Source organism: Amycolatopsis sp. 505 (assembly GCF_031625235.1).
In the GTDB taxonomy this organism is placed as follows: Bacteria; Actinomycetota; Actinomycetes; order Mycobacteriales; family Pseudonocardiaceae; genus Amycolatopsis.
In genome coordinates this window covers 1-56671 of record NZ_JACKQP010000021.1, presented here as the reverse complement: position 1 = coordinate 56671, position 56671 = coordinate 1, and the positions used below count along the sequence as shown (strand labels likewise).

The window sequence follows — 56671 nt, the reverse complement described above, 5'->3', positions numbered from 1 at the left end:
GTATTTCCTTGGTGTAGCAGTAGAACTTGGTGTGCGGGGTGGCGTGCATGATGCGTAGCCACGCGCGGGTGTAGGCGTCGGAGAAGAAGTCGCCGGCGTCGTGGATGCGGACCCAGGCGCCGGTGAAGCGCGCGGCGGTGAGTTCGGTCTTCATCGCGTGCTCCCATCCGAGTAGGTCCTCGATGACGTAGGCGAGGTTGGCAAGGTGGCGGCGGCGGACGTTGGCGAAGCGGTAGGTTCCGGCCAGCGCGTAGCAGACGTGCGCGCAGATGCCCGCTGACGGGCAGGTGCGGACGGTGACGCCGTTGAGCCGGGCCGAGAGAGCAGGGAGCGTCCAGGTGTAGACGCCGGCGTCGGCGAGTCGGCGGTTGCCGCGGCTGAGCAGTTTCGTCGGCCGTGGCGTGGGCGGTGGCGCTGGCACGGGAACCTTTCTGCGGTAGTGGTTTCCGGGTGTGGGGCGCCGCCCCGCCCACACTCGGGTGCCTCCGGTCGCCGGTGCTGGGTGATGCAGGCTGGATCACCGGCTACGCGGAGGCGGGTGGTCGTCACCAGATGCGGACGCCGTTCGGCTGCACGGTGAGTTCGCGGTTGTCCGGGTTGACGCCGAGCTCGCGGTTCGCGGGGACGGCGTACACGCGGGTGCCGTTGGGCTGCACGCCGCCTTCGCGGGTGTCCGGGCTGACGGCCGCGGTACCGATCTGCCCGTTCGGCGCGGTGGTGATGCCGTGCGAGTAGGAGCCCGGGGCGGCGGCCGCGGCGACGCCGACGGTGCCGAGGGCGGCGGCGGTGGCGAGGCCGCCGACGACGAGGGTGCGGGCGAGGGACTTGCTGATCACGTGTTTCTCCTTGAGGTTGGGCCGGGCGGCCCGCTCCCGGGGAAGGTGGAGCGGGCCGCCGGGCCGTGGGGGTACTGAGCGACGTGGGTCGGGTCGCTCAGCCGGTCACCGGGTGGTGACCGTCGCGCGGGACCGGCGGCGGCGCCGGCTTGTCCGGCGTCCGGCCCGGTCGGTGCGTGCCGGTGGGCGGCTGCGTGGTGGGCTTGCCGCTGGGCTGGTGAGTCGGCTTGCCGCCGGGCGGCGCCGTGGGCTGGCCTGTCGGTGGCTGCTCGGTGGGCTGGCTGGTCGGCGGCTGGCTGGTCGGCGGCGGGGTGCCGGTGCCGCACTTGACGACGGCGACGGTGATCGTCTCGACCGCCTTGCCGCCCGCGCCGATGATCTGGACCGTCGCGCCCGCGCCGCCGCCGAAGCTGACCTTGAGGTTGCTGGCCGCGGGTGCGCTGCCGGAGTGGCTGTAGGTCGTCTCGCCGTTCGAGCACTTCGCGCTGACCGAGCCGATGGACTTGCCGCCGACGGTCAGGGCGCCCACGGTCGCTTCGGCGATCCCGGCACCGGCGCGCACGGTGATCCCGCTCGCCGAGAACGTCCCGGCTTTGCCCGCGGCTGCGCCGGAGGCGGACTTGACCTCGCCGCTGCTGGACACCGACGGTGTCGCGCCGACCGGGTCGACGCCGGCGGCCGAGACGCCGTACGCGGTCGAGGTGGTGGCGGCCGCGTTCGCGGGCGCTCCGGCGGTGAGCACGAGCGCGGTGGCGCTGGCGATGAGGACGCCGCCGGCGCCGATACCGGCGAGAACGGTTCTGGATGTGCGGACCACGTGGTCCCCCCTTGCCTGAAGTGGCCCGGCCGGGCCTGGATGGGTGTTCACCGGATCAGCACCGGGGACCCGATCGGGACCTGCGTGCTGATCACCTGCAGCGCGTCCGGCGGGATCCGGATGCAGCCGTCAGAGCTGGGGCGGCCGTAGACGTCGGCGGTGGGCCAGGTGTGCAGGCCCACGGTGCCGGGGCCGCCGCCGTAGGTGGAGTAGGTGTCGCTGTGGGCGCCGGTCGGCAGGATGATCGGCGAGAAGGTCGGGTGGACGTCCTTGATGGAGGCGAGGATGAACGTGCGGGTCGCCGGAGTCGGCGACCCGGGCTTGCCGACTCCGACCGTCCAGTGCCCGACCGGCGTTCCGTCGCGGAATAGGTCGAGGGTGAACCGGGCGCGGTCGACCTCGAGCCGGTAGGCGCTGTGGGCGGTGGTGACGGTTTCGTCGAGGTAGAGCCATCCGGCGCGGTCGTTCGGCCTGGACGGCAGCAGGACCTCGGCCCAGCCGGGTTGCTCGGCAACGACGGGCAGCCACGTGTCGCTGACGAGTTCGGTGGGCGGCAGCGCGGCGATCGCCGGGCCGCCGGGAGCGGCGTAAACCGGGATTACGGCGGTCGGGTGGACGAGCCGGCCGCCGGGAGCGTCGTGCGGAGCAGGGTCGGCCACGGCTGCGGACACGGTGCCGAAGGTGTCGGCGCGGGGCAGTCGGGCCAACTGCTGCGAGGTGACCGGCACGGGTGCGATCACGGCGACATCGTCGACGTCGACCCCAATCCGGGTCAGTGATCCACGCTGCATCACCGCGTCGGACCGGCTGTTGCCGCAGCCAGCCCAGGTGAGCGTGCCGAGGACGGCGAGCGCAGCGAGCGCGGCGAAGGCCCGGCGGGCACCGCGGCGGCTGCGGGTTGGCTCGGCAGCTGGACGGCGGTGGCGGCCGCGGGCGGGCGCGGCCGGGCCGGTGACGTCGACCGCGGCGGGCTGGTCCTGGTGCTCGGTGTCGTCGGCCACGGCGCGGCCTCCTTCTTGGTGGTCGAGGTGATGAGGTGGGGTGGCTGCCGCCCCCGGGTCGGCAGCCACCCCGCGGTGCTACTGGCCGAGCGCGGCGACGAAGCCCGTGGCTGGGGTGCCGATGCCGGTAACCGGGTCCCAGCCGGTTCCGGACTGCAGCGTCTGGGGCTTGCTGTCGAGGTCGAGCAGGTACGAGCCGGACGCCGAGGGCACGGTGACGTGGCCGAACCCGGCCATGTACGGCGACCAGATCCCGGCCTTGACCGGCTTCACGTCGGTGATCTGCGGCTTCGACGACATGGCGTAGAGCGCGGCGTTGAGGAATCCGAGCCGGCCGCCGCCGTGGGCCTGCTGGGCGTTGGCGACCAGGCCGACGAGGATCGGCGCGGCCAGGGACGTCCCGCCGCTGGAGTAGGCGGCGTAGCCCTGCGGCGTGGTGAAGCCGATCGCGAGTCCGGTGTAGGAGTCGGCGAGGGCGGAGATGTCCGGGACGGCGCGGTGGCCGCCGGCGATCGCGGCCGGGACGACGCCGGTCTGGTAGTCGGGCTGGTCGTAGATCTTGCTGACGCCGCCACCGGCGCCGCCGGCGAAGCGGCCGTCCGCGTCGGACTGCGGGGTCCACGTGTTGCCGGACTGGGTGTTGCCGCTGTTTTCCCAGCCGGTCTGGAACTTCACGCGGTTGCCGGCGTCGAGCGCGACCGAGGTCCCGCCGACGGCGGTCACCCACGGGTGCGAGGCCGGGTAGCTGGCTTCGGCGCGCCCGGCGGCGGCCGGGGCGGAGTTGTCGCCGGAGTCACCGGAGGCGAACAGCAGGGCTTGGCCCTGGATGGCGGCCTGGACGGCGATGGCGCCCAGCTGGTCGCGTTCGGCCTGCGAGACGCTGCTCTCGCCGGGGTAGAGCCAGGAGTTGTTGATGACGCTGACCTTGTCGTCGGCGACGGCCTTGTTGAGGGTGTTGAACAGGTCGAGGCAGGACGCGCCCGCGTAGTAAGTGATCTTCGCGGCCGGGGCGACTTCGTGGATGGCCTGGACGTCGAGGGCCTGTTCGCTGGCCCACGAGTCGGGCCCGCACCGGTCCTGATCGGTGAAGGCGCCGGGGAGGACGGCGCTGTACTGGCCGCTGGTGAGGGCCGGGGCGCCGAACTGCCCGGCGGCGCGGTTGGTGTCGGCCACGATGGTGGACAGGTTGTAGGCGCCGACGATGCCGACGGTCTGCCCGGCGCCGGTGGCCGTGCTGGGCAGACCGTAGATCGCGCGCAGCTGCGGGCTGGTGTAGCCGCAGAGCGCGTTGCTCTGCTGCCCGGCGGCGTACTTCTGCGGCACGTTCGCGTTGTTGGTCTCGGCCCAGAAGCGGGCGCAGCTGTTCGGGTCGCCGGCCGCCGGGGTGACGCCGGGCCGGGTGCCGTCTGGGCGGGTGGCGGTGGCTTGGGCTGGGGTGATGGTCTTGCTCGAGTCGTCCAGGCCGAGCACGGCGGTGACGGCGCCGCGGATGGCGGCCGGGACGGTCACGGCGGACTCCGGCGCGGCAAGGACGTGCGTCCGGCCGTCGCGCGTGGTGTGGCGGTAGGTCGCCAGGGAGGTGCGGAAGGCGGCCTGCAACTCGGCAACGGTCGCGTCGGCTTCGATGAAGTGCCGGTTCTCGGCTGTGGCAGTCACGCGCAGGCCTTGGCCGCGCAGCCAGCGGATGACCTGGTCGACGGTCTGTTGGGTCGGGCCGAAGCGGTCGACGAACTCGGCGTTGCTGAGGTGCTGGCCGAACTTCGGCGAGCCCGGTGTCGACACGGCCTTCGCGAGAGCTTCGGCTCCGGCGGGATCGCGCAGGGAGAGCGCGACCTGGACGTGGCGGTGCTGGCCGGGGTCGGCATGGCCGACTCGGGCGGCGGGCGTGGCCCAGCTGGGCACGGAGCCCTCGACCGTGGTGCGGGTATCGGGCGTGGTGGTGTCCTGGGCGGTCGCGGCCGGTGCGGCGGCGACTCCCACGAGTACCGCGCACCCGGCGATCAGCCCGGCCGCGCGGGAAGGTCGTACTGCCATGAATGGCCCCCGTATTCATTGTCTGGTTCCGACGCGCCGCTCCCAATCCACGACATTCGTGTTCAGGCAACGGGCGGTTTGGCGTCTTCAGCGATGGATATCGATCAGACGTGATTCGGCTGCGTTGACTGCGCGGCCCCCTCGGTGTCGGTCAGCTGCTGCCGACCTGACCAGCGGCGATGCCCGCCGGACGTCACCACCTTGCACGGACACACCGGACGTTGTCAACTGCATCCATCATTCATTTTTAGCCGATATTTAGCGTCATTTTTTCTGCGCAACAACGGCCCCGATCGATGAGTTCGGATCGAGGTGACAAGGAGGGGCTGTTTTGTGTTTTGGCTTTATCCTGTGGCGGGGTCGATGCGTTGTGCGACGAGGTTTCGCTGTGCGCCGCAGACGGAGGCGCCGACGCGGGCGACGTAGCCGGTGATCCGCACACGTTCGGTGCTTGGCGCCGTTCCGGCACGGACGGCGCCGAGCCGCTGCGTGGCAGCCGGGCCGACCAAGCTGAAGGCCTGCGAGCCGATGGTGAGCTGCACACATCCTGGGTGCGGCATCGTCCAGGTGACCTGGCCGTCGATCGTCAGCGGTCGGCCGTCGGTGTCCGGCGGCGGTAGTGGAACCGATGATGCAGGCGGTATCGGCGGCGGAGGGGCCGAAGGCCGCGGCGAGTTCGAGCATCCGGCGAGCGCGGCGGCCGCAGCGCCGGCGATCATGGCCATTGCTCGCCGACGCTGTCGCTGCGGGTGGCCTGCTGGGCTGTGGAGCCGGATCATGTTGTCCCCCTGAGGAATGCTCGTCGCTGCACCGTCCATCGGGGACGGTGCAGCGACGAGGGGGTGAGCACCGCGGTGGTCACGGTCACCGCGCGCTCGGGTTTGCGGGATCGAAGTGTCCTCGGTGATGTCGGCTGCATCATCCGGCCTCGGCGTGCATGTGCGCTGCGCGCGAGCGGCGGGCCGCGTGGATGGTCTCGGCGGCCAGGATCAGCGAGTTCGGGCAACGCATCGCCGGCAGGATCGGGGCCAGGATGCTGGTGGCTTCGTCGAGCGTGGTGAGGCCGGTGCCGAGTAGCCAGAAGGTGTGCGGGCCGCTGCCCGCGCGCCGGACGGCGTAGACCTCGGTGGTGGTCGGCAGGTAGCCGAGGACCCAGCTGCCGGTCAGGTAGTGCGGGGGCAGTTCGCTGGGCTCGTCGTCGGGCTCTCGTCGCCAGTGGGCCCCGAACTCCTCGATGCCGGCCAGTGCGGAGCCGCCCCAGCCGTCGGGGCGGGCGCGTCGGTGGTCGAGCTGGGCGGCGAGGAACTCGTCGAGAATCACTTCGACGTAGGCCGGTGGTTCGGGGTTGCGCTGCCAGCCCTCGGCGACGTCGCGCAGCAGGCCGTCCGGGGCGAGGCTGATGACGAACTCGCGAAGGACTTCGATGGTGATGGTGACGTCGTCGAGTTGCTCGACGATGCGGGTGTGTCCGGCGACGGCGTCGGCTCGGGTGCGCCCGGTGACCGGGTGAGTCGCTGCGCTGCGGCCGCTGTAGTGCCGGGTGATCTCGCGGGCGGCGGCCTCGGCGTCGGCGCGAAGGCGGCGTGCCAGCGCGGCGAGCGTGCCGTCCAGCCGTAGGAGGTCTGCGCCGACGTCGGCGGTGAGGTCGTCGGGGCCGTAGAGCAGGAGGCCTTCGACCGGTTCGGGGACCGGTTCGGTCCGGTTGCCGAGCCGGACCCGGAGGCGGTTGTGACGGTGGAGCCAGGTGTGCGGCGACATGAACGTTCCCCCCAAGGTCCCGCTCGCGAGTGATGCGGGCTGCATCACTGGTGTTCCAGGTGACGGGCCGCCGGCCGGGGTGCTGCCATCGTGGTGTGGCTACCCGGTCGGCGGCCCGCCCGGTGGGGCCGCAGGGCGGCGCGGCCCGGCTACGCCGGCGTCGGCTCCTTCCGCGGAGTCGGCACCGGCACGTTCTGGTTGGGCGGAGCCTCCCGGTGGCCGGGTCGGCTATCCCACCTTGTAGACGGTTGCTCCCTACACGATTTTGTAATGATTCACGGAGACCGCTTCCCGTGAATGATGACTCTGGTTACTATCGCTTTCGACGATAGACGAGTTTCGCGGCTTGTCAACTGTAGTCATCATTGCGCAGGTCAGGACACTGAAGACGTGACCTGCGTGGCGAGGCCGACCAAGGAGGATGCGGTGGAGGGCGGCAACCCGGTGTCAACGGTGGAGCAGGAGGGCCGCAAATTACCGACCCTTGGGCAACGCATCTACTTCCTGTTCGAACGCATCCGCCGCCCCGACGGGGAGAAGTGGACCCACGAGCAGGTGGCAACCTTCGTCGCCGAGAAGATGGGCGTCAGCATGGGACGGCAGTACATCTCCGTGCTGATCCGAGACCGGAAGGCGAACCCGAGCCGCGCGCATCTGCAGGGCCTCGCGATGTTCTTCGGCGTGTCGGCGGCGTACTTCTTCGACGACGAGAAGAGCGCCGAGATCGCGCGGCAAGTCGAGGTCGCGGTCGCGTTGCGCGATCCACGCACCCGGCAGCTGGCGTTGCGCCTGCTTCAGGCCACCGAGCCGTCCGACGTGTCCCTCGTCGCCGACGTCGTGGGTGCGATCGGGGATCGGCCCGCGTTGCGCCATGCGCTCGAAGTGCTGCTGTCGTTGGATGATGCCCGCCTTCAAGCAGCCGTCGATGTCTTGAAGGGTGTGACGGCGGCGACGGGGTCGCAGGACGCTGCAAGCTGATACCGCCTGCATCAGCCTCTCGGGCTCGATGGCGGCGACTCGCCGCACGACAGTGTTGCTGACCTGCGGTGATCGTCGATCGCACAGGTTATGGTGGGGTGATCAGGGAGGCGATTGGGGGACTCCGCCGCGGTGCTGAAGACGCGGCTGGGGCCCCCCGGGGGAGTACACGAGTGCTGAGCGATGCGTTCAGAAACCATGTCGGCGGCCGGCCACCGGAGGGCGCAGACGAGGCAGTCCGGCCCGCGCTGCTGCCGGCCGAGCTGTCGAGTTTCGTCGGGCGGGATGAAGAGCTGCGCGAGGCTCGGCGGCTGCTGACGGAAGCGCGGCTGGTCACGTTGAAGGGACCCGGCGGAATCGGCAAGACCCGGATCCTGCGTCGCCTCGCCCGCCAACTGCAGGAGGAGCACGCGTACCGCGACGGTGTGGTGCTTGTGGAGCTGACCGACGTACGCTCGAACGAACTCGAATCGGCCGTGGCCGAGGCACTCGGAATCCCGGCGAACTCGGCCCGCCACGGGACTGCGCGGCTGATGGCGCACCTGCGCGCCAAACGGCTGCTGCTGATGCTCGACAACTGCGAGCACCTGGTCGACGATGAGGAAGACAGCGCCCTGGCACAGCTGGTCCGCACCCTGCTGGAGACAGCGCAAGACCTGCAGATTGTCACCACCAGCCAAGCCGCGATCCGGGTGGACGGTGAGGCCTGGCTCGACATCCCAGGCCTGCCCGAGGACGAGGCGCTGCAGCTGCTGCGCGACCGTGCAAGAGCCATCCGTGCCGAGATCCCACCCGAGCACGATTCCGCCGCCCGCACCGTCGTCAACCGACTCGACCGGATGCCACTGGCTATTGAGCTGATCGCCGGCCGCATGGACACCGTCTCGATGACCGACCTGGCCAAGCGCACCGATCTGCCGATCAGCTTGGCCGGAGGCACCTCGGCCAAGCGCTCCCACCGGAAGCTGGAGTGGACGGTCGCGTGGTCCTACGGGCTGCTCGGCGAGCCGGAGCAGCAGCTGTTGAAGCGGCTCTCACTGCTGGCGGGAAGCTTTGAGCTCGACGACGCGGCCGCGCTGGGGTCGGACCTCGGGGACCGATACGTCGTCGCGGACCTGCTGAATGGCCTGCACAAGAGGTCTTTCATGGTCGCCGAGCAGCATGGTGAGGGCCAGCGGTTCAAGTTGTGGGAGTCGACCCGCGCATTCGCTTACGAGCAGCTGAGCGATGAGGAAGCCGACGAGCTGCGCGAACGCCACGCCGACCACTACGAGGCGCTGGCCTGCCGGGGCGCAAAGGAGTACTTCGGGCCGAACGAGCCCGGCTTGCTCGACGGCCTGAGCCTGGCGCTGCCGAACCTTCGCCTCGCCGAGGAAACCCGGCTGGCCAATCCTGACACGGTGCTGCGGGGCATGGACTTGGTTACCAACCTCGCCAGGACCCGCCTGTTCTACTTCATCGGCCGGTTGACCGAGAGCAACAGCATGTTGCAGACGGCTCTTCGTTGTCACCCTAAAGAGCCGAGTCACACCTTGGTGGGCGCGCTGTCGTTCGCCGCGACCGTGGCGCTGTGCCAGGGTGACAAGGAGCGTGCCGACGAGCTGTTGGTGGCTGCCGAGGACGCTGCCCGGCAACTGGGCTGCTTCGACGATTTCGGGCCGCTGCTGTATGCGCGGGCCACCCGGTTCTGGCTCATCGAGCGGGACCTGAATCAAGCCCGGCTATCGCTTCCGCTGTTCGACCAGGCCGAGGCGTGGTTCCGCGATCAGGATGCGCCGGGCGACGCCTGGATGGCCCGGCTGTTCCAGGTGATGGCCGCGACGATGCTGGGCGTCCGCGAGGTCGCGATGCCGGAGAGCGCGCGGCTGCTGGCCGACGCGGAGGCGGCGGGCGCCGCCTGGTGCATCTCCTGGGCGCGGTGGGCCTGTGCGCTGGTGGAGCTGCTGTTCGGCCAGGACCTCGGACGGGCAGTGAAGCTGGCGCAGCAGGCATTGGCGGCGCAGCGTGACATGGGCGACAAGTGGGGCCTGCTCTGGTCGATCTGGTTGATCGCCCTGATCGCAGCACGGCTGGGCCAGTACGGTCGAGCCGCCCAGTTGCTGGCCGGCGTCGCGAAGTTCCAGCAGGAGGCCGAGCTCATCGTGCCGGCCCTGCTGCCCTTCTTCGAACTGCAGCGGCAGACCGAGGTCACACTGCAATTCGAACTGGAAGCGTTGGCGACCGAGCGGGAAAAGGGGGCCGGGCTGACGCGTGATGGGGTCGTCGCGCTGGCCCTGCAGCGGCTGTCCGCTCCGCCGCCACCGGCAGTCAAGGCCAAGCGCCCGGGCGGCTTGACCAAGCGCGAATACGAGGTCGCGCGGCTGATCGCCGAAGGGAAGACGAACCGGGAGATCGCCGACCGCCTCGAGGTGACGCTGCGGACCGCGGAGACCCACGTCCAGAACGTCGCGAACAAGCTGGATGCGCACGGTGAAGGACGACGTGGCCGAGTGGTCAAGATCCGCGAGTGGATCGAGGCGAACCGACCGAGCTGATCGGCCCCGGCGGTGATACCGCCTGCATCACCGGTAGGTGAAGTCCAGGCGGGCGGGCAGCCGCTCCCAGCCGTTCATGATCGGGCTCCGCCGGCGGCGAAGGGTGTGCTGGTCGATCAGTTCGGCCCGGGGGAACGCGCGGGCCAGGGTGTCGAGCACGACGTGGGCCTCCATGCGGCCGAGCGTCGCGCCGAGGCATCGGTGCAGCCCGAAGCCGAACCCGAGGTGACGAAGAAGGTCCTGGCGGTCGCGGTGCAGGTCGAGCATGCCGGCGTGCTTCCCGAATCGGCGAGGGTCTCGATTGGCGCTGTGCAGGCAGATGAGGACGATTTCACCGGGCAGGAGTGTGGTCCCGCCGTAGTCAACGGGCTCGACGACGACGCGGTGGGTGGCCATCCGAACCGGGCTGTCGTAGGCCAGGACGGCCTCGACGACGTTGGGGATGATCTCGGGCTGCTCGCGCACCAGCCGCCACCGGTATCTCCGGTCCTGCAGCAGTGCTCGTAGCGCGTTGCCGATGAGGTTTGCGGTGGTGTCGTGCCCGGCGTTGAGCAGCAGGAAGAGGGTGCCGAGAAGTTCATTGTCGGCCAGCTTGTCGGTTTGGTCGTCGCCGACGTGGATCAATGCGGAGACCAGGTCATCGCCGGGCCGGCGGCTCTTGTGTTCGATGAGGTCGGTGAAGAACGCAGCGAGCTCGTCGGAGGCAGCCGGGGCCGTGTCCGGGTTGTTCTCGTTAAGGGCGTCCACGAGTGGCCGCAGTGGCTCGCGCTCGCCGTCCGGCACGCCCAGGAGCTCGCAGATCACTGCGAGTGGCAGGGGAACGGCGACCTGGCTGATCAGGTCGACCGGCTCGTTGACGGGCAGGGCGGCCACCAGTTGGTTGGTCATCTCCTGGAATCTCGGTTTCAGCGCCTCGACCCGCTTGGTCGTGAACGCGTTCATGAGCAGCTTGCGCAGGCGGGTGTGCTGGGGCGGGTCGCTGAACAGCGCGTGCGGTAGCTCGAACATGCCGGACACTCTGCGGTCGCCGTACCCGGCTTCCACGAGCTGGCGGCCGATTGCCTTGACGAGGGTGGCGCCGTCCTTGCTGAGTCGGCGGTCGTCGAGTGCGACGCGGGCGTCGTCGTAGCGGGTGATCACCCAGACCGGCAGGCCGTCGGGGAGGGTGGCGGCCGTGACTGCGGCGCGTTCCCGCTCGTCGTCGCTGATCCTGAGCGGGTCGTTCAGATCCTCGAGGCTGAAGAAGCCAGCGGTCCGGGTCATGTCCTTCTCCCCTGAGGTGCACAGTCGCTCCACGCGGCGACGGGATGTACGCGGCCGGATGCCGGCTCCCACATCGCTCACCGCGAGTTCGTTCCGCGGCAGTCCCCCTGTCTGCGCGGTGTGGCGCACCCCAGCCCGGCACGGCAGTCGTCCGCGGTGCCGAATTAAGCATCGGCGATTACTTGACCCAATTCATCGTCGCTACTACGGAAATCACCGAAGCTCGACTACGTAGAGCCCGGACAGACACTACGTACGATAATCGGAAAAGGCTACTGAGATGATTGAAACCCGCGGTCGACATCACTTTTTCGGGTTCGCGATTAATCTAGAAGTCAGCCCCTTATTCCGATCAACCGACCAGCAGCACCTAAGGCTTTGCAACTTGCAGACTCGATGATGCACATATGCGTCTTACCTGGTCAGCAACTCGTATCGACGAGTTCGAGACACTGCCTGTCTGTACGTAGCGGCTCTGAAGCGCTACTCCATGCTAACTCGTGGGTCGTTGGCGGAGCGGTGGACAAAAACACGACATCGAATGTGCCGTATCGCGTTGACAGCCGACGTTTTGCGCCTATTGTTGCTACGTCGGAGGGTGATCCGTTCGGCGTCCAAGCAGGTACGAGAAATCTTGAGACCTCACGAAAGCCGTGTGGTTTCACCGGTGCAGGGGAGCGGTGAAACCACGCCGGTCGGGGGGAGGTCGCAGTTGGGCCGGAGCCGGTGGGGCGGGAGCGCCCGGCGGCGGAACGGTGCGGGCTACGCGAGGGGGCGTGGCCAGCTGCGTCAGGGGCGGCAAGTTCAAACAGCCGGACGTCGTCGCCACAGCAGGGCCGGGATGATCAAGGGGTAGGGGATCGATGTCAGCGCAGCTCGTCGGCCGCCAAGGCCATTCCGCGGGGTCGGGAGGTCGGTACCGGATAACGCCGTTCGGCGGGGTGCTGATCGAGCCCGAACGACCAGCGCAGGCGGAGGCCGGCGCGCAGGTGATCGACCAGGCGGCTTTCGATCAGCTGATGCGGCTGATGCCGGACCTCGACCCGGATGTGGTGAAGAAGATCATGGGCGTCGTGATCCGTCCGGAAGAGGCATGAGCTGAGCGAATGGGTCGCTGGGCCTGCGGCCACGAGGTGATGCAGGCCGCATCGCTGCCCGCGTTGCGGGCAGCGACTGCGCTCACCGACGTCCCGTCTTCACCGCCTGAGTTCAGAGCAGGTTGCCGCTGGAGTTGACGATGCTGTTCAGATCGGCGGAGCGCCTCCTGCGCCTGCGACGGCGGCGTTCTTCTTTCTCGTCGTGAGGCGCCGGGGCTGTGCTGAGCCCACCCTCGGCGAGGAGGTCCCATCGGCCAGCGACTTCGTCGCGGTCCATGCGCCCACCGTCGGCGAGATCTCCGGTTGCTGCATCCCAGCGGCGTGCGATGACGTCGTGGTCCATCTCGTCGCTCATCAGCGTTCGCCGTCCGAGTGGGTTGGCCGCTCCAGGGCGTCGAGGGCGGCGCGGGCGAGATCCAGGGAGACCCCGCCGAGGTCGCGGACCAGCTCGACCGCTTCGGTCAGGTGCCGGCGGGCTTGCTCGATGTTCCCGCGCCGGACGGCGACGTCGCCCTGCGCGCGCAGAACATCGGCCTCGTAGGTCGGGGACGCCTCCCGGCTCAACACGTGTCGAGCGCGGGCCAGCCGCTCGTCCGCGACGTCGTACCGCCCGGCCCGCGCGTCGATCCGGGCCAGCCCGAGTGCGGTTCGGGCTTCGTCCTTAGGGGAGCGGAGCTCGGCGAACATCTGCTGAGCGGCGAGTAGGTGCCGTTCTGCTTCGTCATCGCGGTCGACGAGCAGGAGCACGTCGCCGAGGCGTCGATGTCGTGACGCGACCCCGCGCGGGATCCCCAGTTCGTCTTCGATGTGCAGGCTGTCGGTGAAGCACGCGATCGCGGTGTCGAAGTCGTGGTCGTCCTGCGCAATGCGGCCGAGCTGTTCCAGCGCGGCTGATTCGTTTCGCCGGTCCCCGGCGCGTCGCGCCAGCTCGATGGCCGCCTGGGTTTCGGTCCTGGCGGGTTCTCGCTGGCCCAGGTCAAGGTGAGCCCGGCCCAGCTGGTAGTGCAGCCGGGACTCGGCGATCGCGTTGCGGCAGCGCTCCGCCGCGGTGATGCCGAGGTCGTGGGACCGCAGCCACTCGGTGTAGTGCTTGCGGTACAGCATCAGCTCCCAATGGGCTTCGCACAGCTGCCAGGCGAGTTCGTCGTGGCGATTGAGGACGGCTTCTTCGAGCACGGCCAGTACGTTCGGCAGCTCCCCGGCGAGCCAGTCCAGGGCGGCTGCGTCGGAGCTGAACGCAGGCGGCTCGCCGGCGAGATCGTCGGCGACGGGGCTGACTCGCCAGCGCATCGGGATGACAACCAGGTTCGCGCGGGTCATCTGCTGCAGGTACCAACGGGCCGCCCGAGGGAGGACCTCGTCGCCGTCGTCGGCGCGCTGGGAGCGCGCGTGTAGCCGGACGAGGTCGTGGAATCGGTAGCGGCCGTGCGCGACCTCTTCGACCAGGCTGGCGTCGGCCAGGGTCTGCAGCACCAGCGCGATGTCCGGCTTGGCCATCTCGGTCACCGCGGCGGCCAGATCGATCCCGAAATCCCGAGTCGGAAGCCGGCCTAGCAGCCGGTACAGGTCGAGGGCGTAAGGCTCCAAGTCCTGGCAGGCCCAGTCGAACACCGCCGTGACCGGCGTCTCCGCATCGGAGAGCTGATCGAGGGCGGCCAGTCGGGACCGTTCGTCGCGCAGCTGCTCCACCACCCGCGACACCGACCAATGGCGGCGGGTGGCCAGCCGCGCGGCGACGACGTGCAGGGTGATCGGAAGGCAGCCGCACAGGAGCGCGAGTTCCGCCACGGCGCGGCGGTCGTGCGCACGCTCTTCGCCCACCAGCCTGATCAGCAGCATCTCCGCGTCGTGCGGCGCGAGCGGTGGGACCTCGATGAATTGCGCGCCCTCGGTGTACAGCCCATCCAGGTGCCGGTGGCTGGTGACCACCACGACGCATCCGGCCGACGCCGGGATCAGGGGGCGAACCTGCTGGACCGACACCGCGTTGTCGATGACGACCACGAGCATCCGCCGCGCGTCGGCGGTGAGCGTGCGGTACAGGCCCACCTGCTCGACCGGGTTCACCGGCACCCGTTCCGGCTCGACGCCCAGCGCGCGCAGGAAGCCGGCCAGCACCACGGCCGGGAAGGCAGCGGGATCGTCGGAGGAGCCAGAAAGGTCTGCGTAGAGGTGGCCGTCTTTGAACCGTTTGGCGTGGTTGCGAGCCCAGGTCACGGCCAAGGCGGTCTTGCCGACCCCACCGAGCCCTATGAGTACCGCGACGCCGGGCCGGGATTCCGACCCGCTGCGGTGCTCGTCGACCAGCCGGTCGAGGTCTGCGAGCTCGTCGAGCCGGCTGACGAAGTACACCGGGGGCGGTGGCAACTGGCGTGGACGGCGCTGAGTACTGGTGGTGTCGTTCATGCGCTCTCGCCACCTTGGTAGCTGGCTGTTGCGGCCTCGGGCAGCGGCGTCCGCTCCGCCCATGCCCGAACGACCGGCACCACGTCGGCCAGGTCGGTCACCGAGACGATCCTGCCCCCGCAGTCGGCCGGGTAGACGGCGGGCTGGCTGGTGGTGCGCAGGTGGACGACGCGGGCGCCGGCGGTCCAGGCGCCGTAGACGTCGGCGACGAGCTGGTCGCCGACGTGGACGACGCTGCCTGTCACGACCTTGTGCTTCCCGGCGGTGGAATTCCAGAGCCAGGGTGTGGGCTTCGCGGCGCCGAGCGCCCAGCTGGCATACACGTCGGTCAGGGTGCGGCTGTGTACACGCCTGACGGCGGCGACTCGCTCCGGGCCGCCGGTGACGGCCATATTCGACAAGGCGACCACCGGCGCGATCTCGGCGAGTTCCTCGAGGACGTGTTCAGCGCTCGGAAAGGGCTCATACCCGCGGTCCCACTCGGTCGGGAACTTGCGGCAGGGGATGAGCAGCCGGTCGCAGACCTGTTCGACCAGGTTGGGAGTCACCTTCGGTGCCCGGTACAGCAGATCCCGCACGGTCTCGCCGACCACGGTAGGAGCAACCTCGGCGAGGGGAGTGAGCCCGGCCAGCTGTGCGCTGGTGGACAGGCCAGTGAATCTGCCCAGGGTTCTGCTGATGTCGACGGTGATCAGCGCGACGGTATCGGGCACGGGCGTGTGCTCTTTCTGTCCGGTTTGGGTTGTGGGCGTGGGGTGATGCAGGCTGGATCAGCGGCGTTCGGTGGCGGGCGCTGCTGGGCCGGGCGGGATCCGGCTGGCCGGTTGGGCAGCGGGCTCGGCTGCGGTCACGCTGGCTTGGATCGTGGGTGGCTACCGCGTCGAGGGACCGAGCTCGAGGAGAGCCGTTGTGTACCGCCGGATGTGCCGCGACGTCGTGGTGAGGGCCCAGGCGGTGCCGCCGCCAGCGATGAGCAGTCCGAGTGCGATCCACACGAGCCGGAGCCTGTGTGCCTTCGCTGGTCGCCTGTCGGTGCGAATTTCGACACTCGGCCGACCACGTGGGACGACGTGCAGGTTCACGGTTTTGGTCATGGGAACTGTCTCCCTGGTTGATGCGGCGTCGCGGGGTGGGTTCTGGTGGCGATGGGCGATGGGGTGCCGGATTGGACCCGGTCCGGCGTCAGGTCGGCGGGGGCTTCGGCCAGGAGCCGAGGTAGGCCTTGGCGCTGGCGATCATCTCCGGCACGCGGTCGACGGGGATGCCGAGCTGACCGGCGATGTCGGCGTTTGATCGTCCGGCGCGTTCGCTGTTCCAGACGATGAGCATGCGGCTGGCGCAGCCGATGCTGATCCCGCCTACCACCGCGGTACCGCTCAGCCGCCAGAGTTTGGCGCGCTCGTCGGGGCGGCCGACTGCGGACGCGTAGCAGGTGGCTTCTTCGGCCACGCGTTGCAGGAGCTGCGACATTGCCTTGATCAGCAGCTGATGAGGGGGGTCGGGTTCGCAATCGTCACAGAAGCAGAGGAACGGCGGCGGAATTTCGAGCGTCGTTGCCGCTTCAGCGGCGGTCGGCGAGATTTCGCAGCCAAAGTCGATCAGCGCATCCGCGAACGCCCTGGTGCAGTCGACGAATGCGGCGGATTCGATGGTGCTGCCCTCGGCCGCGGCGTCGTCGAGGATCGCAAGACACCGCAACCGGAGGGCCGTGATTTCGCGGAGGACGTCTGCCGAGCTGGCGGCCGGTTCGTCGGGGTTGTAGTTCATCGGCGCCTTCGGCTCTCACGAGGGGCAGTGGTTGATGATGGATGCGATTCGCGGCCGGCCCCGGCCAGGGCGAGGCATGGGCGACGTCATGGGGACCGCGGCACGATCTGCGGGGGCCGAGTCAGGGGCCGGGTGGGGGAGTAGACAGCGCGTGCTGGCGCGTGCCCCTGGGGCTGCGAGGGCTGGGCCCGTACTTGGTGTCCAGAGTGGAGGTGAGGAGCGCCCTCACCCCGCACCGCCTGGCACGGCTCCCGCCTCGCGAAGTCGTAGATGGCGCGGACCACCAACTCTTCTCGGGAGACGCCGAGGCCGTCGGCGACCTGGATGACGTAGGGAACGGTGAACGGCGTGCTTCCGCGTTCGAGTCGCCCGAGGATGCTGCGGTGGATCTTGGCCTTTTCGGCAAGTTCGGTTCCTCGCATGTTTTGCAGGTCTCGTCGGGACCGCACCCAGCCGCCGGCCAGGAGCATGTCAGGATCTTTCACGTCGGTTCTGCTCCTTCGCGTCGCTCGAAGTCGCGCAGCGCCCGCCGGGCGAGCTCGGCTCGGTCTCCGCCGAGGACGTCGGCGAGGGCGGCGACGAGTGCCAGGGAGGTGGGTGTGGTTTTGCCGAGTTCCAGCCGGCTGAGTGACCACCTGCTGATGCCTGCCGCGGCTGCCACTTGATCTTGTGACAGGCCGTGCGCGTCCCGTAGCTCGTACACGCGGTCGCCGAATGACCGGTCGTCAAGCGGAGGGAGCAGCAGGTTTCGTGGGAGACCACACGGGTTGATCCTCGGATCCCTGCCGACCTCGGCTTCGCCGCTCGGCCCCAGGGCGTTCAGGGTGTGCGGGCGGCGTCGTCGTGGGCCCGGCCGGCGTCTTTCTGGGATGGTGCTGCTCCTGTTCATGCTCGATGCGAGGGTTCGAGTGATGCAGGCGGCATCGGGCGATGCGGAACGTGCCGTGGTCACGTCGTGCTGGCCTCGCGCAGAACGAGCCATTGGCTCGGGCGTCGGAGGCGCTGTCCGTCGGGCGGGAGGTGCTCGTCGGGCGTGTCCGCGGGGAAGACGGTGATGCTGGGATGGGACGACCGGGTCCAGCTCCAGGCTCGGAGCTGTTCGCAATACGCGGTGGCTTGTCGGTGGGCGAACGGGCCGAACGCTCCGGCTCCGAGCTGGTAGAGCCGGGTTCCGTCGGGCGCGGCCGGTAGTTCCCGCCTGGTGAGGTAGGCGATGGTGCGGTGCTGGACGATCGCGGGTGTCCCGGTCGGGAAGGCGGGAGCAGGAATGCCGGGTAGGTCGCTCTTTACCGCGAGCCCGCAGGTCTCCGCCGCGGTCGCCGCGAGCCACAACCACAGCCTGTCCAGCGGGTCGCCCTCCCCGACGATCACCCCGAACCACTCCTGGGCGATGTCCTGGTGGGATCCGGGGACGTAGAGCTCGTAACGCTCGATGAGGGGCCGCTGGTCCTCGTCCCAGCTGAGGATGAGCCGCCCGCCGGGGCCGAGCGCGCTGGTGTGCTGTAGGTCGTGGTCGGCGCCGAGCAGCCGGGGGAGCGAGCAAGGGCGGCTGTCGCGGGCCTGCACAACGCCGTCGTGCTCTTGGAAGACGAAGCTGCGGCTGCCGCCCCGGAGGCGCAGCGGCACGATCAGCCGGCCCTCGGGGGCCAGCTGGCGAATCCAGGCGTCGGGGATGTCGTAGGCGCTGGCGGTGACGATGATCCGGTCGTAGCGGCCGGGCGCCCCGTCGCTGACGCTGGCGGTGATGACCTCGATGCGGGCGTAGCCGAGAGCGCGGAGGGTGCGGCGGGCGTGGGAGGCCAGGGCCTGGTCGCGTTCGATGGTGACGACTCGGCCCGCGTCGGCCAGTTCGGCGGCGAGGGCGGCGGTGTAGCCGGTGCCGGTGCCGATGAGCAGGACAGTGTGGCCGGGGCGGATGTCGGCCTGGTCGAGCATCATGGCGGCGGTGATGGGCGCGATGCTGCTGCCGGGGCGCGGCTCTGCGGTGGGCTCCGGTGTGGCGGCCAGGGCCTGCCGGTGGTCGTAGGCGTCGCAGAGCGGGACGTCGGCGAAGAAGCGGTGACGGGGCACGACGTTCAGCGCATCTTGGACTGCCTCGCTTCGTGCGTGTCCACCGTCGACGATGTTGCGGACCATCTCGGCACGCAGGCGCTCAGGGCTGGGGTGGTGGTTCATCGGGTACCTCGAGGTTCAGTCAGCGACCTGCTGCGTGCTTGCTGCCGGGTTGTTGAAATCGACGGCGGCAGAGGACGGCCAGGTAATTCGGTCAGGTGCACGGCGGCCGCCGGGTCCGGTGCGTTGGAGGTTGGTTGACCGGGTGGCCATGGCGTGCGCGAACCGCGTCGCGGCGCTGCTGCGGGCCGCGCCGCCCGCAGCAGCGCTGAAACGTCACGCGGTAGAGCCGGTTGCATAGTTGATCCCCTGGCTCGGTCGCCACGGGTGGCTGGGCGCAGTACTTCGTTACTCCAAGATCATCGACGGGTGATCTTGCACGGGGATCGCACGTTGCCGGTAACGATTGAACCGCTCAATCAATTCGACTTTGCGGACCGGATCCGTGACTTTTTCGAGTTTTCTTTCGCTGCTTTCGAAAACGACGATTTCGCCATCGACGGTGAAGGTGGTGAACGAGGTCTCCATCCCGTGGTAAACCCCGTCGATCACCGTGATGGATGCCTTTCCCGATAACTGGATGTCCCGCAGCAGGGCGTGCTGTTTCTTCATCACCTCGCGGGGCCCGACCGGTCGGCAGAGGACTGAGCCATCAACGATGAAAGAGGCGCTCAGGCCGGGGCGGAAGAAGGCTGCTCGCCGCCGGGCACGGAACACGGCGGCGCGTTCGATCAACTCGGCGCTGCATGTGTCGTCGTAGGCGTGCAGAACTCTGTCCCCGTATTGGGGATCCTGGATCGGGTTCGGAAAGACGAAAGCGTGATACTCCTGCACGCTCGTTGCCTGCGCTTCGGCGGCGACGTACTCGATGAGATCTCCTTCTTTGAAGTCTTCTCGGTAGGCTTCCCACCACGGCTCGCCAGAAGTATCGGTTGTGATGTGGTCCTGCGTCATCGTGTCCCTTTCGTCAGATTGTGCTAGTAATCGGTTTTCTCTGTTCCGCGCTCGCGTGTCGTTAGGTGATGCAGGCGGCATCACCCGGTTGTGGTTGCGTGAGCCACGCGCCGGCGGCGGGTGATCAGGGGCAGCCGTGGGCGGCAAGGGTGAATCGGGTGAGGTCGTCGGCGGGGATGACGCCTTCGCCGCCGAGTTCGGCTCGTTCGCGAGACGGCCATGAGTGGCCGGTTCGCCTGAACCACAGGGCGTTGCCGTACCGCGGGTAGACAGCAACCTCGTCGGAGGTGACGGAGACGTACCGATAGGCGGATCCGCTGTAGTCGGTTCCGGCGAGGCAGCCGCCGCGGTAGGCGTCGAGGTCGGCGCGATAGTCGGGGATGAAGGAGCCGTTGGGGCCCAGTCCGAGGGAGACCAGCCAGACGAGCAGCAGAAGCGGCGCGTTGGTCAGCAGCACGAGGCGCAGCGGGTCCGGTACTCGCCGCAGCCGAGAAGCCAGCGCCCAGCCCGCCGCTTCGCCGACAAGCCCAGCCAGGGCTGCCGCGAGCATGACGAGCGGGAACCGGAGGTAGAACTGGCCGCTCCACGTCAGCGCGGCGACGCCGAGCGCGCAGTCGATTCCCCAGACGGCGGCGAGGGCATGCGCGCCGGTCTCGGAAAGCGGAAACGGCCGAGGGCGCGGGCTTCCTAGGCGGGGCGTCATTCGCCACATCGCCGGGCGAGGCAGGCGGCCGCCGACGGTTCTCATGATCGTCTCCTGGTGGTGGGTGCTGATGGCCCGGTCTCCCGGAGGCTTGGGAGGCCGGGCCACCTGCCCGGGGGCTGCACCAGCGGGTTCCGATGTGCTGAGCGCCGTCTCCGGGGCTGGACCGGGGTGTCCGACTGCCCGGTCCTCTTCGTGGGGGTGATGCAGGCTGTATCGCCGGTGACGGCTGGCTGGCAGACACGGGGTGCCCGACCGGGAAGAGGAGTCGCGATGGTCGGGCACCCCGCCCGGCGCTCGCACAGGGCGACTCTGTGCGGGCCGGTCTCCCGTCACTCCCTGAGGGTGGGGGAGGCGGGAGGACCAGGGAAGTCGGACACCGAGGTCAGTCGGGGCCGACGGCTGCGACGACGCCGGCGACGAGCGGCCCGGTCGCCGGTTCGCTGGCCATGAGGTTGGGACCGTCGCGCCACCACTGGAAGGCGGGGACGATGTCGCAGGGTTTGCCGGGGCCGGGCTCGAGGATCGTCGTCCCGGCCACCATGGCCCGGATCTCGCCGCGGGTGGCGCTGCCCGGGTCGGGCGGGCCGTGGGATCCCATCGCGGTGCGAAAGCCGCGCACCATGGGCTCGAGTTCGGGGTCCTCGGGGTCGTGCAGGTGCGTGAGCACGACGTACGAGCCGGGTGGCAGTCGCGCGATGTGCTGCTGCGCGACGGCTGCGGCCTCCGCCCGGGTGCCAGGGTGGTAGGAGAGGACTCCGCCGAGCACGAGGCAGACCGGCCCTGGCTCGATCGGTGTGTCGTGCTTGGCCAGGCCGTCCCAGACGGCGATGGGATCCAGCGGGTCAGCAGCGACCACCCGGACCGTCTGTTCACCGTCCTCGTTGGCTACCAGTGCTCGCAGGTGAGCCAGGATCGCGGGCTCGTACTCGACGTACCAGACGCGGGCGTCGCTGTGCGTTCTGCAGACGATCTCGTCGACGCGGTCGACGTGCTGCGGCAGCAGGCCGGCCAGAGCGACCACCCACTGCGTGACGCCACGGATCGCGAGATGCCGAACGGCGCGCTGCAGGAATTCGATCTCCGACGTGAACACGAAGTACGCATCCGGCACGGCCGCCGTCAGCTTGTTGGTTACGAGCTGTTCGGCGTGGTAGTGGTCCTTGCCGCCGAGGTAGGCGTTGTAGATGCGGGCGATCATCGGGCGGGTCGGGTCGACGCCGACCGGTTGCCGCGAAATGCGTGCGCCGGGCTCGGGCGTGCGTGTCGCGTTCATGACGCGTCCTTGGCGGTCGCCTTCAGGCCGACGAGGACCTCCAGCAGAACCCGTTCTCGTTCCTTGTCGGTGACGGAACGGCCAATGGCGGCAGGGTGGGGGATCACTGCCCCGGCTTCGTCGGTTGCAACGTACAGGCGCGAGACAGGCACGGGTTGGGGGCCGAAGTCGGTGCCGAGCGCCAGCGCCAGGCCCGGCAGCCGGGGATTCTGGGGGTGGTAGTTGTCGTTGGGATCCACGAATGCCTCAGGTTTGAGCGGGTTGGTGAACAGGTCAGCGAGGAAGGCGCGCTGGCCGCGCCGCTGAAGATCACGGAGAAGGTGGCGCCGAAGCCGACGAGCCGCGACGGTCCCGCGGGTCGCTGGCGCCGGTCTCGACCGGGAAATACGCGCCTGAGTCGCGCGGAGAGACATGGTCACCGGCTGGCCGCCTTGTGTTGCAGCGAGTAAACGATCACTGCAGCGATCTCGAACAGAACCTGTCCGACGTTTGAATCCTTGCCCATACCGGGGCCGTAACTCACGTCGATCGCGTACTGATCACTGAGCCCGACGCTCACCGCGCTAAGCGATCTCCAGCCTTTTCCGGCGCTGAAATAGACAACGGCGGGAAAGCCCTGGATCGTCGGCACGGCTCGCCACGTGGAGCCATCGTGCTTGATGCGGTTGTAGATGCCACTCAAGCCGGTCCGGGCGGAGACCTCGTAGTCGACTCCGACGAAGCTGCCGGTGTCCTCGCTAAACCACGTGCATCCCGGATTGCCCTGAAGCGCGTACCGATTACCTGGGGCGGCAGCTCCGAGAATCGCTCTGACTTGGGCGGAAGTGAGCGTGTCTGCGCACGGGTCGCCGCCCAGGACAGTCTCCGAGAGAGGATGCGCGATGGCGGGTGCTCCGCCGAACGGCACTGCAGGCGTGCCGGTGGTCGATGATGCGGGCGCGGTGACGGGGGATTGGCCGGTCGGCGAGGAGCTGGACGAACAGGCCGTGACGGCGGCGAGGGTCGCGGCTATCCCGGCCACCGCGGCCCTCAGCGCGCGGTGCATCGAGCGCGGCCGCGCTTGCCAGCGGCGCACTTGGCGTCGCCGGCGGGCTTTCGACTTGCGCACGATGCGCGCGAGCCGCCGATTCGGGGTGTCGGGACCCAGCGTGCGCAGCCAAACGGCGACGTGTGTGACGGCGCGGCGAGGACAGCGAACCGGGCTCGCTGGGACAGCGGCATCGACGACGAAGCGAACCGCGTTCACGGGGACACCGGCGTCGACCGCGCCGGGGAGCCAGCTTCGAAACTCCGGCGCTGAGGTGAAGACGTCGAACCTTTCATCACAGGGCTCGGTGGAGCCGCTGGTGACGGGCTCCGGGCCGCTCCATCCGCTGCTCCACGTCGGCATGTCAGGGACGCAGTGCGCGCCGAGCAAGGGGTAGTGGCGGTCGGTCATCGCGGTCCTCATCGGTGGTGATCGGGCAGGTCAGGCAGCGCGGCGCTGTGCAATGCGCGCTGCGGGCCAGAAGTGGAGCGTGGTCGCCGGTGGCGGTGATGCAGGCGGTATCGGACTCGGTGTCGAGGTGGCCGCGGGCGGCTGCGGTGATGCAGGCGGTATCAGCTGTGCCGAGGTCGGCGGGGTGGCGGTGCCGTTGGCGAGAAGACACGGTGTGGTGGCGCCGATGGTTAAGCGGGCCCCGACGTTGGCCCTGAGGCTCATGAGGTAGCCGTCGTTGCTGGTGGCGTTGGCGAACATGTCGGCGGGGCGGAGATCGACTCGGGGGGTCCAGCCGTGGGTGACCCACCAGCCGTGGAGGGCGTCGAAGTAGCTGTTGTTCTGGCTCGCGGGGACACCGTCGACCCAGAAGGTGACGCCGACCAGGACGTAGCCGGTGGGCCGGTCGGCGGCGTCGGTGCAGTTCGCCGGAAGCGATGGCAGCGGCTGCAGGGCGAATCCGGGCGGGAAGATCGCGGCGGTTGCGTTGCGCATCTTCCCGACAGCGGTTGCCTGGGCGTCGGCGAGCGGCCCGGCTGGTTCCCCGTGGCTGCTTCCGCACGCCGTGGTGCCGGTGAGCACGGCGAGCAGCAACAGGGGCCGCAGAGGCAGCGAGCGCCGATACGCGCGTGTCGCGGCGTGATCAGACAACGTGAACGCCCCCGCGGGAGTGCGATGAGATGTCGGCCGGGGGGTGACGGCGCATCGGGTAGACGTACACGCCGTTGCTGCCTGGGATCTCGGCGAAGTCCGCGGGCTGGAAGTCGTGGCGGTGGTAGAGCCGGGCGGAGGTGGGGTTGCTGGCGTGCAGGAAATGCGTCGACGTGCCACCGGATTCGTTGTCGGCCCAGGTGAGGTGTTCGGTCAACAGGCGGGTGCCGAAGCCGGTGCGGCGCCGGGAGGCGGCCAGCAGGTGCAGGTGGTGGTGCGGGTCCTGCGGTGTGGTGCGGTTGAAGGTGTCGTCGAGGGCCCGGAATCGTTCGTAGTGCGGTCCGGTGATCGAGCGCAGCACAGTGTCGTAGTCGTCGGGTTCAGTGATCTCGCCGCCGGGGTGGATGGTCCACACGGCGGCGGCGATGACGCGACCGCATTCGCGGATGCCCTGGACTCGTCCACCGCTGATCAGGGCGGCGCGGGCCAGGTAGGCGAACTGCTCGCGCAGGCACCGTTCCCGCTCGGCAATGTCATGGGGGACAAGGAACTCGGCGATTTCAAGGTCGATGAATGCGGCCGCGATGACTGCGGCAACCTCGTCGGTGTCGACGCCCCGGAGGTTCTCGACGGGCAAGAACGCTGTCATCAGCGGCTCACCTCGGCCGGCCGGGTCTTGCGGGCCGACGCGAAGCGGCGCCGCAGGTCCCAGCCGACTCCGGCGAGGAACGCGACCAGGTAGCTGAATCGCAGGATGGTCGGCAACGGAGAGTCGGGGTCGACGCCGAGCAACGTGTCGAACTGGATGAGCACGGTGATGGTCAGCGTCCCGATCACCAGAACGGCGGCGTAGGCGGCGACCGTGGTCCAGATGCGGCGAGCGACACTGGGCGAGCTGGGCGAGCCGTCCAGTTCGCCGGGCGCGGCCGCGGTGGCTCGGCGGGCGCGCCACAAGATGACGACGATCGACAGGGCAGTCAGCGCCAGCAAGATCAAGATGCCGACGCCGCCGCTGGTGCCGCCGAGATAGAACAGGACCAGCACGGGGTCGGCGCCGGTGGCCCAGACTGCGGCGATGGCCGCGACCGCTAGGACGGTCTGGGTGATCGAGGCGATGGTGGGGCTGCCGTATTTCTGGCCGATCTTCCCGAGGAGTCGTGGCGCGGCGTTGTCCTTGGCCAGCCTCATTGCGTAGAGCGAAGTGGTGCCGTGGAAGCTCAACGAGCCGGCCAGCAGGCTGGTTGCGAAGAGGATCCGCATGATGGTGGCGGCCTGCGGGCCGAGGTTGCTCTCCACGACGTGCACGAACAGCCCGGCCGGGTCGGCCTGTGCGGCGGTGACCACGCCGTCGGCGCCGAGGGTCACGCTCAGCCCGGCGGGGGCGAGCACGTAGAGCCCGGTCAGGAGCACCAGGACGATGGCGGTCGCGCGGGTCACGCCGCGGTGGCCGTCGCGGGCGTGGTCGGTATGCACCACGGTCAGCTCGGTGCCGATCAGCCCCAGGACCGCGAGGGCGACCTGTGCGGCGATCAGCGGGACGCCGATGGTCAGCTGGTGCGGGTCCAAAGCCTGCATCGGCTGGGTGCCAGCGGCCGGGTGGAGCCAGGCTGCGACCGTGGCCGCGCCGATCATCGCGACTTCGCACGTCGCCAGGATCATGAGCACGCGGGTGGGGGTCTTGAACTTCAGCAGCCCGAGCCAGCCGACCAGCACGGTCGCGGCCAGTGCGATGACCAGCCGCGGCACGGTGACGCCGAGCAGGTCCGCCAGCAGCGGGCTCATGATGTCGCCGATCAGGCCGTAGAGGCCCAACGTGAGCGCGGTGTAGGCGATGACGGTGAGCCAGCCAGCACCGACGCCCGCCGTTCTCCCGAGGCCGCGTCGGATCAGCGCGTAGAAGCCGCTGCTGGCGTCCTTCCCCTCGTCCTCGCACCGGCGGGCGGCCTCGAGGTAGCCGACGCAGAACAGGCCATATCCGAGCGCGACGGCCAGGAAGACGAGCGGGAAGTTCGAGCCGGTCACCTTGATCCCGACTGGGACCACGCCCGCGACGACGGTCATCGGGGTGGTCGCGGCAACCACCCGGGCGGCGATGGACCAGGCACCGAGCTTGCCGGAGGCAAGACTGTCCAGCGGGGCTCTCGTGGCGGTACGTGCACTGCGGGGCATGATCGGGCTCCTCTGTAGTGCGGTGGGGATCGGGCGGTTCAGGGCGTGGGGTGACGTCGCTACAGCGGGGTGGCCAGGCGGGCGAGGACGTGGGTGAGCGCGGCGAAGAGCGGGGCCAGGTCGGCCGGCAACGGCGTGCGGTCCAGCCGCCGCTCGATGTCCGGAGCGATCTCCAGGGCCGCGTCGAGGCGCAGTTCCTTCAACCCACGCCACAGGACCACTGCGGTCTCCGGGATTTCCTCGATGTTGTCGGTGACGTGCTCTTCGATGTAGCGGCGTGCCCAGATCGTGGCCCGCAGCTCGGTCAGGACGTAGCGTGACCGCCGTCGCCGCCACCCACTCTTCTCGGCCAGGGCGTCCCCGCCGCGCACCAGGCGCTGCCACACCAGCGTCGTCGCGCACTCGTCTCGCCGGACGAGGTAGTTGAGCCAGGTCGCTGCGAGTTCGGAGTAGCGCTGTGCTTGCAGGTCCGCCAACACGGCGTTCAGCGTCTGGTCCTCGTTGGACGCGCCACGCGTCGGATAGATCTTCCCGTCCCGGCCGATCTGGAGTTGACCCGCTTGGTACAGCTCGACCAGCAGCATGCATCCGACTACGCATGCGACCCGTTCGTCGTCGTGCACCAGAGGGCGGTGCATGTCCTGGCAGTAGCAGGCCGACAGGACAAGGTCGGCAGGCCGGTCGGAGCCGCGATATCGCGACACGATGCACCGCACCGGCTCCTCGCGCGAGGGACCCGCCTCAGCGCTGTTCGCTGCGATGGCGGCGGGCGCCGGGGCCACGCGCGCCGGTGGACGCGGCCCTCCGTGCGCGTGTCGGGTCTGGCGGTCGTCCGGATGCTCGAGCCGCGCAGCCCGTTGGGTGGGCAGTCGATCCGAGGGGTGTCGCCCGGCAGTCGCCGGCAGCGCCGGGAAGCGGTCGGTGAGCGCCTCAGCGAAAGTGTTCGCAGCTTGTGGGAGCCCAGGGTGAGGCTGGCACGCGCGATCGGGCAGGACTGCGTTCTGGCCCAGTTTCCAGTCCCGCAGAACAGCTTCGGGGTTCGGGAGCGGAGGTGCGGCCGGGGAGCCAGCCCGATCCGCACCGGGCGTGCGAATGGGGAGTCGTCGATTGTCTGTGGCGTTCACAGGGGCCTCAGGGGGTGATGTGGATGACGCACAGGTGGAGGAGGACCGCGATGCCGAAGCCGAACGTGGCGCCGAGCCCAACGATCGCGCCGATGACCTGCGCGATGCGCCTGCGCCACCTCGTGGTCCGCACACCGAATGCTGGTGGGCCGGAGGCGGCGTGTCGGCCAGCGGTGGGCATCTCGGTTGTCCCCCAGGAGTGTGTCGGGATCAGGCGGCGTGGTGGTGTCCGGAGGCCGCGCGCTCTGTGCGTTCGGCGGAAGTGATGCAGGCTGCATCGCCGGGGGATTCGGCTCTAGCCACCAGATGATGGCGGCGGATTGGTCGATGTCCGAGCGGCACAGCGCCGGGCGGGGGTTGAGCGGCCGCTGGGCGGCTCACGGAGTCCGGTGACTCCGACGGCCACTTGGGGGTGTCGTCGGCCGACTCGCCGCGCGGCGTCCAGTCAGCGTCGGCTGGCTCTGCAGTCGTCGCGGTACCGGTGAGCCTCCAGCAGTCGGAGCATTCGTCCTGCGACCCGGTGACGCCGTCGGCGACCTCGGCCACGCACACGCGTCCGCACAGCGCCAAGACGACGTACTTGCCGCCGTAGCCGAGGTCTACGGCGTTTTGGCTATCGAGACGATAGGGGGCGGCGCCGTACCGAACTCGGTGCCGCAGGTTGGGCTGAAACAGGCCAGAGGCACTGATCAGCCCGTTCGCGGGGGCAGGCGCAGGAGCCCAGCCTTGTTCCGGCGTCATGCGTCTGCCTCCGTCAGCGACTGGCTGCCCGGGGCTTGCGGGATCGGCCCGTTGACGGGTTCGTGGAGGAGCAGGGCGATCGCGACTCGAAGATTGGAATCGGTTGACCAGCGGTTATGGCCACCGTCTGCCTGACGAACAGCCGCTGTGACGTTCGCTCCGCACACCAGAACGTCGAGTGAGCCATCGGGATACACGCGTGCGGCAACGAGAACCAGCTGGTCGGCAGCGTCGCACCGGATACACCACTCCCAGCCGGGGCGCTGGAGGATCTCGGCAAGCTCGTCCAGCGCTGCAGCGTCGGCGGGTAGGCCGGAAATGATGGCGCGGACGTCCTGAAGCGAGTCACCCTCGGTGTTGTGGTCCGGGTTTCGCGTTGGCAGCGGGCAGCCGCCAGCTGCCCCACATGGCCGTTCCTGGAGGGCGTGGACCCCGGCGGCCGCGGACGGGGGAGCCGCGCCGTCCGCGGCCGCCGGGAGATCGAACGCGCCGCGGCCCTCGACGTCGGATCGCACGAATCCGTCGCCTTGAGTGTCGGGCTCTACGATCGCCGGCGCCTGCCGTGCGTCAGTCCAGACCCATGAAGGGCAGCCCGGGCTGACGGTCACTATTTCGGGGCCGATGCTACGAATCCGCGTCGAAATTCCGGCTGACCGACCTAGATCTGCGAGTGGGCCGGACTCATCGACCGAGCGCCGCAACTCCCGGTCGGGGAGTTTGTCTCGGCTGGCAGAGGCTCCGTCCTTGATCACCCAGAGGACACTAAAAGGAGCATCTCGTCGGTAGGTAACACGCCTTGTGTCACTACCCGATTGGCGGAATCAGCAGCAGACCCGTTAGTCGTTAACGAGTGCGTTTCGCTCCGATGCTCACGGCCAACTCGTGCAGCTTCGTGGGAGGCTGCCGTCCATCGAGCTCGGCGACCGTTTGCTTGTACAGGCTTTGGTGCCTGACCCAGTCTGGCGCACTCGCCGCGATCGAGAGGACGGTGTTCACCGCCTTCTTGTTCATACCCAATTGAGTCTGCGCGTGAGCGACGTCGGTCAAATGGCGCATTCGTGCCGCCAGCGGCAGACGGGTCGCCCGTGGCATCAATTTCGCCGTCTCCAACGCGGAGCCGAAACGCTCGGTGACGACGTGCACGTCAGCCGTTTGCATGGTTACCTGTTCGCGGCCAAAGGGAGCCTCGTAATCTTTGCGCTCTCCAGTGCGCTCGGCAGTTTCGCGGGCCTCGATGAGGAAGTCCTCAGCTTGGCGTGCCCGGTCATCTTTGAGTTCGATGTCTCGACCGGTCGCAGTCGCCGCCGACAGGAGCAAGTTCCCGTACACCGAGAGCGCGGCTGGGGTCACCTTGCCGGTGACGTCGATCTTCTCCGCTGTCTTCGCGGCGACCTTGCGGGATTCCTCATAGCGACCTTGCGTCAGCAGCAACCACGACACGGTGCCGCGTAGTGCAGCCACTCGAAGAGGATCGTCGCCCCTCTCGCTCGTCTTGCGAGCTTCCAGCGACGCCAGCCAGGCCGTGTCAGGATGGCCAAGGTGCACGAGTGTGCAGGCGGCGATCTGCTGGAGCTGGGCGAGCTGATCCACGGCCGCCGCGCGTTCATGTGCCGAACTCGCATGTTCGGCGGCGCGCCCGCGGACCATGGCCTGCGCGAGCAGGCGGCTGAGCTCGTCGTATTTGCCTCCCCAGTAGCAACCCCACGCGTAGGTTGTGGCTCGGCTGGTGTCGAGCAGACTCACTGGTTCGAGGTCATCGTCGACCACCTCGTCGATGAGATCGTCAACAGAGGTCAAAACCCTCCGGATCGCGACGATTCCTGCGTCGGGGCTCTCCCCGGGAAGCGCCTGAGCTTTCCTGAGCAGCTCGTCGATCTGGCGGTCGAGCGCCTTGGCGAGGGCCTGGATACTGCCGATCTGCGCCGTCTGCCGCTGCCCCTGTTCAAGAGCGCGGATCAGGCTGAGGCTCACGCCCGATCGGTCGGCCAGCTGCCGTTGGGTAAACCCCGCCTCGAGTCGGAAGCGCTTGAGTGTCGCCCCGAGAGGGATCTCGCTGTCGTCCATGGAGGACCTGCCTTCATCGCGGAGGTAAACCCCTCCTCGCGTGCCCCCGGCGGCCAACCGGGGGCGCCTCCGCGAGGAGGAGGCACACGAGGTGCCCAGGCCAGAATAGCGTCTCGGGCACGTTCAGCTGTCGGCCGAGGCGCTGGGTATCCCGGCTGGCAACGTCCGCATGACGCATATCGGCCCGGCGGCAGGTTGGGGGGAGACCTGACGCCGGGCCGGTCAGCGGCGCCTGCCGCTGACCGGGAAGACGCGGCGGCCGCCGGGCCTGTTACAAGGCGGGTCTCGGGTGGTGATGCAGGCTGGATCAGCCGTTACCACTTGAGGTCGAGGCGCCGGACGCACAGCTCGGGCCGGGTGAGCGGCTGCCACGCGAGGATCTCGCCGCCGACTTGCCGTTGGTTGGTCGTGCCGCTCACCTTGACGCCGATGTAGCCCGCACCTTCCCACTCCGGCTCGGCGTCGGTGACGCTGAGGTTGGTGGGCGCCTCGACGGCAACGATCAGCTGGCCTCCGAGGATGCTCGATGATTCCGGGCAGGCGAGCTGGCCGGCGGCCTTGGCGTCGTCGTGGTTGAGCGCGTCGACGAACTTCGTGATGAGCTTCTTCGCCGCGTCCAGCTGTTCGGGGCTGCCCATGTGGATGGTGGTCTTGGCCGCGGCGCTGGTCGTCGGCGCCGTGGGCCTGGCGCTCGTGCTGTCCGGCGCCGCGGCGGCCGCCGGCCGGGGGTCGTCGTGGTGGAGGAGGAAGCCGGGCGCTGCGAAGCCGGTGACGGCGAAGGTCGCGACGGCGAGGCCGGTGACAGCGATGGCGACGCGTCGGCCGACCGGTTTCGGCGGGGGCGGCGGCGGGACGGCGCCGGGGTTGTTCAGCGGCCGGTACGGCTGGTTGTCGGGCCATGCCGGCGGGCCGGGCGGCTGGTGCGAGTGGGTCATTGGAAGGTCCCCCATCAGGTAAATGATGACTTCAGTTGACAAACTACGGATGTAGCTTACGCTCAAGAGAGCGAATGCAACCAGAGCCATCATTCGCACACCCGCGTGGGCGTGACCTGGGGTAAGGCCGCTCCAGCGGTCGACACTGGGGGAGTTCACCGTGCGCATTGTGCTGCCGTTTTTCTGCATTTTCGGCGCGCTGATACTGGCTGGCTGCGCCGTCCCGACGGCCGCGCCGTCGACGTCGTCCGACGCGCCGATGCCGCCTGCATCACCTGTTCCGACCGTGGGAGCCACCTCGCCGCTGAGCAGCACGACCGAACACCCGGCGGTGGCGGTGGCGCGCGAGTGGGCGGCTCGCTGGTGCGGCTGGTCCTGGACAGACCCGTTCGGCGTCCGCGAGGCGCGGGCCCGCGAGCTGATGACCCCGGAGGCCGGCCGGGCGCTGGTGCCGACGCCGGCCGACGCGTGGCAACGCGACGTCGTCGGTGCCCACGAGTCCGCGACGTGCTCGACGTTCTCGGTCTGGCTGACCGACGGCCCGCGTGGCGACGGCCGCGTGTACGTCGCGATCACCGCGAAGCGGGTCGTGATCAGCGACGACGGGTTGGTGTCGAGCCCCTTCCGGGACGACCGGCGGATGAGCCTCGTCGATGGCCGGTGGCTGGTCGACGTCGCCGTGGCGGGCGGGTGAGCGATGGGACGCGTCCTCACCGCCATCGCCGCTGTCCTGGCGCTGATCGCCGTGGCGGCTGCGCTGGTCACCGTCGTGTTCACCAGTAGCGCCACCGGCTCAAGCTGCGACGGCGCCCGGGCGGTCAAGCACCTGCCCGACTCCGTGCTGACCGAAGACCAGCTGGGGATCGTGCAGGTGATCTTGGCGGTGGTCGGGCAGCGGCAGTTGCCGCAGCGAGCCGCGGTCATCGCCGTGGAGACCGCGCTGGTGGAGTCCGAGCTGCGCAACCTCGATCACGGCGACCGGGATTCGCTCGGGGTGTTCCAGCAACGCCCGAGCCAGGGGTGGGGCACGCCCGAGCAGGTGATGGATCCGGTCTACGCGACCGGCAAGTTCCTCGACGCTCTCGTCGCGCTTCCTGGCTGGGAATCGATGCCGCCGGGCGCGGCCGCGCAGGCGGTGCAGCGCTCAGGCTTCCCGGACCGCTACGCCCTGCGTGAGCAGGAGGCCGCGCAGATCGTCGCGGGCGTGCACGGCCAAGTCGGCGACGTGCTGGATCCGTGCGTCCCGCCGCACGACGTCGACGCGCCAGCCGCGGTGCAGCGCGCGCTCTCGCAGCTGGGGATGCCCTACTGCTGGGGCGGCGGCAGCCCCGACGGCCCGACCCGCGGGGACGGATCTTCGCCGCCGCCGTGCGGGCCGAGCTCGCCGGGCTTCGACTGCTCCGGGCTGATGCTCTTCGCGTTCGCGCCGAGCATCACGCTGCCGCGAACCAGCCGGGCCCAGTACGAAGCGTCGGGCGGCACCCACGTGCCGATCGCCGACGTCGTCGCCGGCGACATGCTGTTCTGGGCCAACGACACCCGCGACCCGGGATCAATCCACCACGTCGCGCTGGTCGTGACCCCGGGGCAGCTGGTCGAGGCTCCCGAGGACGGCAAAACGGTCCAGCAGCGGGCCTACCGGCCCGACAGCCCCGGGCTCATGCCCTCGGCCGTGCGGATGAGCCGATGACCGCGGTGCAGGCCCGCGGGGTGATGCCGCCTGCATCACCCGCGCCGCTGCAGGCGGCATCACCCCGCCCGCAGCCGCTGGTCGTTGTAGGCGCCTCGGGCAACGTCGGCACCAGCGCGGTCGCGTGGATGCTCGACGCCCACGATGCCGGCACCTGGCGCACCGACGTGCTCAGCCCGCTGCCGACACCGGACGTTCTGGTGACCGGCGTGCCGCTGCAGGCGATGACCCGGGCCAGCAACGCGCTGCTGCTGCTGTCGCGGCTCGGCATCCGCCCGGCCCTGGTGGTCGTCGACGACGGCCACGGACGCCCCCCGCCGGACTCTCGGGCCCTGCTGATCCTGATGCGCCCGGTGACCCGCGCGGTCTTGCGGATGCCCTACGTGCCCGCGTGGCGGGCCAGCACCAGCCCCGGGGGTCTGACCCCGCCGACCGGCCCGGCCCTCAAGGCGGCGAACCGGCTACGCGCCGCGTTCGGCCTCGCGCCGATGCCTTCACCGAAGAGGACACGCTAATGCGGCTTACGCAGTTCAACGACCCTTTGAGCCCGGATCCCGCGCCCTCGTTTTCGGTCCCGAATCCGCCACCGGCGGCGCCGCGGGGCATGGAGTGGTTCGGGGACTTCGTGATCTCCGCGATGAAGTACGCCGGGATCGTGTCGGTGTTCGTCGGCTTTCTGATCTGCGCGATCATGATGGCGCTCGGCCGCCGCAACCGCTCCGAGATGGCCGCACAAGGCATGCTCGGCGTCCCCTACGTCATCGGCGCCATCCTGATGATCGTCGGCGCTGCGGGCATCATCGGCGGCCTGCTCGCGGCCGCGGGGCGGTGACCGCGATGCCGTGGAACGACAAGGCTCCGCGCCGCCGCTGGCCTCTCGTGCTCGGCGGCCTGGCCGTGCTGCTGGTCGGCCTGCTCGTCGCCGCCCTGGTCTACGTCGGCCAGCACGACGCCCCCGCCCCGGCCGCGACGCCCCAAGACGCCCCGGCTGTGCCGGACCAGCTGGAGTGGGGCCCGCTCACCTGGTCTCAGCTTGAGGGCACCCAGGTGCCGCTCTCGGCCGAGCACGGCCCGCGCGAGCACGCCGGGCCGCTGGCGGAGGGCTTCACCCACGACCTTCCGGGCGCGGTCCTGGCCGCGGTGAACATCGCCGCCCGCAGCAGCGGGCTGGCGGGCGGTGAGGAGATGTTCCGCCCGACCATCGCGCGCCAGACCACCGGCGAGGTCATGCAGTACCTGGCAGCCACCCAGGACACCTACCGCGAAGCACTGGGGCGGGGCGGCGCTCCGGTGCCGCTGGTGATCGGTTACCGGCTCGCCGGAACCAACACCGCCGACGACGTCCGGATCGACATCGTGGGGCGGCTGACCAACCGGACCGACCCGCGCCTGAAGGCCTTGATCACCGGGACGTTGCACGTCCGCTGGATCGGCGGGGACTGGAAGCTGGTCGTCCCCACCGGCGCCGGGCAGCAGGTCAAAGCAGTTCCTCCCGGGTTCCACGAGATGCCGGGCCAGCGGTTGACGCTGGCCGGCTGACGGAGAGGGGAGGACTCGGATGTGCGCGATCTGGGCCAATCTGCTGTCCCACGGCGCCTGTCAGGTGGTCGAGTGGACCGGCGACCTGGTCGCCGACGGCGCGAAGAACGTCGCGGGCTCGGCGCTGCAGAGCGCGGCGGAGTCGGCGGGCCAGTCGGCGGGGCAGCTGATCACCGTCTCCCTTGGATGGTGGACCTTTCAGTCCAGTGTGGACTTCGGTTCTCCGGCGATCGCGAAGATCCAGCAGTACACGATGCCGTTGTCGGTGATCATGCTGATGTCGGGCGTGATCCTGGCGGCGGCGAAAACCGCGATCGCCCGCCGGGGCGAGCCGCTGGTGAACCTCGCGATCAACATCGTGACCTTCCTGGTGGTGGCCACAGCCGGCGTGGGCCTGCTCGCTGCTCTGCAGGCTGGTGGTGACGCCTTCTCGGCGTGGATCATCACCGATGCCGGCGCCGACTTCGGCCAGCGCTTCGCCCAAGCCGCGACTGCCAGCTACACCGGCGCCTTCGGCATCATCTTGATCAGCCTATTTTGCATCCTGATCTCGTTCGTGCAGTGGCTTTTGATGCTGTTCCGCTCGGCGGCGCTGGTGCTGCTGGCGGGGGCGCTGCCGTTCGCGGCCGCGGCCTCGACGGTCCAGGGCCGTACCGACTCCACCAAGCGGGTCTTCACCTGGTCGATCGCGATCTTGATCTACAAACCCACGGGCGCGCTCATCTACGTCGCCGGATTCGTCACGATCTCCGAAGGCGGGTCGCTGCTGGTGATGCTGGAAGGCGTGGTGATCATCTTCATGGCGATCATCGCGTTGCCCGCCCTTGTCCGGCTGTTCTCGTGGATTTCCGCACCGATGCCCGGCGGTGGTGGCGGAGCCCTCGCGGCCGCCACCGGCATCGCCGGGCTCTTTCTGGCTCGTCGTCCCGGCGGCGGGGGGCAACCGGGTGGTCAGGCTGAGGGCTGGGGCGACAACCAGGGGCCGGGCACACAGGGCCCGCCCGACGGCGGTCCCGGCGATCAGGGTCCCGGGGAGGTCGGTTCGCAGGCCGGGCAGGAAGTCCTCGCCCACACGCAGTCGGTGGGAGGCGGCCCGCCGGGCATCGGCGCCGGGCGTGACATCCCGATGGGAACCGCTGGTTCCGAAAGCGCCGGCGGTGAGGCTGGCCCGAACTCGAGGTCTGACGACGTGCCGACCGCGCCGTTTCCGGCGCCCGGCACCGGCGGCACTGCCGGGGCCGAGGCCGAAACCGCCGCGGCGACGGCTGCCACCGGCGGCGCGGCGGCGGCCGCGGACGCGCCGAGTTCCGGCGGGCAGGCGCCGACCGAGACGTTGGCGGCCGAGGCAGACCACACGGATGAGCCGTCGTCATGACGGCCAGGGCAGCTGGTGATGCCGCCTGCATCACCAGCGGGGGCTTGCGATGGTGAGAACGTACGGAGCTTGGCGCCGACGGCGCGGGTTCGAGGTGATGGGCTTGCCGGCCGGGCAACTGGCGTGGGTGCTTAGTGCGTTGTGCGTGCCGATGGTGGTCGGGTTGTTCGACACCATGGCCGGGCTATGGACCGCCGTTCCCGGGATGCTGGTCGTTCTCGCGGTCGTGATTCGCTCCGATGGGACCCCGTGGGTGGTGTTGTTGGGCCGCCGCTGGGTCTGGCACCGCGCCTACCGCCGAGGCATGACCTCCTACCGCTCCGAGCTGGTCACGAAGGTCGCCGGGGCGCCGTATCTGCCCGGCCCGCTGGCGCCGCTGGAACTGCTGGCCGTCCGCCAGGCCACCGGCGCCCCGGCCGGGTGGGTATGGGATCGCCGCGGCGGCTTCCTGACCACACAGGTCCGGCTGGGGTCGACCGGCACGCTGCTGGCCGACGAGTCTGCGGCGAACGGCTGGGTCGCGGCGTTCGGTGCGTGGCAGGCGGCGCTCGGCCACGTGCCGGGCGTGCGATCGGTGGCGGTCGTGGTGGACACCGCCCCCTCATCGGTGTCGCGCGTGCGCGACTACGTCGCCGAGCACACTGCCGACAACGCCCCGGCGCTGGCACGCCGGCTGATGGACGACGTGCTCGCCGAGCTGCCCGCGCAGACGGCCGAGATGCACGTGTGGGCGGCGGTGACGCTCGATCCGCGCAAGCTGCCGTCCCGGCCGACCACGATGGCCGAGGCGGCTGCCGAGGCCTCGGTGGCGCTCACCGGCATCGTCGACAGCCTCAGCTCCGGCGGGGTGAGCGTGCTCGGCCGCGCCACGCCCGGCTGGACAGCCGCCCGGATGCGCGCCGCGTTCGACCCCGATGCGCGCGGCCAGGTCGACCGCGACCAGACCGGCGAGGCGGAGGTGAGTTGGCAGCAAGCCGGACCGCAGGCCGCAACCGAGGAATGGGATCACCTGCAGCACGATTCGGGCTGGTCGGTGACGTACGCGCTGCGCGAACTGCCGGCCGCCCGAGTCCGTCACGACGTCCTGCGGCGGCTGATGGCACCCGGCGCGTGGCCGCGGCGCGTCATGCTCCTGTACCGCCCGTATCCCGCGCCGGTGGCCGCGTCGGTCGTCGACGCCGAGCTGCAGGCCGCGGCGGTCCGCCGGACCGCCGCCCGCAAGGCACGCAGAGACTTTTCGGTACGGGAACAGGTCGATGCCGCCCTGGCCTCCGCGACGGCGGTGGAACAGGCACGCGGGGCAGGGCTGGGGGAGCCGAGCATCCTGGTGACGGTCACGACCCTGGCCGAATCCGACTTGCCGGCAGCGTGCGCCGACCTCGAGAACCGCGCGCGGGGCGCCCGGTTACGGCTGCAGCGGATGTACGGGGCGCAGTTGTTGGGGTTCGCCGCGACCCTCGGAGTCGGAGTCGACCCCTACGAGCTCGCCGCTCGCACACCGGGACGGTCGAAGTGATTCGCCGGGCCGTGGCGAACGCGGCATCGAATCCGATGCAGCCTGCATCACCGACTGACGACCTTGCCCAGTCGGCGATCACCGCCGTCCCGTCCACAGAGGACGCCGTCGCGCGCCTAGCCGCCGAGCAGAACCGCGGCATCCGCGCCCCGGAACCGGCGCTGCCCGCCGAATGGATCGCCGCACGGGACAAGCCGATCCCGCCCGCGCTCGGCTGGCGGCTACCGGGCGCGGGCCGAGCACCGATCGCGCCGAAGCTGCCCCGATGGGTCGGCTCCACCGAGCAGGTCTGCGGCCTGTTCCCGTTCGTGCTCTCGGCGGGCGTCCCGGACTTCGGCGTCCCGATGGGCGTGCACCAGATCACCCTCGAGCCCGTGAGTTTCGACGCGGGCGAGTACCTGCGGCGCGGCCTGGTCACCAACACGGGCATCTACGTCACCGGCGAGCCGGGCACCGGCAAGTCCACCATCGGGCGCCGGCTGCTGTGGGGCCTGGCGGCCTTCGGCGTCGGTGTAATGGTCCCGGCCGACCTCAAGGGCGAGCACCGCGTGCTGGTCGAAGCCCTCGGCGGCACGTGCGTGACCCTCGGCCGTGGGCTGCACCGGATCAACCTGCTCGACGGCGGCCCGCTCGCTGGCGTCCTGCACCAAGTTCCGGTCGCCGACCGGGCCCGGCTCAAGCAGGAGATCCAGGCCCGCGCCCTGGCGCTGACCGAAGGCGGGCTCACGATCAGCTCGGGGCAGCCGCTGGACGACTCCGAGCGGCTTGGCCTGGCGCTGGCCTACGAGCTGTTCGACCGCCGGCGTCCTCGGGACACCCCGACGCTGTCGGACCTGCTCAAGATCCTCCAGGAGGCGCCCGATGAAGTGCAGGCGCCGCTGCACGCGGCCGACGCCGCCGAGGTCCGGCGGCTGCTGCGGCCGTTGCTGGTCCGGCTGCAGCTGATGCTGCGGGGGCCGCTGGCCGGGCTGTTCGAGGGCCAGAGCACGTTCACCATCGATCCACGCAGCCCGGGGGCATGCCTGGATCTGTCCCGGCTCGCCGACGGGGCGGAAGAAGCCGCCGTGGCGATCGCGATGCTGGCCGCGTGGGGCTGGTCGGCGGCGCTGATCGACGCCGGGCAGGTCACCGGCGCTCGCCGCACCTGGGTCCAGTTCTTCGACGAGATCTGGCGGGTCTTGAGGGGCGGCCCCGGGATGGTCGAGCTCGCCGACCAGGTGACCCGCCTCGGCCGTCACCGCGGCGTCCAGTCGATCATGGCCACCCACAGCCTCGACGACTTCCGCGCGCTGCCCACCGAGGAGGACCGGGCGAAGGCCCGGGGCATGGTCGCCCGCTGCTCCACCGCGATCGTCGCGGCTCTGCCTCGTTCGGAACTGGACGACCTCGCGTCGATCATGCATTTCAGCGCGAGCGAGAGCGCGCTGATCCGGTCGTGGGCGGCCCCGCCGACGTGGAACGGCGAAACCCAGCATCCGGGCAGGGGAAAGTTCATGATCAAACCCCGCGAGCGGCTCGGGCTCCCCGTCCGGATGCGGCTGCCGAAGCGTGAGCAGCCGTTCCACGAGACCGACCAGGCGTGGCGATGAGCACGCCGCCGCCGGGACCCCGCGGCGACCTGCTGACCGGATGGCTGTGCATCGGCGCTGTCGTCGCGCTCGAGCTCATGGCCGGGCTGCTGTGGGTCGCGCAAGGCGTGGTCACGGTGTTCATCGGGCGCAGCTGGTCGCCGCCGGCGTTCGAGCTCGGCGTGGGCCCGGTTCGCGACGTCGTCGCGGCGAACCCGGCCACGCCGCGGATTCCGGCGCTGATCGTGTTCGGAATCCTGCTGCTCATTGCGGTCGTCATGGTGATGCAGGCGGTATCGCTCCTGCGGCGTCAGCTCGGCGCGCGCCGACGACTGGCCGAGGCCGCCGCGGTGAACCGGCGGGCGGAGATCGAGGGCATGACCGCGGGCGCCCGCGCCGCGGAGACCGCGCGGCTGCACCCGACGCTGACCGCGTTGCCGGGCAGCCGGCCGGATGTCCGCGATGTGCTCGGGGTGGTGCTGCCGTCTGGGCCGGAGATCAGCTCCGGGTGGGAGGACGTCGAGGTCGCGTGGATGGCGCCGCGGTCCGGGAAAACCACGGCGCGGGCGGTGCCGCGGGTACTGTCCGCGCCCGGCGCGGTCGTCGCGACCGCGAACCGGCCGGACCTCTACAACTGCACCAGCCGCTACCGCGCCCGGCTGGGCCGGGTGTGGCGGTTCGACCCTCAGCAGATCACCCTCGCTCCGCAGGAGTTCTGGTGGAACCCGCTGCGCCTGGTCCGCGACGACGAGACCGCGCGGCAGCTGGCGGCGCAGTTCGTGCAGGCGATCGTCCCGAACGGGGGAGACCGGTTCTGGGCCGACTCCGCTGCTGACCTGCTCTCGGCGTTGTTCCTCGCGGCGTCGGTCAGCGGATCCTCGCTGCGGGAGGTGTGGCGCTGGCTCAATGCCTCCACCGACGATCGCCCGGTCCAGCTGCTCGACGACCACGGCTTCGGGTCGGTCGCCGAGAGCCTGAAAAACATGATCTTCCTGCATCCGGAGACGCGGGACTCCGTCTACCAGACCGCCCGGACCGGGGCGAGCTGCCTGCGCAACCCGCGCGTCCTGCAGTGGGTCACCCCGCAACCGGGCCGGCCGGAGTTCTCCATGCTCGACTTCGTCCGTTCAAGCGACACGATGTACCTGATGTCCAAGGACACCGCCGGCGCGGCCGCGCCGCTGCTGGCCGGATTCCTGGACCAGTGGTTCGACCTCTGCCAGATCGAGTCCGAACGGCACGGCGGCCGGCTGCCGGTCCCCGTTTCCGCAGTGCTGGACGAGGTCGGCAACATCTGCCCATGGGACCGCCTCGCGAAGGTCGTGTCCTACTCGGGTGGGCTCGGTGTCTCGATCAGCGCCATCCTGCAGTCGTGGGCCCAGGGCGTGAAGGTGTGGGGCGAGAACGGCATGGAGATGCTGTTCGGCGCCACCACGGTGACCGTGTTCGGCGCGGGCCTCAACGACGAACGGCTGCTCCGCCGGATCTCCCAGGCCGTCGGCCGGGCCGACGTCATCCAGCACTCGACCACTCACAGCTCCGGCGGCCGCTCGGACACCACCAGCACCGACCACCGTGAGATCCTGCCGCCGGACTCCGTTCGCGCGCTGCCGAAGGGCACCGCGCTGGTGCTGACCACCGGCCGCCGGCCGGTGCTGGTCAGGCTGGTTCCCTGGTACGAGGCCTCCTACCGCGACGTGGTCCAGCAGTCGCTCGACGAGACCCGCCTCGAGCTTGCCGAGCGGATTCGCCATGCGGGGCCGTGATGCAGGCTGGATCGGGCAAGAAGCCGCCACCGCCGAAGTGGGACCCGGCCGAACTGCTGACGTGGCTGGAAACCACGCTGTTCCCGGTATACCTGCGGCCGCTCGGACGCCCCGGGATGCGCTGGTGCAGCCGCTGGTGGGCGCACGCCGAAGCCTGGGCCCGCTTCGCCGGCTGCCACCGGGCATGGCAGGAGCTGGCCGCCGAGCCCGGCATCGGGCTGTCGGTCTGGCACCGCGACCACCTCGACCCGATGCTCACGGCCTTGCTCGGCGAGAACGGCCCGTTCGCCGCGTGCACGCCACGGTCGCACAACGACCCGTCCCGCGCCCGGCACGTCCAGCCGACGCAATACGACGTCGAAGAGATCCCACGGGCGAATCGTGAATCGACCTAATGCAGGCTGCATCAAGCAACGAGCGAAGCATACTCGCGCGACCGATGATCGGCACGAGTTGCAAAAGGGGCCGCCTGGTGCTCGCGTAACAGGCGGCCCCTTCATATTCTCACGCGGTCGCAGGTGGCATCCTCGGGATTGTGACGAATCGAGGAAATGCCGCGCACCTTGGATTCCGCATCGGGTGTGTGAAGTCCGATGCAGTGACTTTAACGACTCACATAAGGAAGTGGTACTACTTGGTCATGGAACGTGTGCCGGTGACCTGTTGTGGTTCGAGCTACCGAACCGGTACGCCGTGGGCCAGGACCGGCGGGTTGCCGCGCATGGCGTCGTTCAGTTCCTTCGCGAACTCCGCCGCCGAGGTGCTGACGTCGGGGGTCGCGCCGCAGATCGCGGAGCCGCCGCGGCTGGTCGGCCCGGCGTTGTAGAGAACCCCGTCCTGCTCGACGACCGACGGCCCGCCGGAGTCGCCGTTGCAGTCGCCGCTGTAGCCGCCGGGGTTGTCGAGGCAGATGTCCCGGGTGGTGATGCCCGCGTCGACGCAGTTCTTGGCGGGGATGACCTTGCGCGTGAGCTCCTGGATCTGGGTCGGCAACTCGCCCTTGAAGACGGGCTCGGTGCCGCCCCACCCGAGGGTGCGGACGGTATCGCCGGGCCGGGGCTTCCGCGGCGCGATCGGCAGCGCGTAGGTGTTGAGGTACTCGTCGGACTTCAGGAGCGCGATGTCGTCGCTCTCCGGGCCCTGACCCCAGCTCCAGCCGGGGTGCACGTAGAAGACCGACACTCCGACGACGGTCCCGCCGGCGGTCCGATCGGGCGAACCGACCCGAACCCTGAACTTCTTGTCCGCGGTCGGGACCGCCGCGGACGTGGCGTCCAGCCCGTAGTACCGCATCAGCGCGGCCTTGGCTTCGACGCTGAGGCTGGGCGGCGGGTCGGTCACGCAGTGCGCGGCGATCGTGAAGAAGCGACCGTTCAGCTGCGCGGTGGTGCAGGTGAAATGGTCCTTGATCTCGTGCGCGGGGGCGTCGTAGATGAGCGCGGCGAACGCACCGGCCGGGTACTGCAGGGAGGGCGCGTGTCCTCCGACGATGTTCGGCTGGACCGGGCCCCCGGTCGGGGGCGGCGGCGCCGCCGCGGCCGAGGCGGCGACTCCGCCGATGGTGACTGCGGCGGCGGCGCCTATTGCCGCGACGATACCGGCCAATCTGGGTAAACGGCGCACGAACTTTGTTCCTTCTGTTAGTTCTGTCGATATCCGCTGCTCGCGATACCCACGAGCAACGCTCTGTTCCGGCCCGGCAACGGAATGAATCACCTGAGAGCGCACTGGCTGGGATAGGCAAGCCGCGCACCGACAGCCTTCCGTCAACCAACATTGGCGCGTTATCCGGATCTGGATAACGCGCCAACTGAGTCGGACCGGCAGCACTCTCGCACATGATCGACTATTTTCGCGTCAGAAGGGAGCTTTTTCACGCATTTGACTTTTTACACCCATGAACCGTCCGTCAGTAGTTACTCACCGAGGCTGCCGCGATACAGGCTGCATAACTCGCCAACGGCACCTGCCAAAAAGTGGACAATTCCATCTCAGGTGCGCCCTGCGCCTGGGGAACCGGGATCCGGCTGAGTGAAGATCCAGTCCATGACCACCAAAGCCACCCGTCGCCGCCGCTCGCCAGAGCAGGAGGCTTCCCGGATCGCGGCGGCGTTCGAGAGCTACCCCAGACGCGGCGCGCGCTGGCAGATCGCCGGAGGCAGCGAAGCGACCTTCGGTGTGGCCCGGGTCTGCCGTGCTTGGCCGACGCGCGCCCTGCACGTCATCGGCACGTCCGAGGTAGCCGAGCGGTTGCGCGCGATCTACGGCGCCGACAAGGTCACGGGTTGGACGCTGCACCCGATGCCCGACACCCGCACCCCGCTGGACACCCTCCGGCAAAAGCTCATCGAGCTCGGCGGCGGCAGCGGGCGCGTGTACACCGCCCTCGATCGGGCCGGATTCGCCCTCGTGGAGGAAGTCAGCGCTTGTCCCGACGCGGAACTACGCGACATCCGCACGATCGGCACCACCACGTTGGCGATCGTCCGGGCGGTCATGCCGTACGTCGGCCCCGATATCAACAACAAACTCGCGCCGGCCGGACGCCACCAGCTGCGCTCGCCTGCAGGGAAAGCCGAGCTCACCGCCGCGTTCTCCCCAATCACCCAGGCCCGCTACCGCCGCCTGGTCGACGGGCTGCTGGCCTCTGCCATCCCCGCCGACACGGTCGGCAAGATCGCCACGTCCCTCAACACCGAGCACACCCCGCCCGCAGACCCGCTCGTCGAGGCGCTGTTGGAAACGGTCGGCAGCGCCGGGCTGCTGCAGCTCTACCGCGAGACTCATCCTCCGAGCTCCGAGCCGCCGCCGGACTCCTGCCAGCCTCATCAGGCGTCAGGCGGGTGATGCGGCCTGGATAGCGGCATTATGCTGCGTCGCCGACGACACCGAGACCGCCACGTACACGACGTTATACAGTTCGGCGTTCTCGTGGCGCTTCGACGGAGAGCGGCCCGCGGCTCGCTGCGCGATCGCCCAGGTGATGCAGCCTGGATCAGGCGGCCGGGACGTAGCCGTGTTCGAGGCAGAGCGGTTCGGGGTTCCCGGTGCGCGCGTGCAGGGCGCAGGCGACGACGCGGCGGGCGAGCCGGGGCACCATCATCTCGGCGAGCTGGTCGAGGTCAGGCGCGACGTACCTTCGCTCGCCGATCTCGTGGTCGACGTAGCGGATGGCTGCGTTCTGCTCGGGGGTGAGGATGCCGCCTTCGTAGACGAACGCGAGCATGGGGGCGTGGTCGTCGCCTTCGGGGACCGAGTCCGTTCCGAGCAGTCGTCCGATGACGACGTCGAGGCCGAGTTCTTCGGCGATCTCGCGGCGTGCGGTGCCGCGGGGGGATTCGCCGCGTCGTGCTTCGTTGACACCGCCGGGAATCTCCCACCACTGGCGACCACGCGGCTTCACCACGAGGAGACGTTCGTAGCTGGGCCCATCGAAGAAGAGCACGCCGGCTGACGGGATGGCCATCGGGTAGTTCTCGAAGAAGCGCTGCTGCGTCGCGGTGGGCGTCGTCACGGACGGCAGGCTATCCCGCCCTTCGTATCACTCTCCGCGTAGGGCCTCGTGACGCGAGGTATCCGGGGAGCCGTGACGGTGCTCGTAGCGTGCGCCGCAACAGCCGCACGCGGTTCCGGCCAGCCGGGCGCCGCAGCGGCAGACCCAGCCGATCTGTCGGTGCGGGTTTCCGGCGACGTGTGCGTGAGGCGGGACGTCGCGGTCGACGACGGCGCCGGCCGCGACCATGGCGTGTGTGCCCACCTGAATACCGGGGAGCAGGATCGCTCCGGCGCCGATGGTGGCGCCCCGGCAGACGGTCACCGGGTGCGGCGTCCAGTCGCCGGCAGTCTGGGGGAGCCCCGTGGGGGTGACGGCCCGGGGTGTGCTGTCCTCGATGATCAGCGCGCCGGGGCACAGCAGGACCTCGTCGTGGATGGTGGCGCCGAACACCTGCACGGCGTTCTGGATCTTGACGCGGTCACCGACGCGGGTGCCGGGGCCGAGGTGCACGTCGGTGCCGAGCGTGCACTGCTCGCCGACCTCGACGCCGTCGGCGAGCAGGACGCGGCGCCACAGGTGGCTGCCGAGGCCGACGCGGGCGCCAGTGCCGAGCTCGGCGGTTGGGTGGATGACCGGGGCGGGCAACTGTTCGAGTGCGGGCCGGGGGACGGGCATCTGGTGGAGGGCGACGAGCATGGTCGGCTCGGCGGCCGCGGGGTGTTCGACCACGCCGGCCAGATCGCTGAGCCGGTGGACGTCGGCGAGTGCGGTGTCGGGGATCGCGACGCCGTAGGCGGCTTCGAGCGCGGCTGCGATCCGGATGCGGTCCAGCGAGTCGAACCCGAGCGCGTCGAGGTCGGTGTCCGGGGCCAACGCGACGGCCAGCTGCGCACGCGGGCGCAGGGCCGTGATCATGTCTATCAGCTGGGCGGGCAGCGTCATCGTGTGCTCCGCCCGGCAACGTCGAGCAGTAGGGGCAGGACTTCTTCGACGGGTGCGCTGCTGAGTAGCCGGCGCGCGGCCGGATCGGCGTGCTCGTGGATGAGCGCGGCGCGCAGCATGGCACCGAGCTGGTCGGCAGCACCTCCAGGCAGATGCCCGCCGGGTTGGCAGATCAGTTCGACCAGAGCGTCCCCGCGGCCGTCGACGAGCTGGGCCAGGTCCGGGACGGGCATGGTCCGGCGCGGTGAGTACGGGTGGTTGTCGAGGGTGCCGGGGTGCTCGAGTTCGGTGCGGATCAGCGTGGCTACCCGGGGGGCGAGCAGGATTCCGCATCGGTACGTCGCGGTGGCCACCAGTACCTTCGGGTTCGCGGTTCGGCCGACGAGCGGCAGGTGGTCGATGGTGTAGGGCCGGTACCCGACGCGGATGTCGGTCACCTGGGCGGCGCGGAGTCCGGTGTTGAGCTCGCGGACGCCGTCGTGCAGCAGGGTGGCGATCTCGTCGACGCTGGCCGCCCGGCCCGGCTCGGGCCGGGTGCTCAGCCGGTTCGTCGCGCCCAGGTAGGTTCGGCCGTCGGCGCGGGCGACCAGGTGGGCGCCGCACGCGAAGCCGCGGTTGGGGGTCCGGATCGGGGACGCGACCGGATCCGGCACGGCTTGCAGCACCATGCTGACCCCGCGCCCGGCCAGGACGGGCGGGAGGTCGGCGGTGAGGCCGGGGGAGCGGCGCGCGATCGCCGAGGTCTGCACGCCGGCGGCCAGGACCAGGCGCTCGGCGGTGACCGGCTCGCCGTCGACGAGTTCGATCCGCAGCCCGGTTCCGTTGTCGCTGATGCGGGCTGCATCAGCGTCGAACCAGGTGATCCGGGGGTGCGCCCTGGCCGCGGCCGCCGCGATGGCGACCAGCTCGGCGGCGTCGACTCCGGATTCCCCGGGCAGCCACAAGGCCTCGAACACCGTCTTCGACCGCAGACCGGGGACCTCGGCGGGGGAATGCAGCTGGCCGGGCTGTCCTGCGTCTGCGGCGGCCGCCGCGATGGCGGCGAGTTCGGCGCGGTCGGCCGGGACACTGGCGGTCACCCAGACGCCGGGCATGAGCGCCGGGGCCGGTCGGCCGGCGATGTTGGCGAGCTGCTCCAGCCAGGCGTCGTAGCCGGCGCGGGCGGCGACCCGCTCAGCCACTTCGACCGCGACCCGCGGCTGCGGGTGCGCGGCTTCGACCTCGGAGAAGACGGTGAGCATCGCTCCGGCCGCGCGGCTGGCCTGCCCCGCGTGCTCGCCGGTTCGCGGCGCCACCAACGCGACCGAGGTTCCGGCCTGCGCGAGTTCCAGCGCGCACGCCAGGCCCACGACGCCCGCGCCGACAACCGCCACGTCTGCTGATCGCGTCATGTTCACTCGCTCGCTCCCGTCCGTCGCACGGGGGACCTGCGCCCCGAGTCGCGAGTTCGAGGGAAGCCGTTACGCCAGGGTCAGCGGCAGAGGTTTGTGCCAGGCGGGCACGGCTGTGCCAATCCGGCACAGGGGACACCCGGCGCGTCACCGGATGGCTACGCTGGGTGCGTTGTCCCGGAATCGAGGCGCCCGATGCCAACACCATGGACCCGTGCCGACGACGCGGCTCTTGCCGCCGCGATCGCGGCGGAGGACCACGCAGCCGTGATCCGCCTCGCTCGACGTCGCGCCGGGCTCAACCAGACTGAGCTGGCCCACCGATTCGGGTGTCATCCGAGCATGATCAGCCGCTTCGAGAAAGCGCGACGGCGGCCCCGCGACCCGGCGATGCTGCGGCGTCTCGCCGAGCTGCTGGACCTGCCCGCCACAGCGTTCGGTCTGCACGTCCGCGTTGCCTCCGAGCAGCTTCCGGTCCGCTCTCCTAGGGTGAGCACCAGCCCAGCCGAGGAGGACTACATGCGGCGCCGCACTTTCCTGGTGGCCACCACCGGCGGCTTGCTCGGATCCGGCCTGACCACGAACACCGCGGCCGCCGCCGAGCCGGACCCCGCCGCCCTGCTCGCCCACCACCTCGAGCCCATCCTGCTCGGGCCGGCCGCGCCTGCCGCCCCCGCGACCGCCTCCTCACTGCGACGGGGGCTGACGGCCGCCCGCGCGGCGTTCGACCGCGCCGACTACCTCACTTTGGCCCGCGACCTGCCTCCGCTTGCACGGGCCGCCGAAGCCACGCGAGCGGCGACCGGTGGCGGACATGACATCGCGGCCGAGGTCTACACGCTGATCACCCGTGCCCTGATCAAGCTGCCCGCCAGCGGGCTCGAATGGATCAGCGCCGACCGCGCTTCCCTCGCCGCGACCCGTACCAGCGACCCGCTGTTGCTCGCGGAAGCCGAACGCGTCAAGGCGTCGGTGTGCCGCCGCGGCAAGCAGCACGACCGCGCCCAAGAACTGGTACTCGCCGCCGTCGACCACCTCGACACCGGCAACCGCGCCGCCCCGCAGCACCTCGCGCTCTACAGCGTGCTCATGTGCACCGCCGGGTACGGCGCCGCCCGCGCGGGCAACCGGGACCTGGCCCTCGACCTCCTCGCCGACGCCAGCCGCACCGCGGCCCGGCTCACCGACCACCGGGCGCTGCACGGCCCGCTCACCGCCAACATCACCAGCCACCAGGTCTCCGCGCTGCACGTCCTCGGCGACCCCGCCGCCGCGCTGCACTACGCCCGCACCGCCGGCCCCTTCACCGGCACCAGCACCGAACGCCAAGGCCGCTACCTCGTCGACCTGGCCCTCGTCCACCACGCCCTCGACCGACCAGGCCCGGCCTACAATGCACTGCGCGAAGCCGAACACCGCGCCTCCGGCGAGGTCCACACCCGCGCCACCGCCCGCAACCTCATCCGCGACCTGCGCGACCACCGCGGCGCCAATCTGCCCGGTATCCGCGAACTTGCCGCCAGGGCCCATGTCGCATAACTCGAGTCAAGCTCGACGGCCTTCTACCCGCGTGATGCAGCCTGCATGAACAGGCCCGGCTTACCTGCTCAACGCGCGCCACTACGGTGTGCCGGTGGGTGTGCGTGTGTTCTACATGGACGACTCCGGATCGAGTGAGGCCGGCACGGTCGTCTTCGGCTGGCTTGAGCTCGACCTTGGCGACTGGCAGGTCACTCTGCGCAGCTGGCTGGACTACCGTCACCAGTTGCACCGGTCGGTCGGCATCCCCACCGACTACGAACTGCACGCGACCAAGTTCCTCTCCGGCCGCGGAAACCCCACCAAGACGCCCTGGGACGGAAGCGACGAGGAACGGCTCCGCGTAGGGCACGACCTGCTCGCGCACCTGGCGTCAATGCCACAGGTCCGAGTTGGCGCCGTTTACGGCCAGACGACCCGGCGCCGCGAAGCTCGTGACCTCAAGGCACGCACCTACACCGAACTTGTCCGCATGATCGACGCCCGGCTCACCACCGATGGCGAACTCGGCATGATCGTCATGGACGGGGACGGCACGGACCCGACCTACCGCGCAGCTCATCGCGAGTTGAAGCTGGCCACCCGCAGCCTCATCGAAGACCCGTTCTTCCACGGCAGCCACCACAGCCAGTGGATGCAGCTGGCTGACTTCATCGCCTACAGCGCGTTCATGCACATCGCGCAGCACCCAACCAAGGAGAAGATGTGGTCTTGGTACAGCGACCTGCTGGGCGCCAGCGCCGTGACAGGTCCCGATCCGCTTGAACTCAGGACCCCTAAAAGCCGCTAGACCGGCTACCACCAGAGCAGGTGGGCCGGTCCGCGCCGATTACTTTACGGTAATCCGCCGAGAATTTCAAACCGCGCCGAGCGCGGCTCAGAAACCCGCCCAACCTCGTCGGAGCAGGGCCTACCTCCGGGACGTTAGCCCTGGTCACGCCTCGCCGATGGCGAGAGTCGGGCCAGCCTGGTGCGAGCGCTCGGACGGTACCAGCCGATGCAGGCTGCATCACCTGCTCCTATCTCGCCTTATGTCGCACGCCGACCTCGTCCAGCCCTTGGCGGGTGGTGCGCTCGACGGCACTCCGCGCAGTGGCCACCGTGCTTCACCCCCGCTGGGCGGCCGCACAAGTCGCCAGCGGGACAGGTCTCGGCGAGCACCGTCTCCAGCGCGTCGCCGAACTCGACGTCCCACCGGACCCGGCCGTAAACCGCGTTCGTCGTCATGCCCACCGCAGCCGCGGCCGCGGTGAGCCGCAGGCCGGCGCGCAGGGCATCGAACAGCTCTGCCTGCTCGTCCGGGCCGAAATCAGCCTCCGCGACCGACCGTCTCCACGAGGTGGTGTCGGCCGCGTGCGCGGCGCGCGCCTTCGGGTCGCGAGCCTTCTGGCGGTAGCGGGTAACGTCCGACTTCGGCGCGACCGCAGGCATGGTGTGCTCCTCGGGGGCGTAGGCAGCGCGAACCGAACGGTTCGCGCGCAGCCCCGCGAGGGCGGGGAACATGTTGGGACCAGCTTAGTCAACAGGAAGAAGCACATGAGCAACGACCAGCCGCAACAGCACATCGCCGTGTTTGAGGACATGCTCGCCGACGAGAACGCTGGCACGCACGCCACCGTGAAGATCGGCCCGTTCAGCGCGATGCTTCTGGTCGCTGCCATCCAGCACACCATGCGAACCGGCGCGCTCCCCGGCGGCCCGGCCGTCGCACAAGCGGCGTTCGGGTCGCTGCTCAACCAGCTCGACGAACTGGTGTCCCGGTACCCCGGCGCGATGGAGATCATCCTGTCGCAGAACCCGACGTCGCCGACAGAGGGGAGGGGGCACGGTGGCTGACGCCCAGGCGCTGGCGGAAGCGATCCCGGGCGGGGAGCCCGCGCTAGAACGTGCGCGGGCCCGCGCACAGCAGGCCGCGGAGATCATCACCGAGGCCGTCGCGATCGACCCGACGTTGCTCGACTACGACCGCAGCCGCGACCTCGATGTCTGCACCGAGATCCTGCGCCAGCTCCGGCCGCTCGCCCGCCAGGCCGCCCTCACGCTGCAACACGCCCGCCTGACCGAAGCGGGGGCCTCGCGGCAGGAATTCGCGCGGATCGGCAAGGTCAACCCCCTCGCGCCTGACGAGTTGGACGCCTTGTCCGAACGGGTCGTTGAGGTCGCCAAACGTGTCGCCGCCGCGGCGCTGCCAGACTGGAACACACCCCAGCGGATCCGGGAACGCTCGGAACGCCTGCTGCCCGACGCCGATTTCCTCACCCGCTTCGCCGATCAGCTCGCCGAGGCTGTTCGCCCAGCCGCTGAACTGCCTCACCCGGCTGCGGCGGCGGTCCAGCTTGCAGCGCTGGCCAGGCAGCTTCGGGCTCTCGCCGACAGTCGACCCTGACGAACCCGTTAGCTCGGCGGGGTGATGCAGGCCGCTTGGATCTCGCTCGCCAGCTCAGTGATGCATGCCGCATCACCGCGACACTAGCCATCGCATAAGCCCGGCGACGGCTCGGCGTATCGCCGGGCGAGCTGGCAGATTGTGCGCCATGAACAGCGTGCCCGAACCCAGCTTGCTCCAGAACGGCGCCTGGATCGCCACGATACTCAGCGGCTTGTCCATCGTGGCCGGCGTAATCGTGTGGATCCACAAGCAGTTCCGCGGATGGCGAGACCATCGCCGTGCTATCCGGCACCGCAACTGGCACGGCTACATCATCTTGGGATCGGTGTCGAGTTGGTATGTCCGGACCGCCGATGACCCCAAGACCCCGACTGGCCGGATCGTGCTCGACGTGCTCGACGGCCCCGATGGCACGCCCAACGCCAACCGCGCCCACTCGCTGCGCCTGCAGATCGCGGCGGACGGCATCATCGCGCGAGCGCCAACGCCGGAGGAGGATGCCTTCCTCAAGTCGCTGGGCCGTAAACGCGGCGGAGGCAACGACCCGGAGGGGTTCCCAGTGCGCTGACCGCACCGTCACCGACCTCGGCGGCCGTCTGCTCGGCGAACTCGTCGTCGGCGATCCGCGACAGCAGCCAGCGCACCGCCCGGCGACGGCGCGCCCGTCGAGTCCGGCTGGCGCGAGGTAGGCCGTGCGCGTCGCGGCGTTCAACCCGCGCGATTTCACCATCACCGAGCACGGCGCGTCGTAGCCGCTGCGGTGGCCGCGCGACTACGGGAGCGTCGCGCAAGTTGTCCCGGGCGTGTAGGGCTGAGGCCCAGGCGATCGGCGACGTCGCGTTCGGTGGATTCGGACACCATCTCGGCGACCAGGTCGTCGCGGAAGACGGAGACCCGTCCAGCGGCGGCTTGAAGCAGGGCCAGCGTGCTGGACAGGTGGATGAACTGGGCCTCGGGGTCTTCGTTGGGGTCGAGCTCGCCGACGAGTGTCTGGACGAGTTGTTCGACTTCGGCGGGTTCGACGCCGTATCCGTCTACGGAGGCGTCCTCGGGGACCTCGATGTCGGTTGTCTGCATAGCCCCAGTATGCATCTGATGATGCTTATCTGCATAGAGGGACTATGCAGCAGGGCGGTTCAACACGGTGTAGCAACATCGCTCGACGGTGATGCAGGCCGCATCGGCGTCAGCCTCGTCAGGGTCGACGTAGCTCATCCAGCCGAATGAGACCGGTCTCGATTTGACTCTTGTCGCTGGCAGTGGTCATCATGACAGGGCTGTTCGCACGAACGTTCGAACAGTGCAAGATGGCCCGTCCTTCCCGCGGTGCCCTGGTAGCACGGGGTGAAGTGTGTCCGTTTTCAACGGTGGTGCGGGACGGAGCTGGCGAGAGCTCGAGCGGATTGCCTCTGGGCGGGGTCCGGCGGTGCCACGCGATGGCGGCGACTCGCCTGCGTGGAGTCGCAAGCGCGACGGCTACCGTCCGCCGGAGGACGTGCCGACGCGGCGCAGCAGCGACGACGGCGCCGGCGAGCGCCGTCGGCCGTACGCAGAGCTGCACGTCCACTCGTATTTCTCGTTCCTCGACGGGGTGAGCTCCCCGGAAACGTTGGTCGAAGAGGCCGCTCGGCTCGGGCTCGACGCGGTCATGCTGACTGACCATGACGGCATGTACGGCGCCGTCCGCTTCGCCACCGCAGCGCGTGAGCTCGGGATCCGCGCGGGGTATGGCGCTGAGTTGAGCCTCGGGCTGTCCGCGCCGCAAGCCGGTGTACCGGACCCGGCAGGCACGCACCTGCTGATGCTGGCCCGCGACAGCGAGGGTTACCGCCGGTTGTGCCGGGTGATCTCCCACGCGCAGCTCGCCGGGGAGGAGAAGGGCCGCCCGGTGTACGACGTCGCCGAGGTCGTCGACGAGCTGGCCGGGCATGTGCAGGTGCTGACCGGCTGCCGCAAGGGCGCCGTCCGCCAGGCGCTCGTCCAGAGCGGCCCGGCCGCGGCCGCCGACGAACTCGCGCTGCTGGTCGACCGGTTCGGCCGCGACCACGTCGCGGTGGAGCTGATCGACCACCGCCAGCCGCTCGACAGCACTCACAACGACCACTTGGCCGCCATGGCGAAGGAGCTGACGCTGCCGACGGTGGTGTCGAACAACGTCCACTACGCGCGCCCCGAGGACTCCTCGCATGCCGACGCCGTCGCCGCGATCCGGGCGCGCCGGTCCGTGGAGGAGCTGGAGGGCTGGCTGCCAGCGGCCGGGATGGCGTACCTGCGCTCGGGGGCCGAGCAGTTGCGGGCGTTCGAGCGCCGGTACCCGGGCGCGGTCGCCCGCGCCGCGCTGCTCGGCGTCGAGTGCTCGTTCGATCTCGCCCTGGTCGCACCGAAGCTGCCGCCGTTCCCGTGCCCGCCCGGATTCGCCGACGAGGACGCGTACCTGCGGGACCTGGTGATGGAGGGCGCGGCCGCCCGCTACGGGACCGCAGCCGAGGCGCCGGAGGCCTACGCCCAGCTGGAGCACGAACTGACCGTCATTCGGCAGCTGGGGTTCCCGGGCTACTTCCTCGTGGTGTGGGACATCGTCCGCTTCTGCCGCGAGCGCGGCATCCTCGCCCAGGGCCGCGGAAGCGCGGCCAACAGCGCGGTCTGCTTCGCGCTGTTCATCTCCCACTGCGACCCGGTCAGGTGGGGCTTGCTGTTCGAGCGGTTTCTGGCGCCGGAGCGGGACGGGCCGCCGGACATCGACGTCGACATCGAGTCCGACCGGCGGGAGGAGGCGATCCAGTACGTCTACGAGCGGCACGGCCGGCTGCACGCCGCGCAGGTCGCCAACGTCATCACCTACCGCGCCCGCTCGGCGGTCCGGGACGCAGCCAAGGCGCTCGGGCACAGCCCCGGCCAGCAGGACGCCTTCGCCAAGGCCGTCGACCGGTGGCACCGGGTCGCCGACGCCGACACCCCGGGCGAGCGCGGGCACGGCGTCCCCGACGACGTCCGGGAGCTGGCCGCGCGGCTGGAGGACACTCCGCGCCACCTCGGCGTGCACTCCGGCGGGATGGTCATCGCCCACACCCCGGTCTCGGAGATCGTCCCCGTCGAGTGGGCGACCAAAAAGGACCGCACGGTCCTGCAGTGGGACAAGGACGACTGCGCCGAGATCGGCCTGGTCAAGTTCGACCTGCTCGGCCTCGGGATGCTCTCTGCCCTGCGCTACAGCGTCGACCTCGTCGCCCAGCATCACGACCGCGAGGTCGACCTCGGCGAACTGGACCTCGCCGATCCGGCGGTCTACGACATGCTGTGCGAGGCCGATGCGATCGGGGTGTTCCAAGTCGAGTCCCGCGCCCAGCTCGGCACCTTGCCTCGGCTGCGACCCCGGAAGTTCTACGACCTGGTCGTCGAGGTCGCGCTGATCCGCCCCGGTCCGATCCAGGGCGGCTCGGTGCACCCCTACATCCGCCGCCGCCGCGGCGAGGAGGCCTGGAGCCACGCCCACCCTCTACTCGCTGACTCCCTGGACCGCACGCTCGGCGTCCCCTTGTTCCAAGAACAGGTGATGCAGATGGCCCGCGACGTCGCGAGCTTCACCGCGGCCGAGGCCGACCAGTTGCGCCGCGCGATGGGCGCCAAGCGGTCGGGCGCGAAGATGCACGCCCTCATGGCGCGGTTCTTCGCCGGCTGCGAGGCCAACGGCATCGAACGGCCGCTCGCCGAGCGGATCTTCGAGCAGATCCACGCCTTCTCCGGGTACGGGTTCCCCGAAGCGCACTCGATGTCGTTCGCACTGCTGGTCTACGCGAGCGCCTGGTTCAAGCGGTACTACCCGGCCGCGTTCTGCGCCGGGCTGCTGCGCGCGCAGCCAATGGGCTTCTACTCCCCGCAGTCGCTCGTCGCCGACGCCCGCCGCCACGGCGTACTCGTCCGGGAGCCGGACATCAACACCAGCCTCGTGCACGCCACCCTTGAGCCGGAGACGGCGTCGACGGGCGGGGTGGCGCTGCGGCTCGGGCTGGCCGGGATCCGGCAGGTCGGTACCGACGTCGCCGAGGCGATCGTCGCCGAGCGGAACACGAACGGCCCGTTCGGGAGCATCGGAGAGCTGACCGAGCGGGTGCAGCTCAAGCAGCCCGTGGCCGAGGCGCTGGCCACGGCCGGGGCGTTCGCCGCGTTGGGTCCGGACCGCCGGCAAGCCCTCTGGGCCGCGGGCGCGGCCGCGCGGACGCGGGACGGGCACCTGCCCGGGATCGCCGCCGGCGTCGACGCGCCCGCGCTGCCGGGCATGACCGCCCTCGAGGTCGCCGCCGCCGACGTCTGGGCCACAGGCATCACCCCCGACCGGCACCCCGTCCAGTTCGTGCGCGAGCACCTCGACGCGCTCGGCGTCGTCCCGGCCGCCCGGGTCCTGGACGTCGTCGACCGCAGCCGGATCAAGGTCGGCGGCGCGGTCACCCACAAGCAACGCCCGGCCACGGCCGGGGGGATCACGTTCCTCAACCTCGAAGACGAGACCGGCATGATCAACGTCGTTGTCCACCCCAGTACCTGGACGAAGTTCCGACAGATCCTGGCCACCAGCTCGGCGCTGGTCATCCGCGGCCAGGCCCAGGTCACCCAGGGCACCGCGTCGGTCGTCGCCGACCAGATCACCCCGCTGGACCTCCGAGCCCTCGCCGCACGCAGCCGTGACTTCCGCTGACCAGGCCGACCGCCGCGACGGAGCCGGGGCCGGGGCCGCGCGGGCCGGGCGCTACCTCGACGTCCCGCTGTGGCCGTGGGTCCGACCGGTGACCGGGCCACAGCATCTGCCCCGCACCTGTCCCGCCGGGCACCGGCTGGGACCCGGGCAGCTGCAGGAGACCCCGAACCAGGACTACGGCCTACGCGAGCTCCTCTGCTGGCACTGCGAGAACCAGCCCGGCCGCGACGGCCGGTGGGCGCTGATCGACCCCTCGACCGACGCGCAGGTCACCGAAGACCAGGTCCAGCCACGCCGCCTGCAACTCGTTGTCGTCCCACCTGCGGTTCGCGCCGGGGTCGGGCTGATCCAGCTTCGATGGGGCGCCACGATCTACGGCCAGGTCGAGCTGTCGCTGTGCCCGATCGACCGGCGCGGCCTGCTGCTCGGTCTGCACGTCGAGCCCCGCCACCGGCGCCGAGGCGTCGGCCGCGTACTCGCCAGGGCCGCCGCTGCTCGTGGAGCCGGCTTCAGCTGGAGCGCGAACCCGGCGGACGAGCCGGACGTCGCGGCGTTCTGGGCCCGTGTCGGAGCGCCACGCGCGCCAGCGGACCCGTGTTCGCATCAGGAGGCTGCCGGGCTGCGCATCGAGCCCCGCTGGCCGAAGTGGTGGTGACGCCGGGACCTGATTCAGGCTGCATCACGACGATCGCGCGGGCCACGCGAGCCACGTTCCCGGGCAAGCGATGCAGCCTGAATCAGGCCTTCGGGAGATGCCCCGAGCCGGCGAGCGCCCGCTCGATCTTGCGGACCCGCAGAGTGAGCAGCTCAATCGCTCGTTCCAGCTGGGCCAGCCGGTCGGGGGCTGGTTCATCGGCGTTCACGGACTCAGCACCGGGTAGCGGCTCCGGCGAGTTGATCACGAGTGCCGCCGCGGCCGAGGCAACGTCCGCCGCCGAGACGACAGCAGAGGAAGTGCAATCGGATTGGTCGTCGTGCGTCATCGTGTCCTCCGGCTGCGCGTCTGCTCGGCCACGGGACTCGACGGAGTCGAGGCGCTCGACGGTGCCTTCGCTGCATTGGCGGTCGGACCGACCGCGGGGTTGGCGACGCGCTCAGCGGCGGCCAGCGCTTCCGCTCCTTCAGCGTCGGCAATGACCAGTGCCTTACCTGGCTCGGCGGCCGCACTCTCACCAGCTTCGAGCTGCGCCGGAGCGGTTGCCAAACGCCGTAGGCTGTCTTCGGCGACATCGGGAGTGTCCAGCCGCTCGGCGACGGCGATGACCCGCCCTGCCTGCTGGGTACTCGCATGCTGGTCGGGTTCCGGCTTCCCGGCCGAGCCTCGGCTGGACTGGTCGGTCTCCGGGGCCCGCGCGTCATCGTCGATACCGGCTGCATCATCGGCTGCGCTCGCATCTGAGCCGGCGGATCGCGACGATGCGGCTTCCCGTTCAGTGCCAGGGGTCTCGCTCTCCGGCGTGGTTGTGGCCTTGTGCTCGTTGAAGTCGCGAACGGCTGCCCGGAGCGACCCCAACTCAGCTTCGTATCGTGCGGTCGCGGTCTCCACTCGCCGTTCGGCCTTGCCGACGGCAGCGATCCCCCGCCGGGCTTCTTCGTCAGCGCGGTTGGCCATGTCGCGGAGCCTGCGCAATTCCCAGTCCGGCCGCTTCAACTCGAGTGCTTCGTCGAAATCCGCGTGCTTGAGTTGCGCGTCTCCCCGCAGGTACTCCAGTCTGCGCTCGGCTTCGGCCAGGTCGGCGATCGCCTCGTTGATGTCGCGGGCGGCTCGTTCCGTGCGTCCCTCGAGCTGGTCGATCCGGTTGCGCCGACGTTCTTGCTCGCGGGCGGCCATTTCGGCGTTGCGTTGCCGGTCTCGCTCGGCCATCTCCGCCTTGCGCTCAGCATCCCGCGCATCCGCCTTGGCGTCACGTGCAGCCATCTCCGCCTTGCGCTCGGCGTCCCGTTCGGCGGTCTTCTCGTCACGAATCCGGTCCCGCTCGGCCATCTCCGCCTTGCGCTCGGCGTCCCGCTCGGCGGTCTTCTCGTCACGAATCCGGTCCCGCTCGGCCATCTCCGCCTTGCGCTCGGCGT

At 70.0% G+C, this 56671-nt stretch carries 57 protein-coding genes (1 of these 57 cut by a window edge); 21 read left to right on the top strand and 36 right to left on the bottom strand.

From position 1 onward, the window contains the following. From H5965_RS45195 to H5965_RS45165, 7 genes are all read right to left on the bottom strand, one after another. On the bottom strand, nt 1-421 hold the 5' portion of the coding sequence (locus H5965_RS45195) for a GP88 family protein (protein ID WP_310977487.1). 443 nt of this gene lie to the left of the window's left edge; 421 of the gene's 864 nt are visible here — the first part of the coding sequence; its start codon is at nt 419-421; its stop codon lies beyond the left edge, outside the window. Between the two features lie 124 nt (nt 422-545). Continuing rightward, the gene (locus H5965_RS45190; RefSeq protein WP_310977486.1) at nt 546-836 is read right to left on the bottom strand and encodes a hypothetical protein; all 291 of its coding nucleotides are present in this window, start codon (nt 834-836) and stop codon (nt 546-548) included. 97 nt (nt 837-933) lie between these two features. Further along, nucleotides 934-1653, bottom strand: a complete 720-nt coding sequence (locus H5965_RS45185; RefSeq protein WP_310977485.1) for a hypothetical protein — start codon at nt 1651-1653, stop codon at nt 934-936. Nucleotides 1654-1700: 47 nt separating this feature from the next. Then, the gene (locus H5965_RS45180; RefSeq protein ID WP_310977484.1) at nt 1701-2654 is read right to left on the bottom strand and encodes a L,D-transpeptidase; all 954 of its coding nucleotides are present in this window, start codon (nt 2652-2654) and stop codon (nt 1701-1703) included. A 78-nt stretch (nt 2655-2732) separates the two neighbouring features. After that, entirely contained in the window at nt 2733-4688 is a 1956-nt protein-coding gene (locus H5965_RS45175) for a S53 family peptidase (RefSeq protein WP_310977483.1), read from the bottom strand. A gap of 344 nt (nt 4689-5032) precedes the next feature. Next, the gene (locus H5965_RS45170; protein WP_310977482.1) at nt 5033-5230 is read right to left on the bottom strand and encodes a hypothetical protein; all 198 of its coding nucleotides are present in this window, start codon (nt 5228-5230) and stop codon (nt 5033-5035) included. Between the two features lie 376 nt (nt 5231-5606). Further along, nucleotides 5607-6446, bottom strand: a complete 840-nt coding sequence (locus tag H5965_RS45165) for a hypothetical protein (protein ID WP_310977481.1) — start codon at nt 6444-6446, stop codon at nt 5607-5609. Between the two features lie 390 nt (nt 6447-6836). Here H5965_RS45165 and H5965_RS45160 point away from each other — a divergent pair, with 390 nt between their 5' ends. Together H5965_RS45160 and H5965_RS45155 are read left to right on the top strand one after the other, a co-directional pair. Continuing rightward, nucleotides 6837-7424, top strand: a complete 588-nt coding sequence (locus tag H5965_RS45160) for a helix-turn-helix domain-containing protein (RefSeq protein ID WP_310977480.1) — start codon at nt 6837-6839, stop codon at nt 7422-7424. A 173-nt stretch (nt 7425-7597) separates the two neighbouring features. Beyond that, nucleotides 7598-9958: a LuxR C-terminal-related transcriptional regulator gene (locus H5965_RS45155; RefSeq protein ID WP_310977479.1), complete on the top strand. Its 2361-nt coding sequence runs from the start codon at nt 7598-7600 to the stop codon at nt 9956-9958. Between the two features lie 27 nt (nt 9959-9985). Here H5965_RS45155 and H5965_RS45150 read toward each other — a convergent pair whose 3' ends face one another. Further along, nucleotides 9986-11293: a cytochrome P450 gene (locus tag H5965_RS45150; protein WP_310977478.1), complete on the bottom strand. Its 1308-nt coding sequence runs from the start codon at nt 11291-11293 to the stop codon at nt 9986-9988. Between the two features lie 791 nt (nt 11294-12084). On the opposite strand from H5965_RS45150, the gene H5965_RS45145 reads away from it, so the two are divergent. After that, on the top strand, nt 12085-12318 hold the full coding sequence (locus H5965_RS45145) for a hypothetical protein (RefSeq protein WP_310977477.1): 234 nt from the start codon (nt 12085-12087) through the stop codon (nt 12316-12318). Nucleotides 12319-12430: 112 nt separating this feature from the next. Here the strand turns inward: H5965_RS45145 and H5965_RS45140 are convergent, their stop codons facing one another. From H5965_RS45140 to H5965_RS45050, 20 genes are all read right to left on the bottom strand, one after another. Beyond that, a complete protein-coding gene (locus H5965_RS45140; RefSeq protein ID WP_310977476.1) occupies nt 12431-12673 on the bottom strand; it encodes a hypothetical protein in 243 nt (80 codons plus the stop codon). Further along, complete coding sequence (locus tag H5965_RS45135) at nt 12673-14787, bottom strand: tetratricopeptide repeat protein (RefSeq protein WP_310977475.1); 2115 nt, start codon at nt 14785-14787, stop codon at nt 12673-12675. The genes H5965_RS45140 and H5965_RS45135 overlap by 1 nt, the downstream gene beginning before the upstream one ends. Continuing rightward, entirely contained in the window at nt 14721-15437 is a 717-nt protein-coding gene (locus H5965_RS45130; RefSeq protein WP_310977474.1) for an HAD hydrolase-like protein, read from the bottom strand. The genes H5965_RS45135 and H5965_RS45130 overlap by 67 nt, the downstream gene beginning before the upstream one ends. 469 nt (nt 15438-15906) lie before the next feature. Beyond that, complete coding sequence (locus H5965_RS45125; protein ID WP_310977473.1) at nt 15907-16491, bottom strand: hypothetical protein; 585 nt, start codon at nt 16489-16491, stop codon at nt 15907-15909. A gap of 86 nt (nt 16492-16577) precedes the next feature. After that, a complete protein-coding gene (locus H5965_RS46290; RefSeq protein ID WP_396137009.1) occupies nt 16578-16961 on the bottom strand; it encodes a helix-turn-helix domain-containing protein in 384 nt (127 codons plus the stop codon). An 11-nt stretch (nt 16962-16972) separates the two neighbouring features. Then, a complete protein-coding gene (locus tag H5965_RS45120) occupies nt 16973-17380 on the bottom strand; it encodes a helix-turn-helix transcriptional regulator (RefSeq protein WP_310977472.1) in 408 nt (135 codons plus the stop codon). A 59-nt stretch (nt 17381-17439) separates the two neighbouring features. Then, nucleotides 17440-18627 carry an rRNA adenine N-6-methyltransferase family protein gene (locus H5965_RS45115; RefSeq protein WP_310977526.1) on the bottom strand — a complete coding sequence of 396 codons (1188 nt, stop codon included), beginning with the start codon at nt 18625-18627 and terminating at the stop codon, nt 17440-17442. A 324-nt stretch (nt 18628-18951) separates the two neighbouring features. Continuing rightward, nucleotides 18952-19557 (bottom strand): Scr1 family TA system antitoxin-like transcriptional regulator, encoded by a 606-nt coding sequence (locus tag H5965_RS45110; protein WP_310977471.1) that lies wholly within the window; start codon nt 19555-19557, stop codon nt 18952-18954. Nucleotides 19558-19681: 124 nt separating this feature from the next. Beyond that, a complete protein-coding gene (locus tag H5965_RS45105) occupies nt 19682-20305 on the bottom strand; it encodes a hypothetical protein (protein ID WP_310977470.1) in 624 nt (207 codons plus the stop codon). A gap of 340 nt (nt 20306-20645) precedes the next feature. After that, nucleotides 20646-21536, bottom strand: a complete 891-nt coding sequence (locus tag H5965_RS45100; RefSeq protein WP_310977469.1) for an SAM-dependent methyltransferase — start codon at nt 21534-21536, stop codon at nt 20646-20648. After that, a complete protein-coding gene (locus H5965_RS45095; protein WP_310977468.1) occupies nt 21533-21775 on the bottom strand; it encodes a hypothetical protein in 243 nt (80 codons plus the stop codon). Before H5965_RS45095 ends, H5965_RS45100 begins: the two co-directional genes overlap by 4 nt. Before the next feature lie 176 nt (nt 21776-21951). Continuing rightward, nucleotides 21952-22974 (bottom strand): DUF3558 family protein, encoded by a 1023-nt coding sequence (locus H5965_RS45090; protein ID WP_310977467.1) that lies wholly within the window; start codon nt 22972-22974, stop codon nt 21952-21954. A 30-nt stretch (nt 22975-23004) separates the two neighbouring features. Beyond that, a complete protein-coding gene (locus H5965_RS45085; protein WP_310977466.1) occupies nt 23005-23607 on the bottom strand; it encodes a hypothetical protein in 603 nt (200 codons plus the stop codon). A 49-nt stretch (nt 23608-23656) separates the two neighbouring features. Then, nucleotides 23657-24301 carry a GNAT family N-acetyltransferase gene (locus H5965_RS45080; protein WP_310977465.1) on the bottom strand — a complete coding sequence of 215 codons (645 nt, stop codon included), beginning with the start codon at nt 24299-24301 and terminating at the stop codon, nt 23657-23659. An 11-nt stretch (nt 24302-24312) separates the two neighbouring features. Beyond that, nucleotides 24313-25833, bottom strand: a complete 1521-nt coding sequence (locus tag H5965_RS45075) for an APC family permease (RefSeq protein ID WP_310977463.1) — start codon at nt 25831-25833, stop codon at nt 24313-24315. A gap of 59 nt (nt 25834-25892) precedes the next feature. Next, entirely contained in the window at nt 25893-26537 is a 645-nt protein-coding gene (locus H5965_RS45070; RefSeq protein ID WP_396137008.1) for a GPP34 family phosphoprotein, read from the bottom strand. Between the two features lie 427 nt (nt 26538-26964). Beyond that, nucleotides 26965-27090, bottom strand: a complete 126-nt coding sequence (locus tag H5965_RS45065) for a hypothetical protein (protein WP_310977461.1) — start codon at nt 27088-27090, stop codon at nt 26965-26967. 604 nt (nt 27091-27694) lie between these two features. Further along, nucleotides 27695-28213, bottom strand: a complete 519-nt coding sequence (locus H5965_RS45060; RefSeq protein WP_310977460.1) for a hypothetical protein — start codon at nt 28211-28213, stop codon at nt 27695-27697. Nucleotides 28214-28541: 328 nt separating this feature from the next. After that, nucleotides 28542-29762, bottom strand: coding sequence for a helix-turn-helix transcriptional regulator (locus tag H5965_RS45055; protein ID WP_310977459.1), 1221 nt, complete (start codon nt 29760-29762; stop codon nt 28542-28544). 314 nt (nt 29763-30076) lie between these two features. After that, nucleotides 30077-30712, bottom strand: a complete 636-nt coding sequence (locus tag H5965_RS45050) for a hypothetical protein (protein WP_310977458.1) — start codon at nt 30710-30712, stop codon at nt 30077-30079. 271 nt (nt 30713-30983) lie between these two features. On the opposite strand from H5965_RS45050, the gene H5965_RS45045 reads away from it, so the two are divergent. The 10 genes from H5965_RS45045 to H5965_RS45000 all read left to right on the top strand — a co-directional run bounded on the left by H5965_RS45045 (nt 30984) and on the right by H5965_RS45000 (nt 40546). Then, on the top strand, nt 30984-31391 hold the full coding sequence (locus H5965_RS45045) for a hypothetical protein (RefSeq protein ID WP_310977457.1): 408 nt from the start codon (nt 30984-30986) through the stop codon (nt 31389-31391). A gap of 3 nt (nt 31392-31394) precedes the next feature. Then, nucleotides 31395-32387: an NlpC/P60 family protein gene (locus H5965_RS45040; RefSeq protein WP_310977456.1), complete on the top strand. Its 993-nt coding sequence runs from the start codon at nt 31395-31397 to the stop codon at nt 32385-32387. Then, complete coding sequence (locus H5965_RS45035) at nt 32384-32902, top strand: hypothetical protein (RefSeq protein WP_310977455.1); 519 nt, start codon at nt 32384-32386, stop codon at nt 32900-32902. The genes H5965_RS45040 and H5965_RS45035 overlap by 4 nt, the downstream gene beginning before the upstream one ends. A gap of 89 nt (nt 32903-32991) precedes the next feature. After that, entirely contained in the window at nt 32992-33219 is a 228-nt protein-coding gene (locus H5965_RS45030) for a hypothetical protein (RefSeq protein ID WP_310977454.1), read from the top strand. A 5-nt stretch (nt 33220-33224) separates the two neighbouring features. Then, nucleotides 33225-33926, top strand: a complete 702-nt coding sequence (locus H5965_RS45025; protein WP_310977453.1) for a hypothetical protein — start codon at nt 33225-33227, stop codon at nt 33924-33926. Between the two features lie 19 nt (nt 33927-33945). Continuing rightward, nucleotides 33946-35301 carry a hypothetical protein gene (locus H5965_RS45020; RefSeq protein ID WP_310977452.1) on the top strand — a complete coding sequence of 452 codons (1356 nt, stop codon included), beginning with the start codon at nt 33946-33948 and terminating at the stop codon, nt 35299-35301. A gap of 49 nt (nt 35302-35350) precedes the next feature. Then, nucleotides 35351-36817 carry an SCO6880 family protein gene (locus H5965_RS45015; RefSeq protein WP_310977451.1) on the top strand — a complete coding sequence of 489 codons (1467 nt, stop codon included), beginning with the start codon at nt 35351-35353 and terminating at the stop codon, nt 36815-36817. Nucleotides 36818-36852: 35 nt separating this feature from the next. Further along, nucleotides 36853-38406: a hypothetical protein gene (locus H5965_RS45010; protein ID WP_310977450.1), complete on the top strand. Its 1554-nt coding sequence runs from the start codon at nt 36853-36855 to the stop codon at nt 38404-38406. Continuing rightward, nucleotides 38403-40151: a type IV secretory system conjugative DNA transfer family protein gene (locus tag H5965_RS45005; protein WP_310977449.1), complete on the top strand. Its 1749-nt coding sequence runs from the start codon at nt 38403-38405 to the stop codon at nt 40149-40151. The genes H5965_RS45010 and H5965_RS45005 overlap by 4 nt, the downstream gene beginning before the upstream one ends. Next, a complete protein-coding gene (locus H5965_RS45000; RefSeq protein ID WP_310977448.1) occupies nt 40151-40546 on the top strand; it encodes a DUF4913 domain-containing protein in 396 nt (131 codons plus the stop codon). Before H5965_RS45005 ends, H5965_RS45000 begins: the two co-directional genes overlap by 1 nt. A gap of 280 nt (nt 40547-40826) precedes the next feature. On the opposite strand, the gene H5965_RS44995 is transcribed toward H5965_RS45000, so the two are convergent. Further along, nucleotides 40827-41774, bottom strand: coding sequence for a trypsin-like serine protease (locus H5965_RS44995; RefSeq protein WP_310977447.1), 948 nt, complete (start codon nt 41772-41774; stop codon nt 40827-40829). 423 nt (nt 41775-42197) lie between these two features. Between H5965_RS44995 and H5965_RS44990 the strand changes: the two genes are divergently transcribed. After that, nucleotides 42198-42998 carry a hypothetical protein gene (locus H5965_RS44990; RefSeq protein ID WP_310977446.1) on the top strand — a complete coding sequence of 267 codons (801 nt, stop codon included), beginning with the start codon at nt 42198-42200 and terminating at the stop codon, nt 42996-42998. Between the two features lie 148 nt (nt 42999-43146). Here H5965_RS44990 and H5965_RS44985 read toward each other — a convergent pair whose 3' ends face one another. From H5965_RS44985 to H5965_RS44975, 3 genes are read right to left on the bottom strand one after another with little or no spacing between them, the layout of a single operon-like run. Continuing rightward, the gene (locus tag H5965_RS44985; RefSeq protein ID WP_310977445.1) at nt 43147-43665 is read right to left on the bottom strand and encodes an NUDIX hydrolase; all 519 of its coding nucleotides are present in this window, start codon (nt 43663-43665) and stop codon (nt 43147-43149) included. A gap of 27 nt (nt 43666-43692) precedes the next feature. Next, a complete protein-coding gene (locus tag H5965_RS44980; protein ID WP_310977444.1) occupies nt 43693-44589 on the bottom strand; it encodes a phosphopantetheine-binding protein in 897 nt (298 codons plus the stop codon). Further along, nucleotides 44586-45980, bottom strand: a complete 1395-nt coding sequence (locus H5965_RS44975; RefSeq protein WP_310977443.1) for an FAD-dependent oxidoreductase — start codon at nt 45978-45980, stop codon at nt 44586-44588. The genes H5965_RS44980 and H5965_RS44975 overlap by 4 nt, the downstream gene beginning before the upstream one ends. 195 nt (nt 45981-46175) lie before the next feature. On the opposite strand from H5965_RS44975, the gene H5965_RS44970 reads away from it, so the two are divergent. Next, the gene (locus H5965_RS44970) at nt 46176-47519 is read left to right on the top strand and encodes a helix-turn-helix transcriptional regulator (protein WP_310977442.1); all 1344 of its coding nucleotides are present in this window, start codon (nt 46176-46178) and stop codon (nt 47517-47519) included. A gap of 94 nt (nt 47520-47613) precedes the next feature. Further along, nucleotides 47614-48309, top strand: a complete 696-nt coding sequence (locus H5965_RS44965) for a DUF3800 domain-containing protein (RefSeq protein WP_310977441.1) — start codon at nt 47614-47616, stop codon at nt 48307-48309. 239 nt (nt 48310-48548) lie between these two features. On the opposite strand, the gene H5965_RS44960 is transcribed toward H5965_RS44965, so the two are convergent. Continuing rightward, nucleotides 48549-49022 (bottom strand): hypothetical protein, encoded by a 474-nt coding sequence (locus tag H5965_RS44960; RefSeq protein ID WP_310977440.1) that lies wholly within the window; start codon nt 49020-49022, stop codon nt 48549-48551. Between the two features lie 33 nt (nt 49023-49055). Here H5965_RS44960 and H5965_RS44955 point away from each other — a divergent pair, with 33 nt between their 5' ends. The 3 genes from H5965_RS44955 (at nt 49056) to H5965_RS44945 (ending at nt 50476) form a co-directional block, all read left to right on the top strand. Next, nucleotides 49056-49355: a hypothetical protein gene (locus tag H5965_RS44955; RefSeq protein ID WP_310977439.1), complete on the top strand. Its 300-nt coding sequence runs from the start codon at nt 49056-49058 to the stop codon at nt 49353-49355. Further along, entirely contained in the window at nt 49348-49905 is a 558-nt protein-coding gene (locus tag H5965_RS44950; protein WP_310977438.1) for a hypothetical protein, read from the top strand. The genes H5965_RS44955 and H5965_RS44950 overlap by 8 nt, the downstream gene beginning before the upstream one ends. Nucleotides 49906-50053: 148 nt before the next feature. Further along, nucleotides 50054-50476 (top strand): hypothetical protein, encoded by a 423-nt coding sequence (locus tag H5965_RS44945; protein WP_310977437.1) that lies wholly within the window; start codon nt 50054-50056, stop codon nt 50474-50476. Between the two features lie 161 nt (nt 50477-50637). On the opposite strand, the gene H5965_RS44940 is transcribed toward H5965_RS44945, so the two are convergent. Next, nucleotides 50638-50985, bottom strand: coding sequence for a hypothetical protein (locus H5965_RS44940; RefSeq protein ID WP_310977436.1), 348 nt, complete (start codon nt 50983-50985; stop codon nt 50638-50640). A 274-nt stretch (nt 50986-51259) separates the two neighbouring features. Between H5965_RS44940 and H5965_RS44935 the strand changes: the two genes are divergently transcribed. After that, nucleotides 51260-54601, top strand: coding sequence for an error-prone DNA polymerase (locus tag H5965_RS44935; protein WP_396137007.1), 3342 nt, complete (start codon nt 51260-51262; stop codon nt 54599-54601). Further along, nucleotides 54588-55256, top strand: coding sequence for a GNAT family N-acetyltransferase (locus tag H5965_RS44930; RefSeq protein ID WP_310977434.1), 669 nt, complete (start codon nt 54588-54590; stop codon nt 55254-55256). The genes H5965_RS44935 and H5965_RS44930 overlap by 14 nt, the downstream gene beginning before the upstream one ends. 82 nt (nt 55257-55338) lie before the next feature. Here H5965_RS44930 and H5965_RS44925 read toward each other — a convergent pair whose 3' ends face one another. Both H5965_RS44925 and H5965_RS44920 read right to left on the bottom strand, forming a co-directional pair. Further along, complete coding sequence (locus H5965_RS44925) at nt 55339-55584, bottom strand: hypothetical protein (RefSeq protein ID WP_310977433.1); 246 nt, start codon at nt 55582-55584, stop codon at nt 55339-55341. Beyond that, a partial coding sequence (locus H5965_RS44920) for a hypothetical protein (RefSeq protein ID WP_310977432.1) occupies nt 55581-56671 on the bottom strand: 1091 nt, incomplete at its 5' end. The genes H5965_RS44920 and H5965_RS44925, both read right to left, overlap by 4 nt.

Excerpts from the sequence above, each read along its gene's own strand:
- H5965_RS45175 (WP_310977483.1), bottom strand. The coding sequence starts at position 4,688 with ATGGCAGTACGACCTTCCCGCGCGGCCGGGCTGATCGCCGGGTGCGCG.
- H5965_RS45165 (WP_310977481.1), bottom strand. The coding sequence starts at position 6,446 with ATGTCGCCGCACACCTGGCTCCACCGTCACAACCGCCTCCGGGTCCGG.
- H5965_RS45145 (WP_310977477.1), top strand. The coding sequence starts at position 12,085 with ATGTCAGCGCAGCTCGTCGGCCGCCAAGGCCATTCCGCGGGGTCGGGA.
- H5965_RS45140 (WP_310977476.1), bottom strand. The coding sequence starts at position 12,673 with ATGAGCGACGAGATGGACCACGACGTCATCGCACGCCGCTGGGATGCA.
- H5965_RS45135 (WP_310977475.1), bottom strand. The coding sequence starts at position 14,787 with ATGGGCGGAGCGGACGCCGCTGCCCGAGGCCGCAACAGCCAGCTACCA.
- H5965_RS45125 (WP_310977473.1), bottom strand. The coding sequence starts at position 16,491 with ATGAACTACAACCCCGACGAACCGGCCGCCAGCTCGGCAGACGTCCTC.
- H5965_RS46290 (WP_396137009.1), bottom strand. The coding sequence starts at position 16,961 with ATGCTCCTGGCCGGCGGCTGGGTGCGGTCCCGACGAGACCTGCAAAAC.
- H5965_RS45120 (WP_310977472.1), bottom strand. The coding sequence starts at position 17,380 with ATGAACAGGAGCAGCACCATCCCAGAAAGACGCCGGCCGGGCCCACGA.
- H5965_RS45115 (WP_310977526.1), bottom strand. The coding sequence starts at position 18,627 with ATGGTCCGCAACATCGTCGACGGTGGACACGCACGAAGCGAGGCAGTC.
- H5965_RS45110 (WP_310977471.1), bottom strand. The coding sequence starts at position 19,557 with ATGACGCAGGACCACATCACAACCGATACTTCTGGCGAGCCGTGGTGG.
- H5965_RS45105 (WP_310977470.1), bottom strand. The coding sequence starts at position 20,305 with ATGAGAACCGTCGGCGGCCGCCTGCCTCGCCCGGCGATGTGGCGAATG.
- H5965_RS45100 (WP_310977469.1), bottom strand. The coding sequence starts at position 21,536 with ATGAACGCGACACGCACGCCCGAGCCCGGCGCACGCATTTCGCGGCAA.
- H5965_RS45090 (WP_310977467.1), bottom strand. The coding sequence starts at position 22,974 with ATGACCGACCGCCACTACCCCTTGCTCGGCGCGCACTGCGTCCCTGAC.
- H5965_RS45075 (WP_310977463.1), bottom strand. The coding sequence starts at position 25,833 with ATGCCCCGCAGTGCACGTACCGCCACGAGAGCCCCGCTGGACAGTCTT.
- H5965_RS45055 (WP_310977459.1), bottom strand. The coding sequence starts at position 29,762 with ATGGACGACAGCGAGATCCCTCTCGGGGCGACACTCAAGCGCTTCCGA.
- H5965_RS45050 (WP_310977458.1), bottom strand. The coding sequence starts at position 30,712 with ATGGGGGACCTTCCAATGACCCACTCGCACCAGCCGCCCGGCCCGCCG.
- H5965_RS45040 (WP_310977456.1), top strand. The coding sequence starts at position 31,395 with ATGGGACGCGTCCTCACCGCCATCGCCGCTGTCCTGGCGCTGATCGCC.
- H5965_RS45035 (WP_310977455.1), top strand. The coding sequence starts at position 32,384 with ATGACCGCGGTGCAGGCCCGCGGGGTGATGCCGCCTGCATCACCCGCG.
- H5965_RS45030 (WP_310977454.1), top strand. The coding sequence starts at position 32,992 with ATGGAGTGGTTCGGGGACTTCGTGATCTCCGCGATGAAGTACGCCGGG.
- H5965_RS45025 (WP_310977453.1), top strand. The coding sequence starts at position 33,225 with ATGCCGTGGAACGACAAGGCTCCGCGCCGCCGCTGGCCTCTCGTGCTC.
- H5965_RS45020 (WP_310977452.1), top strand. The coding sequence starts at position 33,946 with ATGTGCGCGATCTGGGCCAATCTGCTGTCCCACGGCGCCTGTCAGGTG.
- H5965_RS45015 (WP_310977451.1), top strand. The coding sequence starts at position 35,351 with ATGGTGAGAACGTACGGAGCTTGGCGCCGACGGCGCGGGTTCGAGGTG.
- H5965_RS45010 (WP_310977450.1), top strand. The coding sequence starts at position 36,853 with ATGCAGCCTGCATCACCGACTGACGACCTTGCCCAGTCGGCGATCACC.
- H5965_RS45005 (WP_310977449.1), top strand. The coding sequence starts at position 38,403 with ATGAGCACGCCGCCGCCGGGACCCCGCGGCGACCTGCTGACCGGATGG.
- H5965_RS45000 (WP_310977448.1), top strand. The coding sequence starts at position 40,151 with ATGCAGGCTGGATCGGGCAAGAAGCCGCCACCGCCGAAGTGGGACCCG.
- H5965_RS44990 (WP_310977446.1), top strand. The coding sequence starts at position 42,198 with ATGACCACCAAAGCCACCCGTCGCCGCCGCTCGCCAGAGCAGGAGGCT.
- H5965_RS44980 (WP_310977444.1), bottom strand. The coding sequence starts at position 44,589 with ATGACGCTGCCCGCCCAGCTGATAGACATGATCACGGCCCTGCGCCCG.
- H5965_RS44975 (WP_310977443.1), bottom strand. The coding sequence starts at position 45,980 with ATGACGCGATCAGCAGACGTGGCGGTTGTCGGCGCGGGCGTCGTGGGC.
- H5965_RS44970 (WP_310977442.1), top strand. The coding sequence starts at position 46,176 with ATGCCAACACCATGGACCCGTGCCGACGACGCGGCTCTTGCCGCCGCG.
- H5965_RS44960 (WP_310977440.1), bottom strand. The coding sequence starts at position 49,022 with ATGTTCCCCGCCCTCGCGGGGCTGCGCGCGAACCGTTCGGTTCGCGCT.
- H5965_RS44955 (WP_310977439.1), top strand. The coding sequence starts at position 49,056 with ATGAGCAACGACCAGCCGCAACAGCACATCGCCGTGTTTGAGGACATG.
- H5965_RS44945 (WP_310977437.1), top strand. The coding sequence starts at position 50,054 with ATGAACAGCGTGCCCGAACCCAGCTTGCTCCAGAACGGCGCCTGGATC.
- H5965_RS44940 (WP_310977436.1), bottom strand. The coding sequence starts at position 50,985 with ATGCAGACAACCGACATCGAGGTCCCCGAGGACGCCTCCGTAGACGGA.
- H5965_RS44925 (WP_310977433.1), bottom strand. The coding sequence starts at position 55,584 with ATGACGCACGACGACCAATCCGATTGCACTTCCTCTGCTGTCGTCTCG.